General features: G+C 69.1%; 48 protein-coding genes and 3 tRNA genes (2 of these 51 running past the window's edge). 32 read left to right on the top strand and 19 right to left on the bottom strand.

Features of this window, described 5'->3' with window-relative positions; all coding sequences use genetic code 11:
• The 3 genes in view from MAA44156_RS13235 to MAA44156_RS13225 are tightly spaced (at most 28 nt apart) and all read left to right on the top strand, a layout consistent with a single transcriptional unit that may run on beyond the window.
• On the top strand, positions 1 to 2528 hold the end of the coding sequence (locus tag MAA44156_RS13235; protein WP_065370717.1) for a type I polyketide synthase. Its footprint begins 6763 nt before the window's first position; only the last 2528 of its 9291 coding nucleotides appear in the window; its start codon lies off the left edge, out of view; it ends in the stop codon at positions 2526 to 2528.
• A 28-nt stretch (positions 2529 to 2556) separates the two neighbouring features.
• Positions 2557 to 2949 (top strand): holo-ACP synthase AcpS, encoded by a 393-nt coding sequence (gene acpS / locus MAA44156_RS13230; RefSeq protein WP_003873105.1) that lies wholly within the window; start codon positions 2557 to 2559, stop codon positions 2947 to 2949.
• Entirely contained in the window at positions 2946 to 4367 is a 1422-nt protein-coding gene (locus MAA44156_RS13225; protein ID WP_023879834.1) for a dipeptidase, read from the top strand. The genes acpS and MAA44156_RS13225 overlap by 4 nt, the downstream gene beginning before the upstream one ends.
• Here the strand turns inward: MAA44156_RS13225 and bcp are convergent, their stop codons facing one another.
• Positions 4368 to 4841: a thioredoxin-dependent thiol peroxidase gene (gene bcp / locus MAA44156_RS13220; RefSeq protein WP_009975885.1), complete on the bottom strand. Its 474-nt coding sequence runs from the start codon at positions 4839 to 4841 to the stop codon at positions 4368 to 4370.
• A gap of 104 nt (positions 4842 to 4945) precedes the next feature.
• Between bcp and MAA44156_RS13215 the strand changes: the two genes are divergently transcribed.
• Positions 4946 to 5173 carry a DUF3618 domain-containing protein gene (locus tag MAA44156_RS13215; protein WP_003877418.1) on the top strand — a complete coding sequence of 76 codons (228 nt, stop codon included), beginning with the start codon at positions 4946 to 4948 and terminating at the stop codon, positions 5171 to 5173.
• Here the strand turns inward: MAA44156_RS13215 and MAA44156_RS13210 are convergent.
• From MAA44156_RS13210 to MAA44156_RS13195, 4 genes are all read right to left on the bottom strand, one after another.
• Positions 5160 to 6899 (bottom strand): DUF3556 domain-containing protein, encoded by a 1740-nt coding sequence (locus tag MAA44156_RS13210; protein ID WP_009975886.1) that lies wholly within the window; start codon positions 6897 to 6899, stop codon positions 5160 to 5162. The two genes, MAA44156_RS13215 and MAA44156_RS13210, sit on opposite strands and share 14 nt — an antisense overlap.
• Positions 6900 to 7037: 138 nt before the next feature.
• Positions 7038 to 7304: a hypothetical protein gene (locus tag MAA44156_RS13205; protein ID WP_009975887.1), complete on the bottom strand. Its 267-nt coding sequence runs from the start codon at positions 7302 to 7304 to the stop codon at positions 7038 to 7040.
• A 108-nt stretch (positions 7305 to 7412) separates the two neighbouring features.
• Positions 7413 to 7488, bottom strand: a tRNA-Lys gene (locus MAA44156_RS13200).
• 192 nt (positions 7489 to 7680) lie between these two features.
• Positions 7681 to 8919, bottom strand: coding sequence for a GNAT family N-acetyltransferase (locus MAA44156_RS13195; RefSeq protein ID WP_009975889.1), 1239 nt, complete (start codon positions 8917 to 8919; stop codon positions 7681 to 7683).
• 198 nt (positions 8920 to 9117) lie between these two features.
• Between MAA44156_RS13195 and MAA44156_RS13190 the strand changes: the two genes are divergently transcribed.
• The 3 genes from MAA44156_RS13190 (at position 9118) to MAA44156_RS13180 (ending at position 13762) form a co-directional block, all read left to right on the top strand.
• Positions 9118 to 11463 (top strand): MMPL family transporter, encoded by a 2346-nt coding sequence (locus MAA44156_RS13190; RefSeq protein WP_033716408.1) that lies wholly within the window; start codon positions 9118 to 9120, stop codon positions 11461 to 11463.
• A 47-nt stretch (positions 11464 to 11510) separates the two neighbouring features.
• Entirely contained in the window at positions 11511 to 12404 is an 894-nt protein-coding gene (locus MAA44156_RS13185; protein ID WP_009975891.1) for a DMT family transporter, read from the top strand.
• 146 nt (positions 12405 to 12550) lie between these two features.
• On the top strand, positions 12551 to 13762 hold the full coding sequence (locus MAA44156_RS13180) for a L,D-transpeptidase (protein ID WP_033706218.1): 1212 nt from the start codon (positions 12551 to 12553) through the stop codon (positions 13760 to 13762).
• 7 nt (positions 13763 to 13769) lie between these two features.
• Here MAA44156_RS13180 and MAA44156_RS13175 read toward each other — a convergent pair whose 3' ends face one another.
• From MAA44156_RS13175 to orn, 3 genes are all read right to left on the bottom strand, one after another.
• Entirely contained in the window at positions 13770 to 14195 is a 426-nt protein-coding gene (locus MAA44156_RS13175) for an Rv1352/Rv1906c domain-containing protein (RefSeq protein ID WP_023879839.1), read from the bottom strand.
• An 85-nt stretch (positions 14196 to 14280) separates the two neighbouring features.
• A tRNA-His gene (locus MAA44156_RS13170) sits at positions 14281 to 14356 on the bottom strand.
• A gap of 48 nt (positions 14357 to 14404) precedes the next feature.
• Positions 14405 to 15052 (bottom strand): oligoribonuclease, encoded by a 648-nt coding sequence (gene orn, locus MAA44156_RS13165; protein ID WP_009975893.1) that lies wholly within the window; start codon positions 15050 to 15052, stop codon positions 14405 to 14407.
• 125 nt (positions 15053 to 15177) lie between these two features.
• Between orn and MAA44156_RS13160 the strand changes: the two genes are divergently transcribed.
• Positions 15178 to 16743, top strand: a complete 1566-nt coding sequence (locus tag MAA44156_RS13160; protein WP_023879840.1) for a helicase HerA-like domain-containing protein — start codon at positions 15178 to 15180, stop codon at positions 16741 to 16743.
• Between the two features lie 3 nt (positions 16744 to 16746).
• Here MAA44156_RS13160 and cmrA read toward each other — a convergent pair whose 3' ends face one another.
• On the bottom strand, positions 16747 to 17553 hold the full coding sequence (cmrA, locus tag MAA44156_RS13155; RefSeq protein ID WP_009975896.1) for a mycolate reductase: 807 nt from the start codon (positions 17551 to 17553) through the stop codon (positions 16747 to 16749).
• Between the two features lie 69 nt (positions 17554 to 17622).
• On the opposite strand from cmrA, the gene MAA44156_RS13150 reads away from it, so the two are divergent.
• Positions 17623 to 18963, top strand: coding sequence for an MFS transporter (locus tag MAA44156_RS13150; RefSeq protein WP_009975898.1), 1341 nt, complete (start codon positions 17623 to 17625; stop codon positions 18961 to 18963).
• A 106-nt stretch (positions 18964 to 19069) separates the two neighbouring features.
• On the opposite strand, the gene MAA44156_RS13145 is transcribed toward MAA44156_RS13150, so the two are convergent.
• Positions 19070 to 19831 carry an MmpS family transport accessory protein gene (locus MAA44156_RS13145; protein ID WP_009975899.1) on the bottom strand — a complete coding sequence of 254 codons (762 nt, stop codon included), beginning with the start codon at positions 19829 to 19831 and terminating at the stop codon, positions 19070 to 19072.
• Positions 19832 to 19894: 63 nt separating this feature from the next.
• Positions 19895 to 20551: an SACE_7040 family transcriptional regulator gene (locus tag MAA44156_RS13140; protein ID WP_003873089.1), complete on the bottom strand. Its 657-nt coding sequence runs from the start codon at positions 20549 to 20551 to the stop codon at positions 19895 to 19897.
• 194 nt (positions 20552 to 20745) lie between these two features.
• Between MAA44156_RS13140 and MAA44156_RS13135 the strand changes: the two genes are divergently transcribed.
• The 8 genes from MAA44156_RS13135 (at position 20746) to MAA44156_RS13100 (ending at position 30336) form a co-directional block, all read left to right on the top strand.
• Entirely contained in the window at positions 20746 to 22335 is a 1590-nt protein-coding gene (locus MAA44156_RS13135) for a carboxyl transferase domain-containing protein (protein WP_009975900.1), read from the top strand.
• Between the two features lie 5 nt (positions 22336 to 22340).
• On the top strand, positions 22341 to 24356 hold the full coding sequence (locus MAA44156_RS13130) for an acetyl/propionyl/methylcrotonyl-CoA carboxylase subunit alpha (protein ID WP_009975902.1): 2016 nt from the start codon (positions 22341 to 22343) through the stop codon (positions 24354 to 24356).
• Positions 24353 to 25519 carry an acyl-CoA dehydrogenase family protein gene (locus tag MAA44156_RS13125; protein WP_009975904.1) on the top strand — a complete coding sequence of 389 codons (1167 nt, stop codon included), beginning with the start codon at positions 24353 to 24355 and terminating at the stop codon, positions 25517 to 25519. The genes MAA44156_RS13130 and MAA44156_RS13125 overlap by 4 nt, the downstream gene beginning before the upstream one ends.
• Positions 25516 to 26016 carry a MaoC family dehydratase gene (locus MAA44156_RS13120; protein ID WP_010949555.1) on the top strand — a complete coding sequence of 167 codons (501 nt, stop codon included), beginning with the start codon at positions 25516 to 25518 and terminating at the stop codon, positions 26014 to 26016. Before MAA44156_RS13125 ends, MAA44156_RS13120 begins: the two co-directional genes overlap by 4 nt.
• Positions 26013 to 26834, top strand: a complete 822-nt coding sequence (locus tag MAA44156_RS13115; protein WP_003873084.1) for an HpcH/HpaI aldolase/citrate lyase family protein — start codon at positions 26013 to 26015, stop codon at positions 26832 to 26834. The genes MAA44156_RS13120 and MAA44156_RS13115 overlap by 4 nt, the downstream gene beginning before the upstream one ends.
• A gap of 188 nt (positions 26835 to 27022) precedes the next feature.
• Positions 27023 to 28114 carry a pyruvate dehydrogenase (acetyl-transferring) E1 component subunit alpha gene (gene pdhA, locus MAA44156_RS13110; RefSeq protein ID WP_019732006.1) on the top strand — a complete coding sequence of 364 codons (1092 nt, stop codon included), beginning with the start codon at positions 27023 to 27025 and terminating at the stop codon, positions 28112 to 28114.
• A gap of 3 nt (positions 28115 to 28117) precedes the next feature.
• Entirely contained in the window at positions 28118 to 29173 is a 1056-nt protein-coding gene (gene bkdB, locus MAA44156_RS13105; protein WP_009975912.1) for a 3-methyl-2-oxobutanoate dehydrogenase subunit beta, read from the top strand.
• Positions 29170 to 30336, top strand: coding sequence for a dihydrolipoamide acetyltransferase family protein (locus MAA44156_RS13100; RefSeq protein ID WP_009975913.1), 1167 nt, complete (start codon positions 29170 to 29172; stop codon positions 30334 to 30336). Before bkdB ends, MAA44156_RS13100 begins: the two co-directional genes overlap by 4 nt.
• Before the next feature lie 2 nt (positions 30337 to 30338).
• Here the strand turns inward: MAA44156_RS13100 and MAA44156_RS13095 are convergent, their stop codons facing one another.
• The 3 genes from MAA44156_RS13095 to MAA44156_RS13085 form a co-directional block, all read right to left on the bottom strand.
• The gene (locus tag MAA44156_RS13095) at positions 30339 to 31109 is read right to left on the bottom strand and encodes an enoyl-CoA hydratase (RefSeq protein ID WP_003877431.1); all 771 of its coding nucleotides are present in this window, start codon (positions 31107 to 31109) and stop codon (positions 30339 to 30341) included.
• Between the two features lie 242 nt (positions 31110 to 31351).
• A complete protein-coding gene (locus MAA44156_RS13090; RefSeq protein WP_003873079.1) occupies positions 31352 to 31762 on the bottom strand; it encodes a hypothetical protein in 411 nt (136 codons plus the stop codon).
• Positions 31763 to 32075: 313 nt separating this feature from the next.
• Complete coding sequence (locus MAA44156_RS13085) at positions 32076 to 32759, bottom strand: cutinase family protein (protein WP_269199277.1); 684 nt, start codon at positions 32757 to 32759, stop codon at positions 32076 to 32078.
• A gap of 162 nt (positions 32760 to 32921) precedes the next feature.
• Here MAA44156_RS13085 and MAA44156_RS13080 point away from each other — a divergent pair, with 162 nt between their 5' ends.
• Together MAA44156_RS13080 and MAA44156_RS13075 are read left to right on the top strand one after the other, a co-directional pair.
• Positions 32922 to 33212 carry a hypothetical protein gene (locus MAA44156_RS13080; protein ID WP_128971814.1) on the top strand — a complete coding sequence of 97 codons (291 nt, stop codon included), beginning with the start codon at positions 32922 to 32924 and terminating at the stop codon, positions 33210 to 33212.
• 245 nt (positions 33213 to 33457) lie between these two features.
• Positions 33458 to 33766 carry a hypothetical protein gene (locus tag MAA44156_RS13075; RefSeq protein ID WP_003873077.1) on the top strand — a complete coding sequence of 103 codons (309 nt, stop codon included), beginning with the start codon at positions 33458 to 33460 and terminating at the stop codon, positions 33764 to 33766.
• Positions 33767 to 34090: 324 nt separating this feature from the next.
• Here the strand turns inward: MAA44156_RS13075 and MAA44156_RS13070 are convergent.
• Positions 34091 to 34164: transfer RNA gene (locus tag MAA44156_RS13070), tRNA-Arg, on the bottom strand.
• 184 nt (positions 34165 to 34348) lie between these two features.
• On the opposite strand from MAA44156_RS13070, the gene lipQ reads away from it, so the two are divergent.
• The 10 genes from lipQ (at position 34349) to MAA44156_RS13020 (ending at position 51942) form a co-directional block, all read left to right on the top strand.
• A complete protein-coding gene (gene lipQ / locus MAA44156_RS13065; RefSeq protein ID WP_009975916.1) occupies positions 34349 to 35596 on the top strand; it encodes an esterase LipQ in 1248 nt (415 codons plus the stop codon).
• A 163-nt stretch (positions 35597 to 35759) separates the two neighbouring features.
• Positions 35760 to 37229 (top strand): WS/DGAT/MGAT family O-acyltransferase, encoded by a 1470-nt coding sequence (locus MAA44156_RS13060; RefSeq protein ID WP_009975918.1) that lies wholly within the window; start codon positions 35760 to 35762, stop codon positions 37227 to 37229.
• Between the two features lie 62 nt (positions 37230 to 37291).
• Positions 37292 to 39055 (top strand): HAD-IB family hydrolase/lysophospholipid acyltransferase family protein, encoded by a 1764-nt coding sequence (locus MAA44156_RS13055; RefSeq protein ID WP_085988247.1) that lies wholly within the window; start codon positions 37292 to 37294, stop codon positions 39053 to 39055.
• Positions 39052 to 41406, top strand: coding sequence for a glycerol-3-phosphate 1-O-acyltransferase (locus MAA44156_RS13050; RefSeq protein WP_009975921.1), 2355 nt, complete (start codon positions 39052 to 39054; stop codon positions 41404 to 41406). The genes MAA44156_RS13055 and MAA44156_RS13050 overlap by 4 nt, the downstream gene beginning before the upstream one ends.
• Before the next feature lie 28 nt (positions 41407 to 41434).
• Positions 41435 to 43504 carry a bifunctional copper resistance protein CopD/cytochrome c oxidase assembly protein gene (locus tag MAA44156_RS13045; protein WP_009975922.1) on the top strand — a complete coding sequence of 690 codons (2070 nt, stop codon included), beginning with the start codon at positions 41435 to 41437 and terminating at the stop codon, positions 43502 to 43504.
• A 199-nt stretch (positions 43505 to 43703) separates the two neighbouring features.
• A complete protein-coding gene (locus tag MAA44156_RS13040) occupies positions 43704 to 44186 on the top strand; it encodes a single-stranded DNA-binding protein (protein WP_009975923.1) in 483 nt (160 codons plus the stop codon).
• A gap of 78 nt (positions 44187 to 44264) precedes the next feature.
• Positions 44265 to 45941 (top strand): energy-dependent translational throttle protein EttA, encoded by a 1677-nt coding sequence (ettA, locus tag MAA44156_RS13035; RefSeq protein ID WP_009975924.1) that lies wholly within the window; start codon positions 44265 to 44267, stop codon positions 45939 to 45941.
• A gap of 78 nt (positions 45942 to 46019) precedes the next feature.
• On the top strand, positions 46020 to 50873 hold the full coding sequence (locus tag MAA44156_RS13030; RefSeq protein ID WP_009975925.1) for an NAD-glutamate dehydrogenase: 4854 nt from the start codon (positions 46020 to 46022) through the stop codon (positions 50871 to 50873).
• Positions 50870 to 51283, top strand: coding sequence for an acyl-CoA thioesterase (locus MAA44156_RS13025; protein WP_009975926.1), 414 nt, complete (start codon positions 50870 to 50872; stop codon positions 51281 to 51283). Before MAA44156_RS13030 ends, MAA44156_RS13025 begins: the two co-directional genes overlap by 4 nt.
• Entirely contained in the window at positions 51271 to 51942 is a 672-nt protein-coding gene (locus MAA44156_RS13020; protein WP_003875834.1) for a DUF8010 domain-containing protein, read from the top strand. Before MAA44156_RS13025 ends, MAA44156_RS13020 begins: the two co-directional genes overlap by 13 nt.
• 70 nt (positions 51943 to 52012) lie before the next feature.
• Here MAA44156_RS13020 and MAA44156_RS13015 read toward each other — a convergent pair whose 3' ends face one another.
• The 3 genes from MAA44156_RS13015 to MAA44156_RS13005 form a co-directional block, all read right to left on the bottom strand.
• Positions 52013 to 53023 carry a pyridine nucleotide-disulfide oxidoreductase gene (locus MAA44156_RS13015; RefSeq protein WP_009975927.1) on the bottom strand — a complete coding sequence of 337 codons (1011 nt, stop codon included), beginning with the start codon at positions 53021 to 53023 and terminating at the stop codon, positions 52013 to 52015.
• Positions 53024 to 53095: 72 nt separating this feature from the next.
• Positions 53096 to 54709: a glycoside hydrolase family 13 protein gene (locus tag MAA44156_RS13010; RefSeq protein ID WP_224119111.1), complete on the bottom strand. Its 1614-nt coding sequence runs from the start codon at positions 54707 to 54709 to the stop codon at positions 53096 to 53098.
• Positions 54709 to 55098, bottom strand: a complete 390-nt coding sequence (locus MAA44156_RS13005; RefSeq protein ID WP_009975930.1) for a globin — start codon at positions 55096 to 55098, stop codon at positions 54709 to 54711. The genes MAA44156_RS13010 and MAA44156_RS13005 overlap by 1 nt, the downstream gene beginning before the upstream one ends.
• A gap of 143 nt (positions 55099 to 55241) precedes the next feature.
• Between MAA44156_RS13005 and MAA44156_RS13000 the strand changes: the two genes are divergently transcribed.
• The 3 genes from MAA44156_RS13000 (at position 55242) to MAA44156_RS12990 (ending at position 56639) form a co-directional block, all read left to right on the top strand.
• Entirely contained in the window at positions 55242 to 55889 is a 648-nt protein-coding gene (locus MAA44156_RS13000; RefSeq protein ID WP_003875839.1) for an HNH endonuclease, read from the top strand.
• Positions 55890 to 55954: 65 nt separating this feature from the next.
• Positions 55955 to 56185: an aa3-type cytochrome oxidase subunit CtaJ gene (ctaJ, locus tag MAA44156_RS12995; RefSeq protein ID WP_003877446.1), complete on the top strand. Its 231-nt coding sequence runs from the start codon at positions 55955 to 55957 to the stop codon at positions 56183 to 56185.
• Positions 56172 to 56639, top strand: coding sequence for a DUF5130 domain-containing protein (locus MAA44156_RS12990; protein ID WP_003875841.1), 468 nt, complete (start codon positions 56172 to 56174; stop codon positions 56637 to 56639). Before ctaJ ends, MAA44156_RS12990 begins: the two co-directional genes overlap by 14 nt.
• On the opposite strand, the gene pepN is transcribed toward MAA44156_RS12990, so the two are convergent.
• Positions 56636 to 57671: the 3' end of an aminopeptidase N gene (pepN, locus tag MAA44156_RS12985; RefSeq protein WP_009975931.1), read on the bottom strand. Its footprint extends 1556 nt past the window's final position; 1036 of the gene's 2592 nt are visible here — the last part of the coding sequence; its start codon lies off the right edge, out of view; the stop codon is at positions 56636 to 56638. The two genes, MAA44156_RS12990 and pepN, sit on opposite strands and share 4 nt — an antisense overlap.

Raw genomic sequence — 57671 nt, 5'->3', positions numbered from 1 at the left:
AGGCCGGCTCTCGCTCCGAGATGGAGATGAAGGTGCTGCTGTGGGCGGTGCAGCGGCTGATCGGCGGGCTGTCCAAGATCGGTGCCGAGCGCGACATCGCCTCCCGGCTGCACGTCGTGCTGCCCGGCTCGCCCAACCGCGGAATGTTCGGCGGCGACGGCGCTTACGGTGAGGCCAAGTCGGCGCTGGACGCGCTGGTGAGTCGTTGGCACGCCGAGTCGTCCTGGGCGGCCCGGGTCAGCCTGGCGCACGCGCTGATCGGCTGGACCCGCGGCACCGGGCTGATGGGCCACAACGACGCCATCGTCGACGCGGTCGAACAGGCCGGCGTCACCACCTACTCCACCGACGAGATGGCGGCGATGCTGCTGGATCTCTGCGACGTCGAGTCGAAGGTGGCCGCGGCCAGCGCCCCGATCAAGGCCGACCTGACCGGCGGCCTGGGCGAGGCCGACCTGGACATGGCCGAGCTGGCCGCCAAGGCCCGCGAGCAGGCCACCGGCGCGGAGCCGGCCGCCGACGACGGCCCGACGCCGGGCACCATCGCCGCGCTGCCGTCGCCGCCGCGCGGGTTCACCCCGGCACCGCCGCCGGAGTGGGCCGACCTGGACGTCGACCCGGCCGATCTGGTGGTGATCGTCGGCGGCGCCGAACTCGGCCCGTACGGCTCGTCGCGCACCCGCTTCGAGATGGAGGTCGACAACGAACTGTCGGCGGCGGGGGTGCTCGAGCTGGCCTGGACCACCGGCCTGATCCGCTGGGAGGACGACCCCCAACCCGGTTGGTACGACACCGAATCCGGTGAGCTGGTCGACGAGTCCGAGCTGGTCGAGCGCTACCACGACACCGTCGTGGCGCGCTGCGGCATCCGCGAGTTCGTCGACGACGGCGCGATCGACCCCGATCACGCGTCGCCGCTGCTGGTCTCGGTGTTCCTGGACAAGGACTTCACCTTCGTGGTGTCCTCGGAGGCCGACGCCCGCGCGTTCGTCGAGTTCGATCCCGAACACACGATCATCCGGCCGGTGCCCGACTCCAGCGACTGGCAGGTCACCCGCAAGGCGGGCACCGAGATCCGGGTGCCGCGAAAGACCAAGCTGTCGCGGGTGGTTGGCGGCCAGCTGCCTACCGGGTTCGACCCGACGGTCTGGGGCATCAGCCCCGACATGGCGAGTTCCATTGACCGGGTAGCGGTTTGGAACATCGTGGCGACGGTCGACGCATTCCTGAGCGCCGGGTTCAGCCCGGCCGAGGTGATGCGCTACGTGCACCCGAGCCTGGTGGCCAACACCATGGGCACCGGCATGGGCGGCGGCACCTCGATGCAGACGCTGTATCACGGCAACCTGCTGGGCCGTAACAAGCCCAATGACATCTTCCAGGAGATCCTGCCGAATATCGTTGCCGCACATGTGGTTCAGTCCTACATCGGCAGCTACGGCGCCATGATCCACCCGGTGGCCGCGTGCGCGACGGCCGCGGTCTCGGTGGAGGAAGGCGTCGACAAGATCCGCCTGGGCAAGGCCGAGATGGTGGTCGCCGGCGGCATCGACGACCTGACGCTGGAGGGCATCATCGGGTTCGGTGACATGGCGGCCACCGCCGACACCGGCATGATGCGCGGCCGGGGCATCTCGGACGCCAAGTTCTCCCGGCCCAACGACCGGCGCCGGCTCGGCTTCGTCGAGGCCCAGGGCGGCGGCACCATCCTGCTGGCCCGCGGCGACCTGGCGTTGAAGATGGGTCTGCCGGTGCTGGCGGTGGTGGCCTACGCGCAGTCGTTCGCCGACGGCGTGCACACCTCGATCCCGGCGCCGGGGCTGGGTGCGCTGGGAGCCGGTCGCGGCGGCAAGGAGTCGCCGTTGGCGCGCGCGCTGGCCAAGCTCGGGGTGGGCGCGGACGACGTCGCGGTGATCTCCAAGCACGACACCTCGACGCTGGCCAACGATCCCAACGAGACCGAACTGCACGAGCGGCTCGCCGACTCGCTGGGGCGCTCGGAGGGTGCTCCGCTGTTCGTGGTGTCGCAGAAGAGCCTCACCGGGCACGCCAAGGGCGGCGCGGCGGTCTTCCAGATGATGGGCCTGTGCCAGATGCTGCGCGACGGGGTGATCCCGCCCAACCGCAGCCTGGATTGCGTCGACGACGAACTCGCCGGCTCGGCCCACTTCGTCTGGGTGCGCGAGACCTTGCGGCTCGGCGACAAGTTCCCGCTGAAGGCGGGGATGGTGACCAGCCTTGGCTTCGGCCATGTTTCGGGTTTGGTGGCGCTGGTGCACCCGCAGGCGTTCCTCGCCGCGCTGGACCCGGAGCAGCGCGCGGACTACCAGCAGCGCGCCAACGCGCGGCTGCTGGCCGGTCAGCGGCGGCTGGTCTCGGCGATCGCCGGGGGCGCGCCGATGTACCAGCGGCCACCGGACCGTCGCTTCGACCATGACGTGCCGGAGAAGCGTCAGGAGGCCGCGATGCTGCTCGATCCCGCCTCGCGGTTGGGTGACGGCGACGCCTACCAGGTCTCTGCCGGGTGACGGCGGCGATCCGTTAGCCTGGCGACCCATGGGAATTGTCGGTGTGGGGATCGATCTCGTCTCGATTCCCGAATTCGCCGAGCAGGTCGACCAGCCGGGAACGGTCTTCTCCGAGACGTTCACGCCGGGGGAGCGCCGCGACGCGTCGGACAAGAGCTCGTCGGCGGCGCGTCACCTGGCGGCCCGCTGGGCCGCCAAGGAGGCCGTGATCAAGGCCTGGTCGGGTTCACGGTTCGCGCAGCGGCCGGTGCTGCGCGAGGACATCCACCGCGACATCGAGGTGGTCACCGACATGTGGGGGCGCCCGCGGGTCCGGTTGAGCGGTGACATCGCCAAGCACCTGGCCGACGTGACGATTCACGTGTCGCTGACGCACGAGAAAGACACCGCCGCCGCGGTGGCGATCCTGGAGACTCCTTGAGCGCGAGCAGACACAATAGCGCCGCGACACGCCGTGAAGAAGGGGCTTTTGCGTCTGCTCGCGAGATAACGGAGCGGGTGCGCGAGGTGCTGCCGTCGGTGCGGCGCGACCTGGAAGAGCTGGTGCGCATCGAATCGGTGTGGGCCGACCCCGGGCGACGGTCCGAGGTGCAGCGCAGCGCGCGGGCGGTGGCAGATTTGTTGGCGCAGGCCGGTTTCGGCGATGTGCGGATCGTCAGCGAAGGCGGCGCGCCGGCGGTCATCGCCCGCCATCCCGCGCCGCCCGGCGCGCCCACCGTGCTGTTGTATGCCCACCACGACGTGCAGCCCGAAGGCGACCGCGGGCAATGGGTCTCGCCGCCCTTCGAGCCCACCGAACGCGACGGCCGGCTCTACGGCCGCGGCAGCGCCGACGACAAGGCCGGCATCGCAACACATTTGGCGGCGTTCCGGGCGCACGGCGGCCGGCCGCCGGTGGGGGTGACGGTCTTCGTAGAGGGCGAAGAGGAATCCGGCTCGCCGTCGTTGGGGCGGTTGCTGGCCGCGCACCGCGACACCCTGGCCGCCGACGTGATCGTCATTGCCGACTCGGACAACTGGAGCGCCGACACGCCGGCGTTGACGGTGTCGCTGCGCGGCCTGGTCGACTGCGTGGTCGAGGTCGCCACCCTCGACCACGGTCTGCACTCCGGGTTGTGGGGTGGGGTGGTGCCCGACGCGCTGAGCGTGCTGGTGCGCCTGCTGGCCAGCCTGCACGACGACGACGGCAACGTGGCCGTCGCCGGACTGCATGAGACAGACATCGCCACGCTGAACTATCCCGACTATCCGCCCGAGCGGGTCCGCGCCGATTCGGGCTTGCTGCCAGGCGTGTCCGAGATCGGCTCGGGCTCAGTGCCGCAACGGCTTTGGGCCAAACCGGCGATCACCGTGATCGGTATCGACGCCACACCCATCGAGCGGGCGTCCAACACGCTGATCCCGCGGGCCCGTGCCAAGATCAGCATGCGGGTGGCGCCCGGCGGCGACGCGGCGGCGCACCTGGACGCGCTGACCGCGCACCTGCAACAGCACGCGCCGTGGGGCGCACAGGTCAGCGTCACCCGCGGGGACATCGGCGAACCCTACGCGATCGACGCCAGCGGCAGCGTCTACGACGCCGCCCGCGCGGCCTTCCGCCTGGCGTGGGGCACCGAGCCGATCGACATGGGCATGGGCGGCTCCATCCCGTTCATCGCCGAATTCGCGGCCGCCTTCCCGGAGGCGAAGATTCTGGTCACCGGCGTGGAAGACCCGGCGACCCAAGCGCACAGCATCAACGAGAGCCTGCATCTGGGCGTGCTGGAACGCGCGGCGATCAGCGAGGCGCTGCTGCTGGCCAACCTGGCCAACCTGGCTGACCTGCCCAACCCGGGCTGACTAGACGGACAGGTCGCGGCGGAGCTTGGCGACGTGACCGGTGGCCTTCACGTTGTACTGGGCGACGGCGATCCTGCCCTTCTCGTCGACCACGAAGGTGGAGCGGATGACGCCGGTGACCGTCTTGCCGTACATCTGCTTTTCGCCGTAGGCGCCGTAGGCCGTCAGCACCTTGCGGTCCGGGTCGGACAGCAGCGGGAAGGTCAGCTTCTCGGCGTCGCGGAACTTGGCCAGCTTCTCGGGCTTGTCGGGGGAGATGCCGACGACGTCCAAGCCGGCGCCGTTGAGCTCGGCCAAGCTGTCCCGAAAGTCGCACGCCTGCTTGGTGCATCCCGGCGTCAACGCGGCCGGATAGAAGTACACGATCACCTTGCGGCCCTTGAAGTCGGACAGCTTCACGGTCTTGCCGTCGGCGTCGGGCAGGCTGAAGGCGGGCGCTTTGTCGCCCGGTGCGAGCCGCGTGGTCTCGGTCAAGGTGAGTCCCTTTCTGTTCACCGGAGCGTGGGGATCGCCGCCAGCTGATCTAGGGTAGTTCGGGCAGGCGCATGAGCCAGACAGCGGGCGACTTGGAGGACACAGTGGCGGACCGGGACCCGGAAGCGATCAAGCGAGACATCGACGTCGCCCGTGACCAGCTGGCGACCACCGTCGACTCCCTCGCCGAGCGGGCCAACCCGCGCCGCCTCGCCGACGACCTCAAGGCCCGGGTGATCGGATTCGTGCAAAAGCCGGTAGTGCTGGCGTCGCTCGCCGGGGTGGGGGCGCTGGTCGTGGTGGTGGCGGTGCGCCGGGTCAGGAATCGCTGACCCGGCCGGTCTGGACGTACACCGGAATGTCGTCGGCCCACGGCTGCGCGGTGGCCATGTCGTCGACGGTGCAGTAGCCGCGCTCGAATTCGCCCGTCGCCGCGTCGACCAACCGGTACTCCTGCGTCTGGCGGTGGATGGGCTGGGCGTCCAGGATCACCACCCGCACCTCGCCCGGCTCGAACCCGCAGCGCTGCTGCAGCGCCTCGATCAGGCATTCGTTGTGCAGGTGGCCGTCGCCGAAGTTCCAGCCCAGCACCATGGCGCACAGCACTTCGCCCTCGCACAGGTTGTAGTCGTCCTCGTCGTAGTCGGCCATCGCCCGGTGCGCCAGGGTGAGCAGCGCGCGCCCGTGGGTGTTCATGCCCCGGAACGCCAGCGCCAGGTGCAGCGGGATCAGGGTCTCCTCCTTGCTGCCGTACAGCCGCTCCAGCTGCAGGTGCTGCATCGGGCCCAGCGCGCGAGCGCCGACCCGGATCTTCTCGTCGGCCGACGGCCGCACGCACCACAGCGTGGTGTCCCAGTTGCCCGCGTAGTAGCGCATGCCCGGCAGGAAGGACACCTTGCGCGGGTACAGGTTGCCGACGACGACGGTGCCGGCCATCACCACGAACAGCAGGGCGATCGGCCACGGGTCGGCGACGCTCGACAACCCCACCCGCGCATGCGCGACGAACAGCCACAGCACCCCGAAGATCATGAACACGTTCCACTCCAGCGGCACGCCCATCGGGAAGGCCAGCAGGATGTTGAGGTGGAACACGATCATCACGAACGCGGCGAGCGCCGTCGGCCAGCCCCCGGTTGAACAGAAGAGCACCAGCGGCACCAGGCCCTCGACCGCGGTGGAGAAGTGCGCGATGAACCCGGCCAGCGCGCTGGGCCGCAGGTCGTCGGGATAGCGCCGGAACATCGAGCGCTTGAGCGGCCCGGACGGGATGAACGGGTTGTTGGCCAGCATCGTCGAGATGACGAACGGGAAGTGCCGGTTGAGCTTCGACGTGGCCGCGCCCAGCCAGATCACCATGAAGGCCACCTTCGCCCCGACCACCACGTCCGCCCCGCCGAACAGGAACACCAGCGCCAGGGGCGCATACACCTCGCCGCGCGCGGCCAGGAAGATGACCTTGTCGCGCAGGGCGATCACGGCCAGCACGCCCAAAATCGCGGCGGTCTGCCAGCGCGGCAGCACGCCGATTGCCGTGTCCAGAGCGGGAATCGGCCCGCTGCCGTCGGAGACCAGCGCCCCCACCAGCAGCACCAGCAGGGCGCCGTACAGCGCGGCGTCCAACGGCGTCCGGGTGCTGCCCCGGGTCAACGGGATTCGATTCGGCCACGGCGGCAACCGAATTGTGCCGGGCCGCAACCAGTACAGGATGGAACCCATCGGCGGGAAATAGCGCCCGGCCAGCGGGCCGAAGCAGCAACCGAGGCCGACGACCTCGAACAGCATCGTGTAGAGCACCGCCTTCTGGAACACGATCGGCTCCGACCACCAGGCGCCGACCTCGGCGAAGCCGCCGATGCCCCGGGTGGACCAGGCGAACAGCCAGCCGCCGAGGACGTACAGCGCGATCTTCACGCCGTACATCACGTGCATCACCAGCGGCGTGCCGAACCCGTTCTCGGCGATGTGGCGTGCCATCGGCACCAGCCGCTCGGCGCGGGGCCGCGCGCTCCACTCGGCCACATCGACGACGGGCAGATTGGGCCGGATGAATCCCATTGCGGCTCCTTCGACGCGGCGGATTTCACGGGCCCGGCCGGCCTTTGGGCGCCGGTCGGTGCCAGCAAGAAACTACCTATTCGCGTCGCGATAGGGCGGCAAATGGATTCCGGAATTCGCTGCGCCAGCCGCCGCCGGCTATTCCCAGCCCGGCGGGTCGTGCTCGGCCATGTAGGCCTCCCACGCCGCGCGCCGCAGGGTCCGGGTGTGCAGGTCCTGGCAGATACCCTGAGCCTCGGCGGCACTGGCGGCCCGGCCGAGATCGTGGTGCACGAAGCCGTCGTCAACGCGCTCGGCGCGAAAGCCGCCCGTCGAGACCGCGTGAACCCGGTATTCGCTGCGGTCATCGATGTTGGCGTGGAAGTGGCCCGGGTAGGGTTCGACCCACTTCAGCTCAGTTTTCACAGGACCCCTTTTGAGAAATCACCGTCGCTGCGATGGTATGCGCGGGGCGCTTCGGGAAAACCCGTGGGGTCGCGGCGGGAGCCGCCGAACAGACGAAAATTCCGCAGGTGGTGCGCCGTCAGGGTTTCGAACCCCGGACCCGCTGATTAAGAGTCAGCTGCTCTACCAACTGAGCTAACGGCGCTTGTGGTCGGCCGAGACCGCGTAGGCGACAATAACAGGCGTTCTGCCGCGGAGCGAAATCCCGAACCATCACCCAGGATAGCCGTTCGGCGGGCGGTCGCGGCTTGCTCTCACCGACGCGGCCCGGCCGGCGCCCGTCGAACCAACGAAACAGGCTGGCCGCCAAAGCTTTCCGGGCGATCGTAGAACGGTCTCACAGCACCGTGCCGCAGAACGGGGCCCGCTCGGCGCCGAAGGCGGCGTCCAGCCGGCCCAGCGCGCCCTGGCGCAGCTCGGTGATGCGCTTGGCCCGGGCCAACTGGGCGCCCCGGTGGGCGCCCATGTACACGGTGGCCAGGTCGGCCAGCCCGATCTCGAGGTCCGCGGGCCCGTCGTGCGGCGTGCACTTGCCGGCGCCGTCGCGCGTCTGCAGCTGGAACCGCCCCCCGGCCAGTCCCAGCGGGTCTGTGACGTCGAGCACGATGTCGGTGTCGGCGGCGTAGCCGCGGGCCCCCAACACCTCGGGGATGTCGTTGATCCGCACCCAGAGGAAGTCGCTGATGCCTTTCGTCTCGGCGGCGCGCTGGTCGACGAGTTTGAGCGGCAGCGGATCGTCGGGCGGCACATCGATCTCGACGCGATAGAACATCTCCAAAACCAGTAGCGTCTGCAGCAACTCGGTGTGCGCCTGGTCGGTGATGGGGCAGAAGTCCTCGACCACCACCGTGCCCAGCGGCGGCCGAAACGCGTGCTGGCGCGAGCCGACCACCCGATAGGTCAGGAAGCCGTCCGGGTGGATGGTGTAGTGCAACGCAGATCCGTTGCCGCGCTGGGTCGTTCGGTCTTCCAGGTGGTCGGCCCACCAGGCCTTGTCCCGGGTCACCGCCCCCGGCGTGACGGCACACCATCGTTCGTAGAGCCCGGGCAGGTGACGTCGTGCCGTTGCGGCGTTGACCTCGCGCGCCCGGTCGTCGCCGGGTGCGTCCCGCAGCTTCGCGAAGCGACGGTCGATGGCGTAGGTGTGGCTGTAGCTGGACACGCCGGCGCCGAAACCGTCGTACATCGCGGTCTGGGTGGGCACGCCACAGACGATCGGATAGCCGCGGTCCAACAGGATTCCGAGCCCCTTGGCGCTGAGCTGCGCCCACAGCCCCTTGCCCTGATGCGTTGATGCGACGGCGATCATCGTCAACCACGCGGCTCGCAGGTTGGCGCCGCCGGGCACGGTCAGCTGCGCCGGGTAGATGATGGAGGTTCCCACCAGGAACGGGTTCTTCGGATCGGAGACGTCCTCGGCGATGAGAATGTCGTCGAGGCGGACCCGGCGTTTCCACGCCTCGAGGTCTTGCGGGCCCACCGGATCGCCGAAGGTGCGGGCCTGGTTCTCGAAGACCGCCTGCCAGTCATCCTCGGTGGGATGCCGAATGGCGATGCCGTCGTCCTGCGTGTTCATTGCACATCCAATCCGCTTGTAGCCCAGGCCAACCGGCGCTGTGCAGCTCGAATCCGCCTCCCGAGTGTGCTTTTAGGTCCGATACCCGAGTGCCGGATGGTCAAACCACGGGCGGCCCGCCGGCACGGCGCCGGCGAACGCGGGCCGGTGTGAGCAATTCGGCGGGTCAAACACCTCGGTTTTGGGTAGGTGATGGCCATGCTGCGAGTAATCACCCGGCTGGCCATCGCCGCGCCGCGCCGTATCATCGGGATCGCGGTCCTGGTCATGGTGGGCGCGGCGATCTTCGGCCTGCCGGTGGTCAACAGCCTGTCCGGCGGCGGCTTCCAGGATCCGACGTCGGAGTCCGCCCGGGCCACCGAGATCCTGCGGGACCGGTTCAACCAGACCGATCAGCAAATGCTGATCGTGGTGAGCGCCCCCGACGGCGCCCGCAGCCCCCAGGCGCACTGGGTCGGCACCGACATCGTCGACAAACTGAAGAATTCGCCGTGGGTGATGAATGTGTCGTCGGCCTGGACGTCGCCGCCGGCCGCCGCCGCCCAGCTGATCAGCAAGGACAACAAGTCCGGGATGATCGTCGCCGGCCTGAAGGGCGGCGAGAACGACGCGCAGAAGTACGCCAGCACCCTCACCCGTGAGCTGGTGCACGACCGTGACGGCGTCACCGTGCGCGCCGGCGGCATGGCCGTGGCGTATGCCCAGATCAACGCCCAGAACCAGCGGGATCTGCTGTTGATGGAGTCCATCGCGATCCCGCTGAGCTTCGCCGTGCTGGTGTGGGTGCTCGGCGGCGTGGTGGCCGCGACGCTGCCGGTCGTGCTGGGCGCCTTGGCCATCGTCGGCACCATGTCGGTGCTGCGGCTGATCAGCTTTGCCACCGACGTGTCGACCTACGCGCTGGACCTGTCCATCGCCATGGGTCTGGCCCTGGCGATCGACTACAACCTGCTGATCATCACCCGCTACCGCGAGGAGCTGGCCCGCACCGAGGACCGGGACCGGGCGCTGTACCGGACCATGGCCACCGCCGGGCGGACGGTGCTGTTCTCGGCCACCACCGTCGGGTTGTCGATGGCGGTGATGGCGGTGTTCCCGATGTACTTCCTGAAGTCGTCGGCCTACACCATCGTGGCCACCGCGATCATCGTCGCGATCGCCGCCGTGGTGATCACCCCGGCGGCGATCGTGTTGCTCGGGCCCCGACTGGACACGATGGACGCCCGCCGGGTGATGCATCGCATCCTGCACGGGCAGCGTTCGTTCCGGGATCCGGCGCACAAGCCGCTGGTGGAGCAGTTCTGGTACCGGTCGACGAAGTACGTGTTGCGCCGCGCCGTGCCGGTCGGGCTGAGCGTCGTCGCGCTGCTGCTGTTGCTGGGGGTGCCGTTCCTGGGCGTGAAGTGGGGCTTTCCCGACGAGCGGGTGCTGCCCCGCTCGGCGTCTGCGCGCCAGGTCGCCGACATGCTGGACAACGACTTCCCCGGCCTGGGCACCGAGCTCTCCGTCGTCGTCCCCGACGCCCGCGGCGTCACACCCACCGAACTTCGCAAATACGCCGCCGAGCTGTCCCGGGTGCCCGACGTCTCCGCGGTCAGCGCGCCGACCGGCACCTTCTCGGCCGGACACCGGGTGGGTCCGCCCGCCGCGGCCACCGGCCTGGCCAACGGCAGCGCCTTCTTCACCGTGTCGAGCACCGCCCCGCTGTATTCACCGGCCTCGAACGCCCAGCTCGACCGGCTGCATCAGGTCGCCGGGCCGGGCGGACGCGCCGTGCTGATGACCGGGCTGGCCCAGATCAACCGCGACAGCGTCGAGGCGATCACCAAACGACTGCCGACGGTGTTCGGCCTGATCGCCGTCGTCACCTTCATGCTGCTTTTCCTGCTGACCGGCAGCGCGGTGCTGCCGGTGCAGGCGCTGGTGTGCAACGTGTTGTCGCTGACGGCGGCGTTCGGCGCGATGGTGTGGATCTTCCAGGACGGCCACCTGGGTGCGCTGGGAACCACACCCAACGGGACGCTGAACGCCAACATCCCGGTGCTGTTGTTCTGCATCGCCTTCGGCCTGGCCATGGATTACGAGGTGTTCCTCGTTTCCCGTATCCATGAGTACTGGCTGGCCTCGCAGTCCATCCGCGAGACACCGCCGACCGCCAGGGAGGCGCGCGCCGAAACCGACGAGAGCACCGCGCTGGGCATCGCGGGCATCGGGCGGGTGGTCACCACCGCCGCCGTGGTGATGTCGATTTCCTTCGCGGCGCTGATTCCCGCGCACGTGTCGTTCATGCGGATGCTGGGCCTGGGCCTGACCCTCGGCGTGCTCGTCGACGCCACCCTGGTGCGCATGGTGCTGGTCCCGGCGTTCATCCACCTGCTGGGCCGCTGGACGTGGTGGGCGCCGCGACCGATGGTCTGGCTGCGCGAACGGTCGGCGACCGGGGAGGCCGGCGAGGTGCGGGTGGGGCGGCGGCGCTGGGCCCGCGACGCGCCGCGACCTGCGATCCGCAGGTGGCCCAGCCGGGCCACGTCGGGTCGCGGTTGACACGCCAATCCGCTTGTAGGGAAATAACTTTCGGACGGAGAATCCTCGTGCCCCGAACCGAGATCATCGCCGCATTACTCGCGTTGAGCTCCGCGCTGTGCGTCGCGACCGGGGACGTGTTGCAGCAGCGGGCGGCGCATTGCATCACCGACCGCGAGTTGGGCCCGGTCGAATTGTTCGCCGGACTGCTGCGCAGCCAGCGGTGGTGGTGGGGCGCCGTGCTGTTGCTGGCGAGCATCGGGTTGCAGGCCGCCGCCCTGGGCGGCGGCTCGGTGTTGCTGGTGCAGGCGCTGCTGATGTTCTCGGTGCTCTTCGCCCTGCCCATCAACGCCCGGCTGTCGCACCGCGCCGTGACCGCGGGCGAATGGGTCTGGGCGGCCCTGCTCACCGCGGCGGTGACCGTGGTCGTCGTCGTGGGCAATCCGCAGACCGGCCACGCCGGGGCGCCGCTGCGCACCTGGGCGGTGGTGGCCCTGGTGCTGGGGCCGCTGCTGGCCGCCTGCGTGGTGGCCGGCCGGGTCCGGGGCGGTGCCGTGGCCGCGGTGCTGTTCGCCTTCGTGTCCGGGTCGCTGTGGGGCGTGTTCGCGGTGCTCACCAAGGAGGTGATGGCGCGGCTGGGGCAGGGCGTCGGGGTGGTGACCCGGACCCCGGAGCTGTATGCCTGCATCCTGGTCGCGCTGGGGGGCGTGGTGTGGAGTCAGGCGGCGTTTCGGGCCGGGCCGTTGACCGCGTCGATGCCAACCCTGCAGGTGTCGCAGCCGGTGGTGGCGTCGGTGCTGGGCGTGGTCGTGCTGGGCGAGACGCTGGACACCGGCCGGGCCGGGACGGTCGCGCTGCTGGTGGCCGTGGTGGTGATGACGGCGGCCATCATCAAGCTCGCCCGCGTCGAGGCCGTCGCGACCCGCGACCGGGCCGAGGCGCAACTGCACCAGCCCGCCTAGTTTGCTGACTCGCCGGATTGCGAGCCGATTTCGGTGCCGACACCGGACGGCCGCCGCCGGCGCGGATGCGCATGGGACGACGCCCGAAACCCATTAGAATGCCGGCAGCTACCTGTGGTCAGCGGTGACCAACTGTGCGACGTGAGATGGAAGGTCACTGGATGACGCCTTTGCGTGGACGCCGATCGTGGCTGGCAGCCGCGATGGCTTTGGTTGCTGTGGGGGCAGTCGCCTGCGGCGGCGGCCACACGGCAGCGCCGCCCAAGGTCATCTTCGACAAGGGCACCCCGTTCGCCGACCTGCTGGTGCCCAAACTCACCGCCTCGGTGAGCGACGGCGCCGTCGGCGTGACGGTGGATGCGCCGGTGACCGTCAGCGTCGCCGACGGCGTGCTGGCCTCGGTCACCATGGTCAACGAGAACGGCAGGTCGATCAGCGGGCAACTGAGCCCCGACGGCCTGCGCTGGTCGACCACCGAGCAGCTCGGCTACAACCGGCGTTACACGCTGACCGCGAAGGCGACCGGCCTGGGCGGCGCGGCCAGCAAGCAGATGACCTTCGAGACCAGTTCCCCCGCGCACCTGACCATGCCCTACGTCAGCCCGGCCGACGGCGAGGTGGTCGGCGTCGGCGAACCGGTGGCGATCCGCTTCGACGAGAACATCGCCAACCGGGCCGCGGCCCAAAAGGCCATCACCATCACCACCAATCCTCCGGTGGAGGGCGCCTTCTACTGGCTCAACAACCGCGAAGTGCGTTGGCGCCCAGAGCATTTCTGGAAGTCCGGGACCGTCATCGACGTGGCCGTCAACACCTACGGGGTGGACCTGGGCGACGGCATGTTCGGCGAGGACAACGTCAAGACGCACTTCACCATTGGCGACGAGGTCATCTCGACGGCCGACGACACCACCAAGACGGTGACCGTGCGGGTCAACGGTGAAGTGGTCAAGACCATGCCGACCTCGATGGGCAAGGACAGCACCCCGACGGCCAACGGCATCTACATCGTCGGGGCGCGGTTCAAGCACATCATCATGGACTCCTCCACCTACGGCGTTCCGGTCAACTCGCCCAACGGATATCGCACCGAAGTCGACTGGGCCACGCAGATGTCCTACAGCGGCGTCTTCGTGCACTCGGCGCCGTGGTCGGTCGGTGCCCAGGGGCACACCAACACCAGCCATGGCTGTCTCAACGTGAGCCCCAGCAACGCCGAATGGTTCTACGACCACAGCAAGAGCGGCGACATCGTCGAGGTCGTGCACACCGTGGGGCCGACACTGCCCGGCACCGAGGGGCTGGGCGACTGGAACATCCCGTGGTCGCAGTGGAAGGCGGGCAACGCCAACACCTGACGCCGGGTCAGTCGATCTTGCGCCAGATCCCGCAGCTTCTGGTCATGAAGGCGGCGTCGGTCGGCAGGATCCGGACGACCTGGGCGCCGTCGCCGACGTTGTTGTCGATGATGTCGTTGGTGTCGAAGCTGCGCAGCCGTGCCCAATAGCACCCGCTTTTGCCGTCGGTGCGGTAGGTGCCGGCCGCGATCTCCTTGTTGACGATGAACGTCCCGTTGGTCTCGATCGAGGTCTTCGGTCCCGGCGGCGGCGGCGGGGTGACGGTCACGGTGACGGTTTTGGTCTGCGCCGGCGGTGTCGAGATGACCGTCGTTGCCGTGGGGGTCGACCAGCCGCAGCCCGCCAGGAACAACGCCGCCCCGGCGACGGCGGCCGTCTTGCCCGGCGAGCGCCGCCACGGGGCTGCGGGCCAGGCGGGACGTTGTCTGTTCACTACTTTTCCGCTTACCGGTGCACGAGCGTCGTGCGGGCTCCGCACGACCTGAACGCGCAGTGGACGGCCACGCATGGCCGACCTGTGGGGTGGCTGACGGGACTCGAACCCGCGACACCCAGGATCACAACCTGGTGCTCTACCAGCTGAACTACAGCCACCATGGCCGCCATCCGATCCCGGTGCGGGTGAACGCGGCGACGTCGATACTAACCGGTGGGCGGTGCGCTGGCCGAATCGCTAGGTCCCGGTGCGTCTTTTCCCTCGTCGAGGGCGGCGGCCACCGCCTCGATTTCGCTGGTAGACGGTCCCGGCGGGGCGACGAACGCGGTGCGCCGGTAGAACTGCAGCTCCCGGATGGATTCGTGGATGTCGGCCAGGGCCCGGTGGGTCAGCCCCTTGACCGGCTGGCCGAAGTAGATCCGCGGGTACCAGCGCCGGCAGAGCTCCTTGATGGAGCTCACATCGATCATGCGGTAGTGCAGGTAGGAGTCCAGGGCGGGCATGTCGCGCACGATGAACGCGCGGTCGGTGGCAATCGAATTCCCGGCCAGCGGCGCCGTCTTGGGGGCCTTGACGTGAGTGCGGATGTAGTCCAGCACCATCTCCTCGGCGGTGGCCAGGTCGACCGTGGACGCCTTCACCTCATCGATCAGCCCGGAGCGCGAATGCATTTCGGTGACCACCTCGCCCATCGCCGCTAGCGCGGCGTCGTCGGCGTGGATCACCACGTCGACGCCGTCGCCGAGCACGTTCAGCTCGGCGTCGGTGACCAGGGCCGCGATCTCGATCAGCTTGTCCGAACCGAGATCGAGTCCGGTCATTTCGCAGTCGATCCACACCAATTCGTCGCGCACAGCGCTCACCCTAATGCGGGGCGGCGACCTCCGTGCCGGCCCTCGCCCCCGGATCGGCCCGCGACGTAGGGTGAGCGTTGGCGAAGTGCATGCCGAATCACCCGGGGGAAGAGGGGCGCAGCACGATGAGCACCGATTCAGCGGCAACACCGGCGACGCGGATCGCGGACGGCTACGCCGTCGCGGGCCAGGCATTGGAATTGGGCACGGTCGTCATCGACGGTGCGGCCGACCCGTCGGCGCAGATCCGCATCCCGCTGGCGACGGTGAACCGGCACGGCCTGGTGGCCGGTGCGACGGGCACCGGCAAGACCAAGACGCTGCAGCTGATCGCCGAGCAGCTCAGCGCCGCGGGCGTGCCGGTGCTGATGGCCGACGTGAAGGGCGACCTGTCCGGGCTGTCCAAGGAAGGGGAGCGCAGCGACCGAACCGATGCACGCGCCAAGGACACCGGCGATGATTGGCAACCCTCGGGGTTCCCGGTGGAGTTCCTGTCGTTAGGTACCAACGGGATCGGCGTGCCGATCCGCGCGACCGTCGAGAGCTTCGGGCCGGTGCTGCTGTCGAAGGTGTTGGGGCTCAACGCCACTCAGGAGTCCACCCTGGGACTGATCTTCCACTGGGCCAAGGAGCGCGACCGCCGCCTGGTGACCACGGACGATCTGCGCACCGTCATCGGCTATCTGACCAGCGAAGCGGGCAAGGAGGACCTGAAGTCCCTGGGCGGCGTGTCGGCGACGACGGCGGGCGTGATCCTGCGGGCACTGGTCAACCTCGACGCCGAGGGCGGCGACACCTTCTTCGGCGAACCCAAGCTCGACCCCAACGACTTGCTGCGCACCAACGATCAAGGCCAAGGCGTCATTTCGCTGCTGGAGTTCACCGGTCAGTCGGTGCGCCCGGTCATCTTCTCCACCTTCCTGATGTGGCTGCTGGCCGACCTATACACGCAACTGCCCGAGGTCGGCGACATCGACAAACCCAAGCTGGTCTTCTTCTTCGACGAGGCGCACCTGCTGTTCGCCGACGCGTCCAAGGCCTTCCTGGAACAGGTCGAACAGACGGTGAAGCTGATCCGCTCCAAGGGCGTCGGGGTGTTCTTCTGCACCCAGTTGCCCACCGACATTCCCAACGACGTGCTGTCCCAGTTGGGTGCGCGAATTCAGCACGCGCTGCGGGCTTTCACGCCCGACGACCAGAAGGCGCTGTCCAAGACCGTGCGCACCTACCCGAAAACCGATGTCTACGACCTGGAGTCGGCGTTGACGTCGCTGGGAATCGGCGAGGCCGTCGTGACCGTGCTCTCCGAGAAGGGCGCACCCACGCCGGTGGCCTGGACCCGGATGCGGGTGCCCCGCTCGCTGATGGCGTCGATCGGGACAGAGGAGATCACGAAGGCAGCCAAACGCAGTGAGCTGCAAGCGAAGTACGGCCAAACGGTGCAACAACCGGCCCAGCCCCCGCCGGGCCCGCAAGCACCGACCGGATCGCGGTCGCCGCAAGCCCAGTCCGACTACCCGCCCGTCCCGCCGAATGGCCCGGTTCCGCCGATGCCGGAACCCGCGGAGCCCAAAGGGCCGGGCCTGCTGGAAAGGCTCTGGCACGACCGCGACGTACAGAGCGCGGTGAACACCGGGATCCGGGAGATCATTCGGCTCAAGTTCGGCGGCGGAGGCCGTCGCCGCAAGTAACGCCTACCCGCCGCCCAGCTTCTTGTAGAAGCTGCCCACAATGGGCGCCACGATGGCGCGCGGGGCATACCCGCTGGCCACCGACATGGCCTTGGACGTCAGACCGGGCACGACGCGCATCTTGTTGCGGCCCAACGCATCCAGCGATACCCGGGCGGTGTGCTCGGTGGAGATCCACAAGAAGTCGGGCACCAGCCGCTCGACGATCGAGGCCTCGGCGTCGTCGGGCAGGTCGGTGCGCACCGGGCCGGGCGCCAACAGCGTCACATGCACCCCGGAGCCGCGGAGTTCCCCGCGCAGCGACTCGCTGAACGTGTTGACGAAGGCCTTGGTGGCCGCGTAGGTGGCGTTGTAGGGGATCGGCGAGTTGCCGGCCGCCGAACCGGAAATCAGGATGCCGCCGGCGCGGCGCTCCACCATGCCGGGCAGCACCGCCAGCGTAAGGTCATGCACCCCAAGGACATTCAGCTGCACCTGGGCCTTCTCGCCGGCCGGGTCGAGGGTGGCGACGGGACCGAAGGTTGCGGTGCCGGCGTTGGCGCACAACACCGAGATGGGCCGCGCGGCCAGCTCGTCGCACAGGGTGGCCCGCTCGCCCGCGTCTGCCAGATCGGCCGGGCGCACCTCGACGGTGACCCGGTACTTCTCGGTCAGCCGGGCGGCCAGGTCCTTGAGCAGGTCCTCCCGTCGCGCGGTGACGATCAGATGGTGCCCGCGGGCGGCGAGTTCGGTTGCGAGCGCTTCACCGATGTTCTGCGACGCTCCGGTGACAACCGCGCGCGCCTCGGGGCTGGGAGCGGGGATCGGCATGCGCCAATCGTAGACAGCGCGCGAACGGCGATCGGCAGGCGATCGCCGGCGCCGATAGAGTTGCCGGGCATGAGCCAGCCGGAGTCGCGTGCCGCCGCCCCCGTGCGATCGCGGGTGGTGGCGTGGGCGCTCTGGGATTGCGGCTCGACCGGGCTGAACGCGATCGTGGCCACCTTCGTCTTCGCCGTCTATTTGACCAGCAGTGTTGGCGTGGGCATCGGCGGCAGCACCACGCCGGCGAGTTGGCTGGGCCGGGCGGCGGCCATCGCCGGGTTGACGGTCGCGCTGCTGGCGCCCGCCGTCGGCGTGTGGGTGGAGTCGCCGCATCGGCGGCGGGTGGCGCTGAGCGTGTTGACCGCGTTGGCGGTGACGTTGACCGGCTCGATGTTCTTCATCCGCGATCGGCCCGGCTATCTGTGGGCGGGCCTGGTGCTGCTGGGGGCGACGGCGGCCTGCGGCGATTTGGCCAGCGTCCCGTACAACGCCATGCTGCGCCAGCTCTCGACGCCGCGCACCGCCGGTCGGATCTCCGGGTTCGGCTGGGCGGCGGGCTATGTCGGCAGCGTCCTGCTGTTGCTGGTGATCTACACCGGCTTCATCGCCGGATCGGGTTCGGGCCCGGATGCCACGCGCGGGCTGCTGCGAGTTCCGTTGCGCGACGGGCTTTATGTCCGAGAGGCGATGCTGGTGGCCGCGGCCTGGTTGGCGCTGTTCGCGCTGCCGTTGCTGTTCGTCGCGCACCGGTTCACCGAGTCCGCCGAGGGGTATCGGCCGACGAGCATGCTGGGCGGATATCGCAAGCTGTGGACCGAGGTCCGCGAGGAATGGCGGCGCGATCGCAACCTGGTGTACTTCCTGTTCGCCAGCGCGCTGTTCCGGGACGGACTGGCGGCGATCTTCGCCTTCGGCGCGGTGCTCGGCGTCAACGTCTACGGCATCTCCCAGGCCGACGTGCTGGTGTTCGGGGTGGCGGCCAGCGTGGTGGCCGCCGTGGGTGCGGTGCTGGGCGGTTTCGTCGACCACCGGGTCGGATCCAAGCCCGTCATCGTCGCGTCCCTGCTGGCCATCGTCGTGCTGGGGCTGACCCTGATGGCGTTGTCCGGGCCGGTGGCGTTCTGGGCCTGTGGCCTGCTGCTGTGCATGTTCATCGGGCCGTCGCAATCGTCGTCGCGCGCCCTGCTGCTGCAGATGGCCAAGCACGGCAGGGAAGGCGTCGCGTTCGGCCTCTACACCATGACCGGGCGGGCGGTGTCGTTCGTGGCGCCGTGGCTGTTCTCGGTGTTCGTCGACGCGTTCGGGGCGGTGCGCGCCGGCCTCGGCGGGATCTCGCTGGTGCTGACCGCCGGGCTGCTGGCCATGCTCGCGGTGCGGGTCCCGCGCCGCGCCCCCGTCGCCGTCGAAGCGGCATGACGCCGCCACGGCGACCTGCCGCCGCCGCGCCGAGTGTGGGGGATACGTCCGTCCGCGCGCGGGCAATCGTGCATAGGCCCCACGGTCGGCGGGCCGCGATGTCCGCTCAGCCGCGGGCGTCGCAGATGGTCAACCCCCCGCCGACGCGTCTGCTGACCTGAACCCCGTTGACGGTCACGGTGCAGGTGACGCTGTGACCGATGTTGACGATCGTGACGTTGGCCGGGTGCACGGCGGACTTGGACAGGCTGACCTGCTTGCTCCACGGCAACGCGACATTGAATTCGGTCTGGATGAGGTCGCCGGTGTCGATGTACATGATGCTGATCGCCCGGCCCTCCCCGGACACGGAGTAGACGACGTCCTGCATCGCGGCCGGGCCGGTCGTCGCGGTGGGCGGCTCGGGCTCGCTGGTGGGCGGTATCGGCGCCGGGATGAGCGAGGGCGACCTGTGCGTCGACGTCGTCGGCGTCTCCGGGCTCGGCTCCGGCATGGCCGGCAACGGCGGCACCGCGGTCTGCGTCTTGATCGCGTCGTTGGCGAGCACCAGCGCGATCACCAGGGCGACCACCAGCAGCACCGCCGCGCCCGCGGCGATCCACAGCCCGCGAGGCGATTTCGGCTCGCCCGGCGGCGGAGCCATGCCCGGGGCGTGCGGGTCGCCGCCCGGGGGAAGCTCCTGCTGCCAGTAGGCGGGCAGCTGCTTGGTCGGGTTGGTTTCGTTCGCGGCGGGCGCCCAGGGTGACATCGTCGGGCCGTAGGTGGGCGCGTACGGAGTCTGGTCGGCATACGCCGGATCGACGGACGGCGAGTACCGCGGCTGCGGCGGACTGAACCGCTCGGTGGGACGTGAATCGTTCATGTCCACCTCATGGCTTGCAGGGTACCCGGGCTCGGCGCTGACGCCCTGACTCACCTTACGACGGCGGGCTCACGGGCACTGGTTTCCCGCCGCCAGCGCAGCGACCGTCATGGCCCGCATGATGGCGCGCGATCGGGCGGCGCGGGCCGGCTTGCCGCGCCCGGAATCCTGGGACTTCATGCTGTGCGGTGTCGAATTGAGCAGGCCGAACACGGCGTGCGCGGTCAGCCGGGCATCGGCCTCGGCCAGCTCGGGGTTCAGCTCGCGCAACACCCCCACCCAAACCTCGACGTACTGCCGTTGCGCCTTGCGCACCTGCCTCTCGGCCGGCTTGGGCAGGTAGGCGAGGTCGCGGTCCTGGATCCGGATCAGGTCGGGTTCGTTCAGGGCGAAGTCGAGGTGGAAGTCGATCAGGCCGTCCAGCGCGGCGGCGGCATCGGCACTGCGGGCGCGGACCTGCCGGGCGCCGGCGAGCAGCCGAGTGCTGATCCCGACCAGCAATTCGACCAGCAGCGACTCCTTGTTGGGGAAGTGCCGGTAGATGGCCGGACCGCTGACGCCGGCCGAGGCGCCGATGTCTTCCAGCCGCACCGCCAGGAAACCGCGCTCGGCGAACAGCCGCTCGGCGGCGGACAGTAGCTGGAGCCGGCGGTCAGACTTCAACTGGCTCCGCCGATTTGGCGGCTGCGCGCCGCCGGCCCGACTTTCGGAGGCAGACGTTGTCATGACGGACCTCCGTCTGTGTCGATCCCGCCCAACCTAGCACGAGTTATTCGCAATTAACTCGTATCGTGCCGCGGTGCCCGCTCCCTGGACCGGCAACGGCGACGATGGTATTCTCGACCACCGAGTTAATCAGAATTAACTCAAAGCTCCGACCGCCCGACGGCAAGGAGGCTGCTGCGGCGATGGACAAGGTGATGGCCGCACCCGCGAAGGCTGACCCGGTGTCGTTCGCCGACGAGCACCGCCGGCTGGTCGGCGAGTTGAATGCCAAGCTGGCCGCGGCCGCGTTGGGCGGCAACGAGCGTGCCCGCGAACGCCACGTCAGCCGCGGAAAGCTGCTGCCCCGCGAACGGGTGGACCGCCTGCTCGACCCGGGTAGCCCTTTCCTGGAACTCTCGCCGCTGGCCGCCGACGGCATGTACGACGACGAATCCCCGGGAGCCGGAATCATCACCGGGATCGGCCGGGTGTCCGAGCGCGAGTGCGTGATTGTCGCCAACGACGCGACGGTCAAGGGCGGCACCTACTACCCGATGACGGTCAAAAAACACCTGCGCGCCCAGGAGGTGGCGCTGCAGAACCGGCTGCCGTGCATCTACCTGGTCGACTCCGGCGGCGCCTTCTTGCCGCGCCAAGACGAGGTGTTCCCCGACCGCGAGCATTTCGGCCGCATCTTCTACAACCAGGCGACCATGAGCGCCAAGGGAATTCCGCAAGTGGCGGCGGTGCTGGGCTCCTGCACGGCCGGCGGCGCCTACGTGCCGGCGATGAGCGACGAAGCCGTCATCGTGCGCGAGCAGGGCACGATTTTTCTGGGCGGCCCGCCGCTGGTCAAGGCGGCGACCGGAGAGGTGGTGTCGGCCGAGGAACTGGGCGGCGGCGACCTGCACTCGCGTATCTCCGGGGTGACCGATCACCTCGCCGACGACGACGAGCACGCGCTGCGGATCGTCCGCTCGATCGCGGCCACCTTCGGCCCGCGCGAGCCGAGCCCGTGGCAGGTGCGCACCCCGGTCCCGCCCAAGGCCGCGCAGAACGAGCTCTACGACGTGGTGCCGCCCGACCCGCGGGTGCCCTACGACGTGCACGAGGTGATCGTGCGGTTGGTCGACGGCGGCGAATTCAGCGAATTCAAGGCCAATTACGGCAAGACGCTGGTGACCGGGTTCGCCCACATCCACGGCCACCCGGTGGGCATCGTCGCCAACAACGGTGTGCTGTTCAGCGAATCCGCTTTGAAGGGAGCACATTTCATCGAGCTCTGCGACAAACGCAAGGTGCCGCTGCTGTTCCTGCAGAACATCGCCGGGTTCATGGTGGGACGCGACTACGAGGCCGGCGGCATCGCCAAGCACGGCGCCAAGATGGTCACCGCCGTCGCCTGCGCGCGGGTGCCCAAGCTGACCGTGGTGATCGGCGGATCCTATGGCGCGGGCAATTATTCGATGTGCGGGCGGGCCTACTCGCCGCGCTTCCTGTGGATGTGGCCCAACGCCCGGATCTCGGTGATGGGCGGCGAGCAGGCCGCCTCGGTGCTGGCCACCGTGCGCGGTGAGCAGCTCACCGCGGCCGGCAAGCCCTGGTCGGCCGAGGAGGAAGAGGCGTTCAAGGCGCCTATCCGGGCGCAGTACGAGGACCAGGGCAACCCCTACTATTCGACCGCCCGGCTGTGGGACGATGGGATCATCGACCCGGCCGACACCAGAACCTTTGTCGGGCTTGCTCTTTCGGTGTGCGCGCAGGCGCCGTTGGAGCCCGTCGGCTACGGCGTCTTCCGGATGTGAGTGCAGTGTTCGAAACGGTATTGGTGGCCAACCGCGGCGAGATCGCGGTGCGGGTGATCCGCACCCTGCACCGGCTGGGCATCCGGTCGGTCGCCGTCTACAGCGATCCCGACGCCGCTGCGCGGCATGTGCTCGAGGCCGACGAAGCGGTGCGGCTGGGGCCGGCCGCGGCCCGGGACAGCTACCTGAACATCGACAAGGTCGTCGAGGCGGCGACGCGCACCGGGGCGCAGGCGATCCATCCCGGGTACGGATTCCTCTCCGAGAACGCCGATTTCGCTGCGGCATGCGAACGGGCCGGGGTGGTGTTCCTCGGCCCGCCGGCACGGGCGATCCAGGTGATGGGCGACAAGATCACCGCCAAGAACGCCGTCGCCGAATTCGACGTCCCGGTGGTGCCCGGGGTGGCCAAACCGGGGCTGGGCGACGACGAATTGGTGGCCGCCGCCGAGGAGATCGGCTACCCGGTGCTGATCAAGCCGTCGGCGGGCGGCGGCGGCAAGGGCATGCGCCTGGTGGAAGAACCGGGCAGGCTGCGCGAGGCGCTGGTGGGCGCGCGCCGCGAGGCCGCCACGTCGTTCGGCGACGACACGCTGTTTCTGGAACGATTTGTGTTGCGCCCCAGGCACATCGAGGTGCAGATCCTGGCCGACACGCACGGCAACGTCGTGCATCTCGGCGAACGCGAGTGCAGCCTGCAGCGGCGCCATCAAAAGGTCATCGAGGAGGCGCCGTCGCCGCTGCTCGACCCGGCGACGCGGGCGCGGATCGGGGCGGCCGCCTGCAATACCGCCCGCAGCGTCGACTACGTCGGCGCCGGCACGGTGGAGTTCATCGTCTCCGCCGATCGGCCCGACGAGTTCTTCTTCATGGAGATGAACACGCGGCTGCAGGTCGAGCATCCGGTCACCGAGGCGGTGACCGGGCTGGACCTGGTGGAATGGCAGCTGCGGGTGGCCGCCGGCGAGAAGCTGGTGTTCGCCCAGGACGACATCGAACTGCGTGGGCACGCGATCGAGGCCCGGGTGTACGCCGAGGATCCGGCGCGGGGCTTCCTGCCCACCGGCGGCCGGGTGCTCGGCGTCTCCGAGCCGTCCGGTGACGGCGTGCGGGTCGACTCCTCGCTGCTGCCCGGCACCGTGGTGGGCAGCGACTACGACCCGATGCTGAGCAAGGTGATCGCCCACGGGGCCGACCGCGACGAGGCGCTGGCCAGACTCGACCGGGCGTTGAGCCACACCGCGATCCTGGGCGTCCAGACCAACGTCGAGTTCCTGCGCTTCCTGCTGGCCGACCAACGGGTACGCGCCGGCGATCTGGACACCGCGCTGCTGGATGCGCGGCTGGCCGACTTCGCGCCGCTGCCCGCACCCGACGACGTGCTCGCCGCGGCCGGGCTGTACCGGCAATCGGCGCTGGCCGCCCGGGCGCGACGCTTCGCCGGCAACCCCTGGGCGGCGCCGACGGGGTGGCGGGCCGGCGGTAGCCCGGCGCCGGTCCGCACCGACATGCGCACCGCGCTGCGCACCGAGACGGTGTCGGTGTGGGGGCCACCCGAGGCCGCCGAAGTACAGGTCGGTGCCGGCGAAAGGCTTTCGGCCAGCGCGCATCTCGGGCCGGACCGGATCAGTGTGACGCTTGACGGCCGGCGCCGCGACTACCGCTGGGCCGAGGCCGACCGGCACCTGTGGATCGCCGACGAGCGAGGAACCTGGCACCTGCGCGAGGCCGAACAGACCACCATTCACCGCGCCGCCGGCCCGCAGCGGGCCGAGATCCTCAGCCCGATGCCGGGCAGCGTGATCGCCGTCCAAACCCCTTCGGGCAGCGACGTTTCCGAAGGCGACGTGGTGGTCGTCGTGGAGGCGATGAAGATGGAGCACTCGCTGGCCGCGCCGGTTTCCGGACGGGTGGAGGTGCTGGTCTGCGTCGGCGACCAGGTGAGCGTGGACCAGGTGCTGGCCCGGGTGGTGCCCGAGGAATCCGACCCGCCGGCCGATTCGAGTAAGGACGAGACATGACCACATCCATCACCGCGGGAACGCTGCCCAAGGAATACCAGGACCTGCGCGACACCGTCGCCGAGTTCGCGCGGACCGTCGTCGCCCCCGTGTCAGCTAAACACGATGAGGAACACAGCTTTCCGTACGAGGTCGTCGCCAAGATGGGGGAGATGGGCCTGTTCGGCCTGCCCTTCCCCGAGGAGTACGGCGGCATGGGCGGTGACTACTTCGCGCTGTCGCTGGCGCTGGAGGAACTGGGCAAGGTCGACCAGTCGGTGGCCATCACCCTGGAGGCCGGGGTCAGCCTGGGCGCCATGCCGATCTACCGGTTCGGCAACGAGGAACAGAAACGCAAGTGGCTGCCGGACTTGACGGCCGGGCGGGCGCTGGCCGGCTTCGGGCTCACCGAGCCGGGCGCCGGTTCCGACGCCGGCGCCACCCGCACCACCGCCCGGCTCGAGGACGGCGAATGGGTGATCAACGGCAGCAAGCAATTCATCACCAACTCGGGAACCGACATCACCTCGCTGGTCACCGTCACCGCCGTCACCGGCACGGTCGGCGCGGACAAGAAGGAGATCTCCACCATCATCGTGCCCAGCGGCACACCGGGATTCACCGTCGAACCGGTCTACAGCAAGGTGGGCTGGAACGCGTCGGACACCCACCCGCTGAGTTTTTCCGACGCCCGGGTGCCGGAAGAGAACCTGCTCGGGGCCCGCGGGACGGGCTACGCGAACTTCCTGTCCATCCTGGACGAGGGCCGCATCGCGATCGCCGCACTGGCGACCGGCGCCGCGCAGGGCTGCGTCGACGAGAGCGTCAAGTACGCCAAGGAGCGCCAGTCGTTCGGTCAACCGATCGGTAGCTATCAGGCGATCAGCTTCAAGATCGCCCGAATGGAGGCGCGTGCCCACGTGGCCCGCACCGCGTACTACGATGCGGCTGCAAAGATGTTGGCGGGCAAGCCCTTCAAGAAGGAGGCGGCGATCGCGAAGATGATCGCGTCGGAAGCGGCGATGGACAACGCCCGCGACGCAACCCAGATCCATGGCGGCTACGGCTTCATGAACGAATATCCGGTGGCCCGTCACTACCGCGACAGCAAGATCCTCGAAATCGGCGAGGGCACCACCGAGGTGCAGCTGATGCTCATCGCCCGCTCGCTGGGGCTGTCATGAGCGAACCAGTCAAATCGGTTGTCCAGCGCGGCTTGTGGTTCGAAGAGTTCGAGATCGGCACCACCTACCTGCACCGCCCCGGTCGCACGATCACCGAGGCCGACAACGTCTTGTTCACCACGCTGACCATGAACACCCAGTCGCTGCACCTCGACGCGGCCTGGGCCGCGCAGCAGCCGGGCTTTCGCGGCGAGCGGCTGGTGAACTCCATGTTCACCCTGTCCACCCTGGTGGGGCTGTCGGTGTCGCAGCTGACGCTCGGCACCATCGTGGCCAACCTGGGCTTCTCCGAGGTGTCGTTCCCCAAGCCCGTCTTCCACGGCGACACCCTCTACGCCGAAACCGTCTGCACCGGCAAGCGCGAGTCCAAGAGCCGGCCCGGCGAGGGCATCGTCACCCTCGAGCACACCGGGCGCAACCAGCACGGCGACGTCGTGGCCCGCGCCGTGCGCACCACGCTGGTGCAGAAGCGCCCAAGCGACCAGGAGGCCCCGTGAACCCGCACGCCGCCGGTCCGGCATGGCTGTTCTGCCCGGCCGACCGTCCCGAGCGTTTCGCCAAGGCCGCCGCGGCCGCCGACGTGGTGATCCTCGACCTGGAGGACGGCGTGGCCGAGGCGGACAAGCCCGCCGCCCGCAAGGCCTTGCTGGAGACGCCGCTGGACCCCGAGCGCACCGTGGTGCGGGTCAACGCCGCCGACACCGACGAGTACGCCCGCGATCTGGAGGCGTTGGCCGGTACCGCGTACACCACGGTGATGCTGTCCAAGACAGAATCGGCGGCCCAGGTGCAGACCCTGGCGCCGCGCGAGGTGATCGCGCTGCTGGAAACCCCGCGCGGGGCGGTGTTCGCCACCGAGATCGCGGCGGCCCAGAACACGGTGGCGCTGATGTGGGGCGCTGAGGACCTGGTCGCCACGCTCGGCGGCAGCTCGAGCCGCCGGGCCGACGGCAGCTACCGCGACGTCGCCCACCACGTGCGCTCGACCGCCCTGCTGACCGCGTCGGCCTTCGGCCGGGCCGCGCTCGACGCCGTCCACTTGGACATCCGCGACCTCGACGGGTTGCGGGCCGAGGCCGAAGACGCCGTCGCGCTGGGCTTTGCCGGAACGGTGTGCATCCACCCGAGCCAGGTTCCGGTGGTGCGCCAGGCGTACCGCCCGCCCGAGGAGAAGCTGGACTGGGCGCGACGGGTGCTGGCGGCCGCCCGCAGCGAACGCGGGGTGTTCGCATTCGAGGGACAGATGGTCGACTCGCCGGTGCTCAAGCACGCGCAGATGATGCTGCGCCGGGCGGGTGAGACGGCCGCGGGCTGACCGTCCCGCCGCGGCCGGCCCGCCCGCCCGGCTGAGCGGCGACACGTCCGGGCCGTCGGTGCAATCAACGCGGTCTCTTCTGATTCGGGCGCATAATGGTGAGTACGCCAGTGTCGCGGCGAGCGAAGCCTTTCGTGTAGCTGGCGATCGACTTCCGCTCGCGGTATGCACCGAGCAAGGGAGGCGGTATGGCGCAGACATCTCAGCCGCCGATGACCGTCGACCTGCAACCGGTGCAACTCGTCGCCGCCGACGGCACCCCGACCCCCGAACATCGCTACAGCCGTGAGCTTCCCGCGGAGACGCTGAGCTGGCTCTACGAGATGATGGTGCTCACCCGGGAGCTCGACGGCGAATTCGTGAACCTCAAACGCCAAGGCCAGTTGGCGCTGTTCGCGTCCTGCCGCGGTCAGGAAGCCGCTCAGGTGGGCGCGACGGCCTGCCTGCGCAAAACCGACTGGTTGTTCCCCCAATACCGGGAACTCGGCGCCTTTTTGGTGCGCGGCATCCCGCCCGGCAACGTCGGGGCGGTGTGGCGCGGAACGTGGCACGGCGGACTGGGATTCACCGACAAGTGCTGCGCTCCGCTGTCCATCCCGATCGGCACCCAAACCCTGCACGCGGTGGGCGCGGCGATGGCCGCCCAACGGCTGGGCGAAGATTCGGTGACGATCGCGTTCCTGGGCGACGGAGCCACCAGTGTGGGCGACGTGCACGAGGCGCTGAACTTCGCCGCCGTGTTCCGCACACCCTGCGTGTTCTTCGTGCAGAACAACCAGTGGGCGATTTCCCTGCCGGTCGCCAAACAGACCGCCGCACCGTCGTTGGCGCACAAGGCAATTGGCTACGGGATGCCCGGCATCCGGGTGGACGGCAATGACGTGCTGGCCTGCTACGCGGTGACGGCCGAGGCCGCCGCCCGGGCCCGCGCCGGGGGCGGCCCGACGTTGATCGAGGCGATCACCTACCGGCTGGGGCCGCACACCACCTCCGATGACCCGACCCGGTACCGGACACAGGACGAGGTCGACCACTGGGCCGCGCTGGACCCGATCCCGCGCTACCGCAGCTACCTGCAGGGCCAGGGCCTGTGGTCGGAGCGCTTGGAGGAGCGGGTGATCGGGCGCGCCACGCGGATGCGCGCCGAGCTGCGCGACGCGGTGTTCGATGCGCCCGATCTCGACGTCGACGAGGTGTTCACCGCGGTGTACGCCGAAATCACGCCGGAGCTGCAGGCGCAGCGCCGTGCGCTGCGGACCGAACTCGAGAAAAGTGATTGAGAGATGACCCAGCTCGCTGATCGCCCGACCGGCCACGGCGAAACCCTCACCGCGGCAGTGCAGGACGTCGCGCTCGGCGCGCAGGCGTTGACCATGGTGCAGGCGCTCAACCGTGCCCTGCACGACGCGATGGCCGCCGACGAGCGGGTGCTGGTGTTCGGTGAAGACGTCGCGGTCCAGGGCGGGGTCTTCCGGGTGACCGAAGGGCTGGCGGAGGCGTTCGGCGAGAGTCGTTGCTTCGATACGCCGTTGGCGGAATCCGCGATCATCGGCATCGCGGTGGGGCTGGCGCTGCGCGGCTTCGTGCCGGTGCCCGAGATCCAGTTCGACGGGTTCTCCTACCCGGCGTTCGACCAAGTGGTCAGCCATCTGGCGAAGTACCGCACCCGGACCCGCGGCGCGATCGACATGCCGGTGACGGTCCGGGTACCGTCGTTCGGCGGAATCGGTGCCGCCGAACATCATTCGGAATCCACCGAGTCGTACTGGGCGCACACCGCCGGCCTGAAGGTGGTGGTGCCGTCCAACCCGGCCGACGCGTACTGGCTGCTGCGCCACGCCATCGCCTGCCCGGACCCGGTGATGTACCTGGAGCCCAAGCGTCGCTACCAAGGCCGCGGCCTGGTGGACGCCGGCCGGCCCGAACCGCCGATCGGGCGGGCGATGGTGCGCCGGGCGGGGACCGACGTGACCGTCGTGACCTACGGCAGTCTGGTCGGCACGGCGGTCGGGGCCGCCGAAGAGGCTCAGCGCCAACGCGGTTGGAGCCTGGAGGTCATCGACCTGCGGTCGTTGGTGCCGCTGGACTTCGACACCATCGCGACGTCCATCCACCGGACCGGTCGGTGCGTGGTGATGCACGAGGGGCCGCGGACCCTGGGTTACGGAGCCGAGCTGGCCGCCCGCATCCAGGAGGAGTTGTTCTACGAACTGGAGGCGCCGGTGTTGCGCGCGTGCGGATTCGACACCCCCTACCCGCCGGCCCGGCTGGAGAAGTGGTGGCTGCCGGGCCCGGACCGGCTGCTGGACTGCGTCGAGCGCACGTTGGAGCTGCCGTGAGCGACGAGCGCGTCAAACCGTTTCTGGTCCCGGATCTCGGCGAGGGACTCGAAGAGGTGACCGTGACGCACTGGAACGTCGCGGTGGGCGACGACGTCGAGCTCAACCAGGTGTTGTGCACGGTGGAGACGGCCAAGGCCGAGGTGGAGCTGCCCAGCCCGTACGCGGGGCGGATCGTCGAAATGAACGGCGCCGAGGGCGATGTGCTCAAGGTGGGCGCGGTGCTGGTGCGGCTGGACACCGCCCCCGAGAGCGGCGAGCCGCCAGCGGCCGAGACGGCGCCCACACTGGTCGGTTACGGCGCCGATGCCGGGATCGACACCAGCCGGCGGACCGCCCGCCCGCTGGCTGCCCCTCCGGTGCGCAAGCTGGCCAAGGAGCTGATGGTCGACCTCGGCTCGCTGCGGCCCCGCTCCGGCGCCGTCATCACCCGCGAGGATGTGCTCTCGGCGGCCCACGGCACCGGCAACGGGGCCGAGGTCCGGCCGGTTCAGGGCGTCCAGGCCCGGATGGCCGACAAAATGACCTTGTCGCACAAGGAGATTCCGGCCGCGACGGTTAGCGTGCAGGTCGACTGCACCGCACTGGTCCGGCTGTCCGAGCGGCTGGGTCCGGCGGAGCAGAGGATAACGCCGTTCGTGCTGACGCTGCGGCTGCTGGTCATCGCGTTGCGCCGCAACGAGATCATGAACTCGACCTGGGTCGACACCCCGCAGGGGCCGCAGGTGCGCATCGAGCATCGGGTGCACCTGGGCGTCGCGGTGGCCACCGAACGGGGCCTGCTGGTGCCGGTCATCGCCGACGCACACACCAAGACGACTCGTGAATTGGCAAGTCGGGCAGCAGAATTGATCTCCGGCGCGCGTGCCGGCTCGCTCACGCCGGGGGAGCTGCGGGGATCGACGTTCACCGTGTCGAACTTCGGGGCGCTAGGCGTGGACGACGGTGTGCCCGTGATCAACCACCCCGAAGCGGCCATCCTGGGGATGGGTGCGATCAAGCCACGCCTGGTGGCCGTCGGCACGGAGGTCGTGGTGCGCCCGACCATGTCGCTCAGCGCCGTGTTCGACCACCGCATCGCCGACGGCGCGCAGGCGGCTCGATTCGTTTGCGAGCTGCGGGATTTGATCGAATCGCCGGAAACCGCGCTGCTGGATTTGTGAGCCTACTTGCGTTGCGCGGCGGCCAATCGCTGTGCGAACTCCGGTGATTGAATGGAATGTGCCTGCGGGCCCAGCTCGGTGCGCATGGCGTGCTGATGCTGTTCGTTGTCGAGCGAGCCGAGACTGATGGTGGCGCGCATCGTGGCCTTGGTCGCCAGCACCACCTCGCGCGGGGCGGCCGCCGGGCCGGCGGCCAGTTCGAGCGCCGCGGCCACCGGGTCGTCCGCGACGCTGAGCGCCAGGCCATGGCGCACCGCGGCCTCGGCGTCGAAGCGCATGCCGAACAACAGGGCCGCGCGGGCGACCTGCGGGCCCACCGCGCGCTGCAGCATCCAGGTGGCGCCTCCGCCCGGGTGCAGGCCCAGCTGCTGGAATCGCGGATCGAACAGGGCGGCGGGCCCGGCGATGCGCACGTCGGCCGCCAGGGCCAGGTTCAGGCCCGCGCCGACGGCCGCGCCGTTGACCGCGGCGATGGTGGGCAGCCGGCAACTCCCGATCGCCATGAAGCCGTCGTAAAGCTGCTGCAGCCCCGTCTCGGCCGAGCCTCCGCCGGCGGCGCCCAGGGCGCTGAGGTCGGCGCCGGCGCAAAACGCCTTGCCGGCGCCGGTGATCACCACGGCGTGCACGTCGGAGTCGGCCTCGACCCGCTCGACGGCCTCGCGCAACCGCCCCGACATCTCGGCGGTCACCGCGTTGCGCCGGTCGGGATCGTTGACGGTGATGAGCGCGACGTGGTTCTCGATGTCGAGCAGGACGAGATTTGACTGGGCCATCGGGCACCTCCGGTTCGGGTGTGGGCTGCGGTCTCGGCTCGTCGCCAGGAGTGACGCGGCGACAGGGCGAGGTAAGGGTACTGCGAGGCCTTGCCGGGCCCCAGCGCGAGCAGTCACCTCGCCCGGTCCCAGCGCGAGCAGTCACAAAAGCGCCCTGAAGCCCGGCGTGTCGGGTGCTTTTGCGTCTGCTCGCGGGGCGACGGGCGGGCGGCCCGGTCGCCCCGTCACGGCCGCCGGCGCGGTCAGGCCTCGGGTTTCGCCAATTTCTTGGCCAGCTCATCGAGTTCGGCCTGGCGTTCGCGCACCGCACAGGCCCGGGAGTCGCTGCGTGAGCCGTACGTCATCGTCGGCGGCAGAGCATCGTTGCGCAATCTGGTGTTGGCGTAATGGATTGCGGCATCGATCATTTCGATGTAGCGCTCGGCGTCGTGTTCGGCGCAGGAACCCTCGATGCGCTGGATCTCGTCCCAACACGGATACGACGTGTACCGCGCGTCGAGTTGTTGTTGTGAGACTTGCGATCCGAAGTAGCAACGCCAGTCGCGGCTCAGCCAGCCCCTGGTCTTGACTTCGACTTTGATTCGATTGCCAACTCCGGCTATGAACCTCGGTTTCCCAACCCGGACCACCGGCTGCCAGTCACTCGACGCCATGTTTCGCCAACCCCTCGAAGAGAAGACGCTCTAAGTAATGATCTCCCCGTGAGCGTCATCTGCTCGTCTTGACACGCTGTTCCCAGAATGCTGAAACCGCAAACTTTTCACAACACTTGATTTTTCGGCGCAGGTGCGGTCCGTTTAGCGTGCCCGAAACGCCATGACCGGCGGTTCGGCGTGCGTTTTCCGCGGTGCTTGATCCCGGTCCTGACCGCGCCGGACCCGACGAGCGCGGCCCTGGTGTGCCGTTCCGGCGCCGCGGCGTCCATAGTTGAAGTGGCGCAACGTGTTTCGGCCGCGGCCGATCGGCTCAGAGGTGGGCCGCCACGAAAGTCGCGGCCTGGGCCGGCATGCCGGACTGTCGGTAGGACAGGTGCGCGGGGGAGACCATCTCGTCGTGCGACGGCAGCGCCAGCGGTCCGCCTGGAGTGCACACCGGATCGCCGGGTGCGCACAAGTCAATGGCTTTGGCCCCGTACCACGGGCTGACCACGCTGACGGGCGCGCCCAGATACCGGTCGGACGGATTGCCGAACAGGGCCAGCGCTGATACGTGCTCGGCCTGGTCGGCGTTCAGCGTCTGCGGAATCAACCCCGCCACCGGCGCCTGGGCGATGGTGATCAGGTCGATCACCATGGCGCCCTGGGAATATCCGCCGAGCACCAGCTTGGTGTTGGGGCAGTCGGCCACCATGGACTGGACGTGAGCGCTGGCGTCGCCGGCGCCGGCGGATGCCGAGGCGGCGAAATCGTCGTCGGCGGGGTAGTTGACCGGATACACGCCCAGCGACCGGGCGCCGGCCTGGCTGCGCACCGCCTCGACGAATGCCTGCCCAACCCCGCCCACCCCGGGCGGCTCGGCGGTGCCGCGGGCGAAAGTCACCTCGATGTCGGGGCACGGCGCGGCGGATGCGGGTAGCGGTGCGCCGAGCAGCGTCGCCCCGGCCGTCATCGCCCCGGCGCCCAGCAAACCCGCCCATCGGCGTGCGTTCACCCGCCCATGCTGACATATCGGGAGCGTGGCGCGCCGGGAATTCGCCGCCGCGATCCACCCTGGTGCCCCGTTGACCCAGGTCCGGCGTCTCGCCGCTGGGCCGAAGAACGGGGCGATGCGACGCTGCCTGCTGACTTCCGTTGTGGCACAACGGTTTTAGATGTGCGCCGGCTGGGCGCTTGGCCTGCTGAGTTCGGCGGCCGATTCGCGGCGCCCCGCCAATTGATGGCTACCGGCAAAGCGGCTTCGTATTGTCGTCTTTGCAGTGAATACAATACTCGTCGTCTTGATTTTGTGTTTCGTGTATCGAATGACATCCAGGGCACTCCTGAATGTATTTGTGGTTCGGATTCAAGCACGGCGTCATCAGCGCTTGTTTTTGCCGGAATCGGTTTGCTGAACTTCGACTTCTACTGGCTGGCATCCCGATCGATTTTCCTGTTCAGTGCGTAAGAAGCGGTTCCTGTGACCGCAGCCACAAGCCTTTGCGCCTGTCAAATTTCTGTTCCCCGCCGCGCCCGGTTCAAACCCCCGCGTGCCGGGTGCCGCGAAAATACCGCACGCCGCCTGCGGGCGCGACGCCACGGGTCCACTTACCCGCGCGCGCGAAAATGGCGTAGTCGGCTACTCTAGACGACTCGTTCCGCCGCGCCGGAGACTTTTAGAGTCCCTGTCCCCTCTCGCGGAAGGTTCTGCTCATGACCATCCTCGCCACCACCCTCGTCCATCCCAACCCCGGGGTCGCGTGGGACGACATCCAAAAGCAACTCAAGCGCGCCAGCGGGCTTGCCCGCAAACACGGCGCGGAGAACGTCACGGTGCTGGTCAACATGGTCGGAGGCCAGGGCACCAACTCCATCGGCTTCCTGACCACCGCCAAGGACTGGGCCACCTACGGCCAGATCCAGCAGAGCCTCAGCAGTGACCCGGATTACCAGGGCCTGCTCGTGGACTCGGCACAGATCGCCACCTGGGAGAACTACGTCAGCCAGACGATCGAGGTCTAGCCACCCGCTGTCACGTCGTCGCTGACAAGCGTCGGCATGCTCCTGTCATCGATCGCCTAGGTAGTCCTCGTGACTACCTAGGCGACAGGGGCCGGCCCGCCACCGGGCAATCGCTCGCCACCGAGGGGTTGGCGCGACGCCCGGTCGCGGAGGCCTACGTCATACACGGTCTCGGTGCCCCTGTTCACTCAGCCACACTTAACTCCCTCATCTAGGGAGTGTCACCGATCAGCCGAAACAACTGTCACGCATCAACCGAAACACCGTCACACATCAACCGAAGACAAAACGTCACACATCAGCCGACGTCATACACGGTATCGGTGCCCCCGGCACGACTCGAACGTGCGACCTAGGGATTAGAAGGCCCTTGCTCTATCCACCTGAGCTACGGAGGCAATACGCAGGTCAGTCTATCCAACCGCGCGCAGCTACCCGATTAGCCCGCGCCACGCGCCTGAAAAGCCTTCCCGCGCCGTGGGTATCGGTTATCGTGTGGACCTCGACACACGTTCATCATCGGTCGGCAACGGGCCGTTAACCGAACGAGGCGTGTGCATGACGTCGAGGGGTGACGTGGCTATGAGCGTGGCCGGCGATCTCACTTCGCGCTGCTCCTGGGCCGGCGCCCAGGCGGCCCGCCTGGCGGCCGAGGCCCGGGACGTCTATCAGCTCGGCAATCTGGTGCTGCGCGGCGGGCCGTTCGCGCTGGGCTGTTTCGCCGGTTGGCTTTTCACGGAGTTTCCGCCGCACGTGCTCACCGGACACGCGCTGTCGCGGGTCTCGCATCCCTCCATCGGCCGGGTAGGCAAAACACTGGCCGCGCAGCGCGCCGACCACACCCTGACCGCGGCGCTGCAGGAGTCGCTCGGCCCCGATTTCCGGGACCAGGTATGCCACCCGACCAGCGTGGCGTCGGTGTGCGCCCGGCGGGGTGGCCTGCTGGGCCGGCCGGGGCCGCACCGCCGCTACGCGGCGCAGACGTCCGACATCTCCTACGGTCCGGGCGGGCGCGACAACCTGCTGGACATCTGGCGGCGCGACGACCTGGCGCCCGGCTGCCGCGCACCGGTGCTGATCCAGGTGCCCGGCGGCGCGTGGGCGCTCAACGGCCGGCGCCCGCAGGCCTACACGCTGATGAGCCGGATGGTGCAGCTCGGCTGGATCTGCGTCTCGATCGACTACAGCAAGAGTCCGCGCAGCACCTTCCCGGCGCACCTGATCGACGTCAAACGGGCGATCGCCTGGGTGCGGGAGAACATCGCCGACTACGGCGGGGACCCCGACTTCATCGCGATCACCGGCGGTTCGGCCGGCGGGCACCTGGCCTCGCTGGCCGCGCTCACCCCCAACGACCCGGCCTTTCAGCCCGGCTTCGAAAACGCCGACACCGCCGTGCAGGCCGTCGCGCCCTATTACGGCGTCTACGACTTCACCGACTTCGAGAACATGCACCCGCTGATGGTCCCGTTCCTCGAGCAGTTCGTGCTCAAGGCCCGCTACGCCGACGACCCGCAGCGGTTCGCCGCCGCCTCGCCGATCTCCTACGTGCACGCCGACGCTCCGCCGTTCTTCGTGTTGCACGGCCAGAAGGACGAACTGGTGCCCAGCGGCCAGGCCCGGGCGTTCTGCGCGGCGCTGCGCGCGGCCGGCGCCCGCACGGTGGGCCACGCCGAACTGAGCAACGCGCACCACGCCTTCGACATCACCCCCACCGTCCGGTCCCGGCTGGCCGCCGACGCCGTCGCCGATTTCCTGGGCGTGGTCTACGGGCGGCGCGTCAGCTCGCTGGTGGATTCGCTGCCGCTGTCGGCGACTTCCGCCAGTTGAACGCCGGCTGAGCCGCAGTCGAGCGCCGGTTGAGCCACAGTCTTCGCCGCTTCTTTCACCAGCGCGGCAACCCGACTAGCGTTGTGGAGACCACCGCGGCGGACGGGCGCAAGGCAGGAGGCTTGATCGACGGTGACAAGGTTGGCGCGTCGAGCTGATGACCATGACTGAGTCCGTCGAGACGATCAAATTGTCCGACGAGCTCGGGCCGGTCGACTACCTCATGCATCGGGGCGAGGCGAATCCCCGAACCCGGTCGGGCATCATGGCGCTGGAGCTCCTCGACACCACCCCGGACTGGCAGCAGTTCCGGGCGCGATTCGAAAACGCCTCCCGGCGGGTGCTGCGGCTGCGGCAGAAGGTGGTGGTGCCGACCCTGCCCACCGCCGCGCCGCGCTGGGTCATCGATCCCGACTTCAACCTCGATTTCCACGTGCGCCGGGTGCGGGTCGCCGAACCCGGCACGCTGCGTGAGGTATTCGACCTCGCCGAGCTCATCCTGCAGTCGCCGATGGAGATCTCCCGGCCGCTGTGGACGGCCACCCTGGTCGACGGTCTGGCCGACGGGAAAGCCGCGACGCTGCTGCACGTCAGCCACGCCGTCACCGACGGTGTCGGCGGGGTCCAGATGTTCGCCGAAATCTATGACCTGGAACGCAATCCACCGCCCAAGCCGCCGCCGCCGCTGCCCGTCCCGCAAGACCTGTCGCCCAATGACCTGATGCGGCAAGGCATTAACCACCTGCCGTTCGCGGTGGTGGGCGGTGTCGTGAGCGCGCTGTCCGGGGCGGTGTCGGTGGCCGGTCGGGCGGTGCTGGAGCCGGCGTCCACCGTGTCGGGGATCGTCGGGTACGCCATGTCGGGCATGCGGGTGCTCAACCGGGCCGCCGAACCGTCGCCGCTGCTGCGCCGGCGCAGCCTGGCCACCCGCAGCGAAGCGATCGACATCCCGCTCGCCGACCTGCACAAGGCCGCCAAGGCCGGCGGCGGATCGATCAACGACGCCTACCTCGCCGGGCTGTGCGGCGCCTTGCGGCGCTACCACGAGGCGTTCGGGGTGCCGATCAGCACGCTGCCGATGGCGGTGCCGGTCAACCTGCGCGCCGAGGCCGACACCGCCGGCGGCAACCGGTTCACCGGGGTCAACCTGGCCGCGCCGATCGGCACCGTCGACCCGGTCTCCCGGATGAAGAAGATCCGCGCCCAGATGACCCAGCGCCGCGACGAGCCCGCGATGAACATCATCGGCTCGCTGGCACCGGTGCTCAGCGTGTTGCCCACCGCGGTGCTGGAAGGGATCACCGGCTCGGTGATCGGCTCCGACGTGCAGGCCAGCAACGTTCCCGTCTTCCCCGGAGACACCTACATCGCCGGCGCAAAGGTGTTGCGCCAGTACGGGATCGGCCCGCTGCCCGGGGTGGCGATGATGGTGGTGCTGATCTCCCGGGGCGGGTGGTGCACCATCACGGTGCGCTACGACCGGGCCTCGGTGCGCGACGAGGCGTTGTTCGCCCAGTGCCTGCTGGAGGGTTTCGACGAGATCCTGGCCCTGGCCGGTGACGGCGCGCCGCGCGCGGTGCCCGCCTCGTTCACGGAGTCCGCCGTGTCGGCGCGATCGGCCAGCGGCTCATGAGCGATTCGCGTCAGCCGGCACCGCAACGCGGCACCGAGGATTCCGGGCCGCGGGAGACCGACATGCGGCTGCCGGGCTCGGTCGCCGAGATCATGGCGAGTCCCCCCGGGCCCAGGATCGGCGCGTTCTTCGACCTGGACGGCACCCTGGTCGCCGGGTTCACCGCGGTGATCCTGACCCAGGAGCGGCTGCTGCGCCGCGACATGGGGGTGGGGGAGCTGCTGGGCATGGTGCAGGCCGGCCTCAGCCACACCCTGGGCCGTATCGAGTTCGAGGACCTGATCGGCAAGGCCGCGGCGGCCCTGGCCGGACGACTGATCGACGACCTGGAAGAGATCGGCGAGCGGATGTTCGTCCAGCGGATCGAATCCCGGATCTACCCGGAGATGCGCGAGCTGGTGCGCGCCCACATGGCCCGCGGCCACACCGTGGTGCTCAGCTCGTCGGCGCTGACCATCCAGGTGAACCCGGTCGCGCGGTTCCTCGGCATCCCCAACACCCTCACCAACAAATTCGAGACCACCGAAGACGGCATCCTGACCGGCGGCCTGCAAAAGCCGATTCTGTGGGGACCGGGCAAAGCCGCTGCGGTGCAACGCTTTGCGGCCGAGCACGACATCGATCTCAAAGAGAGCTACTTCTACGCCGACGGTGACGAGGACGTCGCCCTGATGTATCTGGTCGGCAATCCGCGGCCGACCAATCCCGAGGGCAAGATGGCCGCCGTCGCCAAGCGCCGCGGTTGGCCGATCCTGCGGTTCAGCAGCCGCGGCCCGGTGGGTCTGCGGCGGCAGTTGCGCACCCTCGCCGGATTCGGATCGATGTTCCCGGTCGCGGCCGGTGCGGTGGGCGTCGGTGTGCTCACCCGCAACCGGCGCCGCGGCGTCAACTTCTTCACCTCCACGTTCTCCCAATTGTCGCTGGCCATCGCCGGGGTGCACCTCAACGTCATCGGCAAGGAGAACCTGACCGCCCAACGCCCCGCGGTCTTCATCTTCAACCACCGCAACCAGGTCGACCCCGTGATCGCCGGGGCGCTGGTGCGCGACAACTGGGTTGCGGTGGGCAAGAAGGAACTTGAGAAGGACCCGGTGATGGGCACGCTGGGCAAGTTGCTGGACGGCGTGTTCATCGACCGCGACGACCCCGCCGCCGCGGTGGAGACGCTGCACACGGTCGAAGACCGGGCCCGCAACGGCCTGTCGATCCTGATCGCCCCCGAGGGCACCCGGGTCGACACCACCGAGGTCGGCCCATTCAAGAAGGGGCCCTTCAGGATTGCGATGGCCGCCGGGATCCCGATCGTGCCGATCGTGATCCGCAACGCCGAACTCGTCGCCGCCCGGAACTCGACCGTCATCAACCCCGGCACCGTCGACGTGGCCGTCTTTCCGCCGATCTCGGTGCAGGACTGGACACTTGACACGCTGCCGGAGCGCATCGCCGAGGTGCGCCAGCTCTATCTGGACACCCTGGCCAACTGGCCGGTCGGCGAACTGCCCGAGGTCGACCTGTACGCGGAGAAGAAAGCGGCGCAAAAGGCGCGCGGCCAGGCCGCCAAAAGCCCCGCGACAAGCCCTGCCAAAACCCCCGCCAAGAGCCCCGCGAAACGCCCCGCCAAGAAATCGGCGGCGAAGAAGACCGCGGCCACCTCGGCGGCCAAGACGCGCGCGAAAAAGACTGCGGCCGAACCGAAGTCGCGCACCACCCCGGCCGCACCGAACCCGGAAGCCGCCGCGTCGCACAACGGGGAAGTGAGCCCCTCCCGCGCGGCCGACCCGATCGGCGCCGACCCACCCGAAGCGCCGCCCCGAGGGCGTCCGTGACCGAACCGGCGGCAGACGCCAGCGCGCTGCTCACCGAACAAGACTCGCTGGTGTTGGCGTCCATGGCCTCTGCGGTCGAGGTGGACCTGGTCACCGCCTGGCTGGAGCAGCAGCGCGCCGGCCAGCCGGGTGCGCAATTCGAGCTGGTCAAACTGCCCGCGCTGGACGCGCCGCCGGCGGAGATGACCGCGCTGGCCGAGCGTCTCGAGGCCGGCGACGACCGCTCGGTGGTGCCGGTGCGGGTGTTCTGGCTGCCGCCACCGGATCGCGGGCGAATCGCCAAGCTGGCCGGGCTGGTTCCCGGCCGCGACCCCTACCACCCCAACCAGCGTCTGCAAGCACAGATCCTGCGCCGCGCCCCGCAGCGGGCCCGGGTGGTGGCCGGTGAGGCGGCCACCGTCTCCGAACTGCGCCGCCAGTGGCGCGACACCACCGTCGGCGACGACCAGCGCGACTTCGCCCAATTCGTCATCCGCCGCGCCATCTTGGCGATGGAGCGGGTCGAATACCGGATACTGGGCCCGCAATACAAGTCGCCGCGGCTGGTGAAGCCGGAGATCTTGGCGTCCAACAGGTTTCGAGCCGGGCTGGCGAAGATCCCGGGCGCCACCGTCGAGGAAGCCGGAAAGATGCTCGACGAGCTCGCCACCGGGTGGAGCCGGGCATCGGTCGATTTGGTCTCGGTGCTCGGCCGGTTGATCAGCCGCGGCTTCGACCGCGAGATCGACTACGACGAATACCAGGTGGCGGCGATGCGCACCGCCCTGGAAGCCCACCCCGCGGTGCTGCTGTTCTCGCACCGGTCCTACATCGACGGCGCGGTGGTGCCGGTGGCCATGCAGGAGAACCGGTTACCGCCGGTGCACGTCTTCGCCGGCATCAACCTGTCGTTCGGGGCGATGGGGCCGCTGCTGCGGCGCTCCGGTGTCATCTTCATCCGCCGCAACATCGGCAACGACCAGCTCTACAAGTACGTCCTGCGAGAATACGTCGGCTACATCGTCGAGAAGCGGTTCAACCTGAGCTGGTCCATCGAGGGCACCCGCTCGCGCACCGGCAAGATGCTGCCGCCCAAACTCGGCCTGCTGTCCTACGTTGCCGACGCCTACCTGGATGGCCGCAGCGAAGACATTCTGCTGCAACCGGTTTCGATCAGCTTCGATCAGCTGCACGAGACCGCGGAGTACGCCGCCTACGCCCGCGGTGGTGAGAAGACGCCCGAAGGCGTGGGCTGGCTGTACAACTTCATCCGGGCGCAGGGCGAACGCAACTACGGCAAGATCTACGTCCGATTCCCCGAGGCCGTGTCGATGCGCCAATACCTGGGTGCACCGCACGGCCCGCTGGCGCAGGACCCCGACGCCAAACGCCTTGCGCTGCAGAAGATGTCCTTCGAAGTCGCCTGGCGGATCCTGCAGGCGACCCCGGTGACGGCGACCGGGCTGGTGTGCGCGCTGCTGTTGACCACCCGCGGCGCGGCGTTGACCCTGCGCCAACTGCATCACACCCTGCAGGACTCGCTGGATTACCTGGAACGCAAACAGAATCCGATGTCGACCAGTGCCCTGCGGCTGCGCTCGCCGGACGGTGTGCGGGCGGCGGTGGACGCGCTGTCCAACGGGCACCCCGTCACTCGGATCGACGGCGGCCGGGAGCCGGTGTGGCAGATCACGCCCGAACACCAGCACGCCGCGGCGTTCTACCGCAACTCGGTGATCCATGCCTTTCTGGAGACCTCCATCGTCGAACTGGCGCTGGCACACGCCAAGCACGTCGACGGCGACCGCATGCAGGCCTTCTGGGACCAGGCGATGCGGCTGCGCGATCTGCTCAAGTTCGACTTCTACTTCGCGGACTCGGCGACGTTCCGGGACAACATCGCCGAAGAGATGGCCTGGCACGACAATTGGGAGGACCACGTCGCCGCCGGCGGCGACGAGATCGACGCGCTGCTGTTCACCAAGCGGCCGCTGATGGCCGAAGCGATGCTGCGGGTGTTCTTCGAGGCCTACGAGATCGTCGCCGACGTGCTGCGCGACGCCCCGGCGGACATCGGGCACAAGGAACTGACGCAGCTGGCCCTGGGGGTGGGCCGGCAGTACGTGGCACAAACCCGGATCCGCAGCAGCGAATCGGTGTCGACCCTGCTGTTCGCCACCGCACGCCAGGTCGTCGAGGACCAGGACCTGATCGCGGCCGCCCCGGACCTGGCCGAACGACGGGACGCGTTCCTGCGCGAGCTGCGCGCCATCCTGCAGGACTTCGACTACGTCGGCCGCATCGCGCGCGAGCAGTTCGTGGCCCGGGAGGCCAAGGCGCGCCGGGAGAGCCTGGACAGCCGACCGGGATAGCCGACCGCCCCGCCAATACCCTGGGGGGATGACCGTCGCCCCGCCGGCCGGCACCGCCTCGACCGAGGCCGTCCCGCAGCACCGCACGCTGGTGTGGCCGGTGCTGGCCGGCGTCGCCGTGCTGGCCGGCTGCACGGCCGCCGGGATCGGCGCGCTGTCGCTGGCGAGCGCGTTGACCGCGACCGGGCTGCCCGACCCGGGCCCGGTGACCACCCTGGGATTGCCCTTCCTGCGCGCGGCCGGCGAGATCGCCGCGGTGCTCGCGGTCGGCTCCTTCCTGTTCGCCGCCTTCCTGGTGCCGCCGCAACCCAGCGGTGTGCTCGACGCCGACGGCTACCGGGCGCTGCGACTGGGCACCGTCGCGTCCGGGGTGTGGGCGGTGTGCGCCGCCCTGCTGGTCCCGCTCACCCTGTCGGACGTGTCCGGTCACCCCGTCGCCGACCTGCGCCCCGCCCAGATGTGGTCGCTGGCCGGTCTCATCACCACCGCCTCGGCCTGGCGCTGGACCGCCATCCTGGCCGCGGCCATCACGCTGGCCAGCCTGCCGGTGCTGCGCTGGTCGTGGGCCCCGGTGCTGCTGGCCGCGTCGCTGACGACGCTGATCCCGCTCGGCCTGACCGGGCATTCGTCCGCCGGCGGCTCGCACGACCTGGCCACCAACGGCCTGCTGATCCACCTGGTCGCCGCCGCCCTGTGGGCCGGCGGCTTGCTGGCCCTGCTGGCCTATGCGCTGCGCGGCGGTCAGGGCGGCGGTCACCTGGGCCTGGCGACGCGGCGCTTCTCGGCCATCGCGCTGTGGTGTTGGGTCGCGATGGCGCTGAGCGGACTGGTCAACGCCGCGGTGCGGGTCCAGCCGAGCGACCTGCTTGCCACCGGCTACGGCCGGCTGGTGCTGGCCAAAGCCGCGGCGCTGTGCCTGCTGGGCGGCGTGGGTTGGCGTCAGCGGCGGGTGAATGTGGCTGCGCTGCAAGCGGTTTCGACTCTCGGGCGGGCGCGCCGCGCGCTGCTGCGGCTGACCCTGATCGAGGCCGCGCTGTTCGGCCTGACCTTCGGCATCGCCGTCGGGCTGGGCCGCACCGCGCCGCCACCGCCGCCGGCCCGGTTGCCCTCGATCGCCGAGGCCGAGATCGGCTACGACTTCGACGGACCGCCGACGCTGACGCGCATCCTGTTCGACTGGCGCTTCGACCTGATCTTCGGCACCGCCGCCATCGTCCTGGCCGGGCTGTATGTCGCCGGTGTGGTGCGGCTGCGCCGCCGCGGCGACCGCTGGCCACCGGGCCGCACGTCGTCCTGGCTGCTCGGCTGCCTGGTGTTGCTGTTCGTCACGTCGTCGGGGGTCGGCCGCTACATGCCGGCCATGTTCAGCATGCACATGGTGGTGCACATGTGCCTGTCCATGCTGGTGCCGATCCTGCTGGCGCTGGGCGCCCCGGTCACCCTGGCGTTACGCGCGCTGCCCGCCGCCGGCCGCGGCGATCCGCCGGGACCGCGCGAATGGCTGTTGGCCGCGCTGCACAGCCGGTTCTCCCGGTTGCTCACCAACCCCGTGGTGGCCACCGTGCTGTTCGTGGCCGGTTTCTACGGGCTGTATCTGTCCAACCTGTTCGACACCACCGCGAGCAGTCATGCCGGGCACCTGCTGATGAACCTGCACTTCCTGCTCAGCGGCTACCTCTTCTACTGGGTGGTGATCGGGGTGGACCCGACGCCGCGGCCGATCCCGCCGCTGGCCAAGCTGGCCGTGGTGTTCGCCTCGCTGCCGCTGCATGCCTTCTTCGGGGTGGTGCTGATGGGCACCCGGAAGGTGCTGGGCGCCGACTACTACCGCTCGCTGGGCTTCAGCTGGCACACCGATCTGCTCGGCGATCAACGGCTGGGCGGCGGCATCGCCTGGTCGGCGGGCGAATTCCCGCTGGTGATCGTCATGCTGGCGCTGCTGGTGCAGTGGGCGCGCAGCGACCGACGCACCGCCAAGCGGCTGGACCGGGCCGCCGACCGCGACGACGACGCCGAACTGGCGGCCTACAACGCGATGCTCGCCCAGCTCGCTGGGCGGGACAAGCCGGGCGAAGGGTCCGCGACCGGTCAGGCGTAGTGATACCGGACCTGCAGGATCTGCAGGTCATGAACTCGCCGATCCATCCACAGTCGCCGTTCCTTCCACAGGTTCGCGGCCCGGGGCGCGTCGGGCCCTCGCCTCGTCGGTGCCGCCGGGCTTACTGGCGGCCATGAGAACGGTGACGAGCTCAGGAGCCCGTCGCCACGCCAGAGAAACACGAGGAAGGGATCAGCCCATGTTCGAAACCCCGCTGACCGTGGTCGGTCACATCGTCAACAACCCCGAACGACGCCAGGTCGGCGCCCAGGAGGTCATCAAGTTTCGCGTCGCGAGCAATTCGCGCCGCCGCACCGCCGACGGCGGCTGGGAGCCGGGCAACTCGCTGTTCATCAACGTCAATTGCTGGGGCCGGCTGGTCACCGGGGTGGGCGCCGCGCTGGGCAAGGGCGCACCGGTGATCGTGGTGGGCCACGTCTACACCAGCGAATACGAGGACCGCGACGGCAACCGTCGCTCGTCGCTGGAGATGCGGGCAACCTCCGTCGGGCCCGATGTGTCCCGCGCGATCGTGCGCATCGAGAAGCCCGGCTACACCGGTCCCAGCACCGACGAGGCCGCCCCGGCCGCGGCGGAGGCGGCCGACGCCGCTGGTGAGGACGCCGATCGCGGCGACACCGTCGAGCCCGTCGACACGGGCCCGGTGCCACTGTCCGCTTAGCTGCGGGATCCGCCCACCGCGCGATGCCTAGGATGGTCCGCGAGATCACTCGCTAAATCAGAAAGGCAAAACCGCGGCATGGCTGAGTTCATCTACACGATGAAGAAGGTCCGCAAGGCGCACGGCGACAAGGTGATCCTGGACGACGTCACGTTGAGCTTCTATCCAGGCGCCAAGATCGGTGTCGTCGGCCCCAACGGCGCCGGTAAGTCGAGCGTCTTGCGGATCATGGCGGGCCTGGACAAGCCGAACAACGGTGAAGCCTTCCTGGCCACCGACGCCACCGTCGGCATCCTGCAACAGGAGCCGCCGCTGAACGAGGAGAAAACCGTTCGCGGCAACGTCGAGGAGGGCCTGGGCGAGATTAAGGTCAAGCTCGACCGCTTCAACGAGGTCGCCGAGTTGATGGCCACCGACTACTCCGACGAGTTGATGGAGGAGATGGGCCGGCTGCAGGAGGAGCTCGACCACGCCGACGCCTGGGACCTCGATTCGCAGCTCGAGCAGGCGATGGACGCGCTGCGCTGCCCGCCGCCCGACGACCCGGTGACGAACCTGTCCGGTGGCGAACGCCGCCGGGTGGCGCTGTGCAAGCTGCTGCTGTCCAAGCCCGACCTGCTGTTGCTGGACGAGCCCACCAACCACCTGGACGCCGAAAGCGTGCAGTGGCTCGAACAGCACCTGGCGGCCTACGCGGGCGCGGTGCTGGCGGTCACCCACGACCGCTACTTCCTGGACAACGTCGCGCAATGGATTCTCGAACTCGACCGCGGCCGCGCCTACCCCTACGAGGGCAACTATTCGACCTATCTGGAGAAGAAGGCCGACCGCCTGGCGGTGCAGGGCCGCAAGGACGCCAAGCTGCAGAAGCGGCTGAGCGAGGAGCTGGCTTGGGTGCGTTCCGGGGCCAAGGCGCGTCAGGCCAAGAGCAAGGCCCGCCTGCAGCGCTACGAGGAGATGGCGGCCGAGGCGGAGAAGACGCGCAAGCTCGACTTCGAGGAGATCCAGATACCGGTCGGGCCCCGGCTGGGCAACGTGGTGGTCGAGGTCGAACACCTGGACAAGGGCTACGACGGGCGCACCCTGATCAAGGACCTGTCCTTCACCCTGCCGCGCAACGGCATCGTCGGCGTCATCGGCCCCAACGGGGTCGGCAAGACCACGCTGTTCAAGACCATCGTCGGGCTGGAACAACCCGACAGCGGCACCGTCAAGGTCGGCGAAACGGTCAAGCTCAGCTACGTCGACCAGGCCCGCGCCGGGATCGACCCGAAAAAGACGGTGTGGGAGGTCGTCTCGGACGGACTGGACTACATCGAGGTCGGCCAGAACGAAATGCCGTCGCGCGCCTACGTGTCGGCGTTCGGGTTCAAGGGGCCGGATCAGCAGAAGCCGGCCGGCGTGCTGTCCGGCGGCGAACGCAACCGGCTCAACCTGGCGCTCACCCTCAAGCAGGGCGGCAACCTGATCCTGCTGGACGAGCCGACCAACGACCTGGACGTCGAGACCCTGGGCTCGCTGGAGAACGCGCTGGTGAATTTCCCGGGCTGCGCGGTGGTCATCTCGCACGACCGCTGGTTCCTGGACCGCACCTGCACGCACATCCTGGCCTGGGAGGGTGACGACGACAACGAGGCCAAGTGGTTCTGGTTCGAGGGCAACTTCGGAGCGTATGAGGAGAACAAGATCGAACGGCTCGGCGCCGAAGCGGCCCGGCCGCACCGAGTGACCCACCGGAAGCTGACGCGCGACTAGTGTCAGCTCTGCCCCGCGCCGTCGAGAAACGGGGTGTTCGAGCGCATTGACAACCGTCGGCAGTTGGGAGCAATCGGCATGACGATCGATCCCAGAGCTCAGCAGGATCTCAAGCCGTGGACGACCTTCACCCGACAGCAGGACATCCCCGAGTGGATCTCGAAAGCCTATGTGGAGAGCTATCGCGGTCCGCATAGCGACGAATCCGGGGGCGCCGAGGCTGGGCCCATCGACCTGACGGTCCCGACGGCGCTCGTCACCCCGGCCATGCTCAGCGCGCACTACCGGCTCGGGCTGCATCGCCCCGACGGCGAAAGCCGGGTCGCCGTCTACCCGGCCGACGATCCCGCCGGGTTCGGGCCGGCGCTGCAGGTCGTCACCGACCACGGCGGCATGCTGATGGACTCGGTCACGGTGCTGCTGCACCGCCTCGGCGTGCCCTACACGGCCATCATGACGCCGGTGTTCGACGTGCACCGCAGTCCCGACGGCGACCTGCTCAGCCTCGAACCCAAGCCGCAGGGCGCCCCGCAATACGCCGGCGAGGCCTGGATCCACGTGCAGCTGCTGCCGTCCGTCGACAGCAAGGGCCTCACCGAGGCGGAGCGGCTGCTGCCCAAGGTGCTGGCCGACGTCCAGCAGGTGGCCAGCGACGCCTCGGCCCTGATCGCCGTGCTCGACGAGCTGGCCGCCGCGGTGGAAGCCAACCGTGACAACCACTTCTCGGCGCCGGACCGCGACGACGTCGCCGCGCTGCTGCGCTGGCTGGGCAACGGCAATTTCCTGCTGCTGGGTTATCAGCGCTGCCGGGTGCACGACGGCCTGGTCTCCGGCGACGGCTCACCGGGGTTGGGCGTGCTGCGCACCCGCACCGGGTCACGGCCCCGGCTCACCGACGACGACCGGCTGCTGGTGTTGGCGCAATCCGTGGTGGGCAGCTACCTGCGCTACGGCGCCTACCCGTATGCGATCGCGGTCCGCGAGTATGTCGACGGCGCGGTGATCGAGCACCGCTTCGTCGGGCTGTTCACCGTTGCCGCCATGAACGCCGACGTGCTGGAGATCCCCACCATCTCCCGCCGCGTCCGCGAGGCGCTGGCCATGGCCGACAGCGACCCGATCCATCCCGGCCAGCTGCTGCTCGACGTCATCCAAACCGTGCCCCGCTCGGAACTGTTCACGCTGAGCTCCGAGCGGCTGCTGGCGATGGCCAAAGCGGTGGTGGACCTCGGGCCGCAACGAAACGCGTTGCTGTTCCTGCGCGCCGACAGCCTGCAGTACTTCGTCTCCTGCCTGGTCTACCTGCCCCGCGACCGCTACACCACCGCGGTGCGGCTGCAGATCGAAGACATCCTGGTCCGCGAATTCGGCGGCACCCGACTGGAATTCACCGCCCGGGTCAGCGAATCCCCTTGGGCGCTCATGCATTTCATGGTTCGCCTGCCCACCGACGATCCCGCCGCCAAGCCCGTGGACGTCTCCGAGGACAACCGGGTCCGCATCCAGGGCCTGCTGAGCGAAGCGGCCCGCACCTGGACCGACCGGCTGGTCGCGGCCGCTGCCGAGGGCGCGGTGGGGCACGCCGACGCGGAGTACTACGCGGGCGCCTTTCCCGAGGTCTACAAGCAAGCCATCAGTCCGGCCGATGCGATCGGTCACATCGCCATCATCAAAGAGCTGCAAGACAATTCGGTCAAGCTGGTGTTCACCGACGGCGAGGACGGATCGGCGCAGCTGACCTGGTTCCTGGGCGGGCGCACCGCCTCGCTGAGCCAGCTGCTGCCGATGCTGCAAAGCATGGGTGTGGTGGTGCTCGAAGAACGCCCGTTCACCGTCACCCGCTCCGACGGGCTGCCGGTGTGGATCTACCAGTTCAGGATCTCACCGCACCCGACCATCGAGCTGGCGTCCACCCCGGACGAGCGCGATGCGATGGCCGAGCGATTCGCCGACGCCGTCACCGCGATCTGGCAGGGCCGCCTCGAGGTCGACCGCTTCAACGAACTGGTGATGCGCGCCGGCCTGCGCTGGCAGCAGGTGGTGCTGCTGCGCGCCTACGCAAAGTACTTGCGGCAGGCCAACTTTCCCTACAGCCAGTCCTACATCGAGGCGGTGCTCAACGAGCATCCGTCCACCGCCCGCTCCTTGGTGGCGCTGTTCGAGGCGCTGTTCGACCTCGACCCCGACTCCTCGGCGGGTCGCGACGCGCAGGCGGCCGCCGCGGCGGTGGCCGCCGACATCGACGCGCTGGTCAGCCTGGACACCGACCGCATCCTGCGGGCGTTCGCGTCGCTGGTGCAGGCCACGCTGCGGACCAATTACTTTGTCACCCGCGAGGGTTCGGCCCGTGCCCGCAACGTGTTGGTGATCAAGCTGGACGCCCAGCTGATCGACGAGCTGCCCCTGCCGCGCCCCAAGTACGAGATCTTCGTCTACTCGCCCCGGGTCGAGGGCGTGCACCTACGGTTCGGGCCGGTGGCCCGCGGCGGGCTGCGCTGGTCGGACCGCCGCGACGACTTCCGCACCGAAATCCTGGGCCTGGTCAAGGCGCAAGCCGTCAAGAACGCCGTCATCGTGCCGGTCGGGGCCAAGGGCGGCTTCGTCGTCAAGCGGCCGCCGCTGCCCAGCGGGGACGGCGCCGCCGACCGCGACGCCACCCGCGCCGAGGGGGTGGCCTGCTATCAGCTGTTCATCTCGGGCCTGCTCGACGTCACCGACAACGTCGACCACGCGACTGGAAAGGTCAGCCCGCCACCGGAAGTGGTGCGCCGCGACGGCGACGACGCCTACCTGGTGGTGGCGGCCGACAAGGGCACCGCCACCTTCTCCGACATCGCCAACGACGTCGCCAAGTCGTACGGATTCTGGCTGGGTGACGCGTTCGCCTCCGGCGGGTCGGTCGGCTACGACCACAAGGCCATGGGCATCACCGCCCGGGGCGCCTGGGAGGCGGTCAAACGGCACTTCCGGGAGATGGGCGTCGACACCCAGACCGAGGACTTCACCGTGGTGGGAATCGGCGACATGAGCGGCGACGTGTTCGGCAACGGCATGCTGCTGTCCAAGCACATCCGGCTCCTGGCCGCCTTCGACCACCGACACATCTTCCTCGACCCGAACCCCGACGCCGCGGCGTCCTGGGAGGAACGCCGCCGCATGTTCGAGCTGCCCCGGTCCAGCTGGGACGACTACGACAAGTCCCTGATCAGCGAGGGCGGCGGGGTGTACAGCCGCGAGCACAAATCCATTCCGGTCAGCCCCCAGGTCCGCGACGCGCTGGGCTTGGACGGCTCAGGCGGCGGCGTCGTCACCGAGATGACCCCGCCCAACCTGATCAAGGCGATCCTGCAGGCGCCGGTGGACCTGCTGTTCAACGGCGGCATCGGCACCTACATCAAGGCCGAGTCCGAGTCGGACGCCGACGTCGGCGACCGCGCCAACGATCCGGTGCGGGTCAACGGATCCTCGGTGCGCGCCAAGGTGATCGGCGAAGGCGGCAACCTCGGGGTGACGGCGCTGGGCCGCGTCGAGTTCGACCTGTCCGGCGGCCGGATCAACACCGACGCGATGGACAACTCCGCCGGCGTGGACTGCTCCGACCACGAGGTCAACATCAAGATCCTGATCGACTCGCTGGTCACCGCGGGCAAGGTCAAGCCGCAGGAGCGCAAACCGCTGCTGGAGTCGATGACCGACGAGGTCGCCGCGCTGGTGCTCACCGACAACGAGGACCAGAACGACCTGATCGGCACCAGCCGGGCCAACGCGCCCAGCCTGCTGCCGGTGCACGCCCGGCAGATCCAGTACCTGGTCGACGAGCGCGGCCTCAACCGCGAGCTGGAAGCGCTGCCGTCGGAGAAGGAGATTCAGCGCCGCGCCGAGGCCGGGATCGGCCTCACCTCACCCGAACTGTGCACGCTGATGGCGCACGTGAAACTGGACCTCAAAGAACAGATGCTGCAGACCGAGCTCACCGAGCAGGATGTGTTCGCGTCCCGGTTGCCGCTGTACTTCCCGACGCCGCTGCGGCACCGGTTCACCCCGGAGATCCGCGCGCATCAGCTGCGCCGCGAGATCGTGGCCACCATGCTGATCAACGAGCTGGTGGACGCCGCCGGCATCAGCTACGCCTTCCGGATCGTCGAGGACGTCGGCGTATCGGCGGTGGACGCGGTGCGCACCTACGTGGCCACCGATGCCATCTTCGGTGTGGGGGAGATCTGGCGCCGCATCCGCGCCGCGAATCTGCCTGTGGCGCTGTCGGATCGGCTCACCCTGGATACCCGGCGGCTGATCGACCGGGCCGGCCGCTGGCTGCTCAACTACCGTCCCCAGCCGTTGGCGGTGGGCGCCGAGATCAACCGATTCGCCGCCAAGGTCAAGGCGCTGACACCGCGCATGTCGGAATGGCTGCGCGGGGACGACAAGGCCATCGTCGAAAAGGAAGCCGCCGAGTTCGAGTCCCAGGGCGCCCCCCGTGACCTGGCCTACCTGGTGGCCGCCGGTCTCTACCGGTTCAGCCTGCTCGACATCATCGACATCGGCGACATCAACGACATCGACGCCGCCGAGGTCGCCGACACCTATTTCGCGCTGATGGACCGGCTCGGCACCGACGGCCTGCTGACCGCGGTGTCCGAGCTGCCGCGCAACGACCGGTGGCACTCTTTGGCGCGTTTGGCGATTCGCGACGACATCTACGCCTCGCTGCGCTCGCTGTGCTTCGACGTGCTGGCGGTAGGCGAGCCCGACGAGAGCGGCGAAGAGAAGATCGCCGAGTGGGAACACCTGTCCGCCTCCCGGGTCGAGCGGGCCCGCCGCACACTGATCGAGATCCAGGAAAGCGGGGCCAAGGATCTCGCGACGCTGTCTGTCGCCGCGCGACAAATCCGTCGCATGACCCGCACCAGCGGAAGAGGTTCATCGAGTTGAGCGTCGGATTCGTCGCGGCCGTGCCAGTGCGCTGGTCGGATATCGACATGTACCAGCACGTCAACCACGCCACCATGGTCACCATCCTGGAGGAGGCGCGGGTTCAGTTCCTGCGGGAGGCGTTCGAGGTCGACATCCTGACCATCGGGCTGCTCATCGCCGAGGTCAAGGTGACCTACAAAGGCCAACTGCGGCTTGTGGATTCGCCGCTGCAGGTGACCATGTGGACCAAGCGGCTGCGGGCGGTCGATTTCACGCTGGGCTACGAGGTGCGCTCGGTCAACGCCGACCCCGAGTCCCGGCCGGCCGTCATCGCCGAATCGCAACTGGCCGCCGTGCACATCGAAGAGGAGCGGCTGGTGCGGCTCTCACCGCAACATCGAGAGTATCTGCAGCGGTGGATTCGGTAGCCGAGCGCGGGCTGTGGCTGGACGCCCAGTCACGGGCCGCCCACCGCGCCGACCTGGCCGCGTTCGTCGACCGCGCGCTGCGGCTCGACGACGCCGCGATCATCCGTCTGCGCACCCGCTCCCCGGGGCTTCTCACCGCCTGGGTGGCAACGGGTTTCGACGTCCTGGCCAGCAGGGTGGTGGCCGGCGAGGTGCGGCCCGCGGATCTGTCGGTCGGGGCGGACGCGCTGGCGCGTGGCCTGGCCGCGATGGACGACTCGGGCTACGTCGATCCGGGCTTCGCGATGGACTCCGCGTGGCGCGGGGCGCTGCCGCCGGAATCCGGCTTCACCCACCTCGAGGACATACCCGCCCGGGTGATGCTCGACCTGGCCCAGCAGGGCGCGCGACTTGCCAAGCAGCACAGCAGTTCTCACGGCCCACCGGTTTCCCTGTTGGATCAGGAGGTCATCCAGGTGAGCTCCGGCGACGTAGAGGTGGGCCTGCCGATGCGGTGCGTGTTCGCGTTGACCGCCATGGGTTTTCTGCCCCAATCGCCCGACGCGGTCGACGCCGGCGAGTTGATCCGGGTGCGCATCCTGCCGACCTGGTTGCGGCTGGACGCGCGGTTCGGTTCGGTGTACCGGCGCCGCGGCGATCCCGGGCTGCTGCTGGGCTGAGCGGCGCGGAGCCGGCGCCGGAAAACGGATCAGGCTGAGTTTAATGCCGACCGACCTGTGGTCGCGCGGATCAGGGGCCGTAGCGCAGCCACAGCGGCAGCACAGAATCCAGGTAGTCCATGAATTTCTTCAGCCCCACTCGGAATTGCCCGTAGCCGTACGGGTCTTCGGCGTACTGGGGGAACGCGATGCCCACCCCGAACAGGCCGGGAGCAAGGATCCCGGTGGTCGGGTTGTAGTCCAGCCGGCCCCATTGCGGCGTCTCGGGCAACGTTCTGCGCTCGAAGCCGACGGTGTAGACCACCCGGTCGCAGCGTGCCAGATTCTCGGCGAACTCCGGGCTGGACACCAGACACCGGTGCAGCCGTTCCGGCAGCACCCCGTCGATGTTCTCCCGCGCCCACACCGCGGCCTGGCCCTTCAGGCCGGTGTCGTCGAAGAGAATCCAATCATCGAAGTAGACAGCGTATTTCAGCGGGCTCCGGTAGAAGTTGATCACCTTTTCGACCGGCTGGCGCAGCAGGTTGGGCAGCGCGATCATCGACGAGTGCGATGAACCGAACACGCCCACTGTCGCCCCGGAAAGCGGTTGGCGGGCGAGCTTTTCGGGATCCAGTGCGACTTCCACCGGAATCTCCTCCAGGCCGGGGTGGCAAAGCTTTTTGGGCACCGCCCCGACGGCCAGGATCACGTTTCTGGAGAAAATCTCGCGCTGCTCGGTCTCGATCCGCCACCGCCGGTCCGACAGGTACAGCGCGGTGGCGGTGGTGGTGACGGTGTCGACCCGCTCACGCAGCTGCCCGGTGACCCACAGCAGGGGTTCGGCCACCAGCGCCAGCGCGCAGGTTTCGCCGGCGTCGATTTCCCGCAGCGGCATGGGCGGTGCCTCGGAGAACCGAAATGACTTGCAGCCGTTGAAATATTCGAGAAACAGCCCGGCGTGCGTGTTGCTGGACACCGATCGCCACTTCTGGCCGATGTCTCCGGCGGCGAAGGCGGGGTCGATCCAGGCGATGCTGTCCGCCCCGTGATCGAGCAGCCGGCCCACCGCCGCGATGCCCGCCGGCCCGGCGCCGACCACTGTCCACTCGTAGCAAGCCATGGGTCAACATATAGAGCAGCGGGCGGCGAAATGCTCGCCCCGGTCGCGCCGCTAGGCCAGCCAGGCCGCCGCGTCCGGGGGCAGCTTCCCGTCCAGCAGCGGCGCGCTCGCCAGCACCAGTTCGCCCGGCGGCAGCGGCACGGGCTGCTCGCCGCTGTTGAGGGCGCACACCAGCCCGCCGGGACGCCGGAACGTCACCGCATCGGCGGTCGCCTCCAGCCATTCGACGCCGTCGCCGTCGAATTCCACACGGCGCCTTCGCAATTCGAGGGCCCGCCGGAAGAACGACAACGTCGAGTCGGGGTCGTCGCGCTGCTTTTGCACCGTCAGCGCCGCCCACTCCTTCGGCATCGGCAGCCAGGTGTCGGTGCGCGAGGAGAACCCGAACGGGGGAGCCTGGCCCGACCAGGGCATCGGCACCCGGCATTTGTCCCGGCCCCGCTCGGTGTGTCCCGAGCGCTCCCAGGTCGGGTCCTGCAACACCTCGTCGGGCAACTCGACGTCGGGCAGGCCCAGCTCCTCGCCGTTGTAGATGAACACCGCGCCGGGCAGGGCGAGCATCACCATCGCCATCGCGCGGGCGCGGCGCAGCCCGACCTCGCCGCCGCCGTAGCGGGTGACCTCCCGCCCGACGTCGTGGTTGGACAGCGTCCAGGTCGGGGTGGCGTCCTGCAGGGCGGTGGCGGCCAGCGAGTTCTGGATCGCGTCGTGGATCTGGGCGGCGTCGAAGTCGATCTTGGTCAGCCGGAAGTTGAACCCGAGATGCAGTTCGTCGGGCCGCAGGTACTCCGCCCAGCGGGCGTTGTCGGTGACCCACACCTCGCCGACGGTGACCGCGCCCGGATAGTCGTTGACCACCTTGCGGATGTCGCGGTGGATGTCGTGCACGCTCGGGTGGTTGAAGCGCGGGTCGTCGTCGCTGTGGTGCAACACCTTGGACTCGAGGTCCGGCGAATCCGGCAGGCCGGCCGGTTTGGCCATGCCGTGGGCGACGTCGATGCGGAAGCCGTCCACGCCGCGCTCCAGCCAGAACCGCAGCGTCTTCTCGAAGTCGTCGAAGACGTCCGGGTGCTCCCAGTTCAGGTCGGGCTGCTCGGTGTCGAACAGGTGCAGATACCACTGGCCGGGATTGCCGTCGGGTTCGAGCACCCGGGTCCAGGCCGACCCGCCGAACACCGAGGTCCAGTTGTTCGGCGGCAGCTCGCCGTCCGTGCCGCGGCCGTCCCGGAAGAAGTAGCGCTGCCGGGCGTCGGAACCCGGCCCGGCCGCCAGCGCCGCCTGGAACCACGGATGCGCCGAGCTGGTGTGGTTGGGCACCACGTCCATGGTGATCTTGATGCCCCGCCGGTGCGCCGCGGCGATCAGCCGTTCGATCGCGGCCATCCCGCCGAACAGCGGGTCGATGTCGCGCGGGTCGGCGACGTCGTAGCCGTGGTCGGCCATCGGGGAGACGGTGACCGGATTGAGCCAGATCGCGTCGACGCCCAGTTGCTCGAGGTGGTCCAGATGCGCCGTCACCCCGTCGATGTCGCCGACGCCGTCGCCGTCGCTGTCGGCGAATGACCTCGGATACACCTGATAGAACACCGCGCTCGACCACCACGGCTTGGATTGCATTGCACCCCGCTCGGTTTCGTGGGCTGACATCACTTCGTGGGCTGACATCACAACGGAGAATTCACCAGCGAGTGCGCGGCCATCTCCAGATAGTCGAGCAGCTCGCGACGGTGCTCGTCGTCCAGTGTCTTCGAGTCGATCGACGCCACCGCCGTGTGCATGCAGCGCAGCCAGGCGTCGCGGGCCAGGGGAGTGATCCGGAACGGCACGTGACGCATCCGCAGCCGCGGATGCCCGCGCCGGTCGGAGTAGGTGCGCGGGCCGCCCCAATACTGCTCGAGGAACATCCGCAGCCGTTCCTCGGCGCCCTCGAGGTCATCGAGCGGATAGAGCTCGCGCAGGATCTCGTCCTCGGGCACCTGGGCGTAAAACCGCGACACGATCGCCTGAAACGTCTCGGCACCGCCGACCGCGTCGTAAAAGCTCACCTGATCCATCGCCGTCCATTGTGGTGCATCCGCGCCGTCACGCACCGGAGCGGCCCGAGCCCACTCCGGCTGTTCACCGGATCGACACGGCGTTCACCTGCAATAGGCGTGCGATTGGCGGCGAATCATGGTGGACTGTTCGCGGAGGATCTATGGCGCAGGGCAAGAAGCGCCGCCGCCACCGCAGCCAGGTGGCCGCGGCAGGGTTGACCGGGCCCCCGACCGCGTCCTCGCTGCACAGTGTTGAAACCCATCCGCCCACCCGCCCGGACAGCACGTCCATCTGGAGTCGCCGGCGGGTGCTGCTGCTGAATTCCACCTACGAGCCGCTGACCGCGCTGCCGATGCGGCGCGCCATCGTCATGGTGATCTGCGGAAAGGCCGACGTGGTGCATCACGATCCAGCGGGCCCGGTCATCCACTCGGCGACCAGCTCGATCGTGATGCCGTCGGTGATCCAGCTGCGCAGCTACGTCCGGGTGCCCTACCGGGCGCGGGTCCCGATGACCCGCGCCGCGCTGATGCACCGCGACCGGTTCTGCTGCGCCTACTGCGGGGCCAAGGCCGACACCGTCGACCACGTGGTGCCGCGCAGCCGCGGGGGTGACCACTCCTGGGAGAACTGCGTCGCCTGCTGCTCGACGTGCAACCACCGCAAGGGCGACAAACTGCTCAACGAGCTCGGCTGGACGCTGCGCCGGCCGCCGCTGCCGCCCACCGGCCAACACTGGCGGCTGCTGTCGACGGTCAAGGAGCTGGACCCGGCCTGGGCCCGATACCTCGGTGAAGGTGCGGCCTGAGCCACATTCCGGTGTCCGGACGAGTGCAGCCCGGTGCGTGGGATACGGTTTGCGTCGTGAGTTCTATGCAGATGCACCTGTTCATCGTCGGAATACCGCTGTTGCTGGTGATCGTCTTGTCGGTGCTGATCTGGTCCCACAAGGGACCGCACCCGGCGACCTACAAGCTGGGCGAGAAGTGGACCCACCCGCCGATCCTGTGGGCGGCCGTCGATGAGGACGTCGGCCACGCCGGTCACGGTGGACACGGCACGTCGGAATTCACAGTCGGAGGTGGCGCCAGTGGCACGTGGTGAGGTAGCGACGAGGGAACCCGCCGAGCTGCCCAACGGCTGGGTGATCACCACCAGCGGCCGGATCTCCGGGGTGACCGAGCCCGGTGAGCTGTCCGTGCACTACCCGTTCCCGATCAAGGACCTGGTGGCCATCGACGACGCGCTGAAGTTCGGGTCGCGGGCGTCCAAGACGCGGTTCGCGATCTATCTGGGCGACCTGGGCACCGACACCGCCGCGCGGGCCCGCGAGATCCTGGCCGACGTGCCCACCCCGGACAACGCGGTGCTGCTGGCCGTCTCACCCGATCAGAAGGTCATCGAGGTGGTCTACGGTTCCGCGGTCCGGGGTCGCGGCGCCGAATCGGCCGCGCCGCTGGGTGTCGCCGCGGCCTCCTCGGCGTTCCAGCGGGGCGATCTGGTGGACGGCCTGGTCAGCGCGATCCGCGTGCTGAGCGCAGGGATCTCGCCGGCCTAGTCAGCTGTCGCGTCGAAGCGACGCGCCCGCAGCGCACGCTTCACCCCGGCCTGGCCCTCGAGCACCAGCCGCCGCAGCGCCGCCGGCACCTGGGGGTCCGACAAGAACCTGTCCGCCGCCGCGATGCCCTCGTCGCTGATGTCCCAGGCCGGATACAGGCCGACCACCACCGTCTGGGCCACTTCGCTGGATCGCCGCGCCCACACGCCCGGGATCGCCTCGAAGTAGCGCGGGGTGAACGGCTTGAGCAGCTCGTGCTGCCCGGGCTGGGCGATGCCCGCGATCATCGAGCGGGCCGTGATGTTGGCCAGGGTGTCGTCCTCGACCACCGTCGTCCACGCCTGCTCCTTGACCGGCAGCTGCGGCCGCGCCGCCGCGGCCTGCGCGGCGTGCCGCTTGCCGGCGGCCGTCGGGTCACGCTGCACCTCGGCATCGATGAACGGCGTCGCGGGCCCGTCGGCGTCGATCTCGCCGGCGGCGGCCAGGGCGGTGACGATCCGCCACCGCAGGTCGGTGTCGATCTCCAGGCCGGCCAGCCCCAACTCGGCCGGGTCATGGTCGAGCAGATCCGCCAGCGTCACCACATGGCGCGTCGACAACAGCGACGAGCACAGCGCGTTGACGAAGGCCAGCTGGTGATCCGACCCGGTCTCGGCGGCCCGCGCCAACTCCAGCAGCCGGTCGGCGAACTGCGGCCAACCGTGGTCGCGCGCCCATTCCGGCTCGGCGTAGGAGCTCAGCGCCGTCTGCGCCTGCAGCAGCAGCCGCTGCGCCACGCCGACCTCGGTTTCGCCCTGCACGCCGCCCGCCACCAGGGCCACGAAGTCGCGGGCCCGCAGTTCGGCCTCGCGGGTCATCTCCCAGGCCGCCGACCAGACCAGCGAGCGCGGCAACGGCTCGGCGATGTCGGCGATGCGATCCAGCGCGGTGCCCAGCGACTCGGCGTCCAGCCGCACGGAGCAGTAGGTCAGGTCGTCGTCGTTGACCAGAACCAGTTTGCCTCGCGAAACACCAACCAGCGCAGGCACTTCC

It is taken from the genome of Mycobacterium avium subsp. avium, assembly GCF_009741445.1.
GTDB lineage: Bacteria > Actinomycetota > Actinomycetes > Mycobacteriales > Mycobacteriaceae > Mycobacterium > Mycobacterium avium.
The sequence above is the reverse complement of the archived record's forward strand: the minus strand, read 5'-3'. Positions and strand labels throughout refer to the sequence as shown.

What these genes read in the sequence shown, in the direction of transcription:
- acpS (WP_003873105.1), top strand. Translation starts at nt 2,557, where the DNA reads ATGGGAATTGTCGGTGTGGGGATCGATCTCGTCTCGATTCCCGAATTC.
- MAA44156_RS13210 (WP_009975886.1), bottom strand. Translation starts at nt 6,899, where the DNA reads ATGGGATTCATCCGGCCCAATCTGCCCGTCGTCGATGTGGCCGAGTGG.
- MAA44156_RS13195 (WP_009975889.1), bottom strand. Translation starts at nt 8,919, where the DNA reads ATGAACACGCAGGACGACGGCATCGCCATTCGGCATCCCACCGAGGAT.
- MAA44156_RS13190 (WP_033716408.1), top strand. Translation starts at nt 9,118, where the DNA reads ATGCTGCGAGTAATCACCCGGCTGGCCATCGCCGCGCCGCGCCGTATC.
- MAA44156_RS13180 (WP_033706218.1), top strand. Translation starts at nt 12,551, where the DNA reads ATGGAAGGTCACTGGATGACGCCTTTGCGTGGACGCCGATCGTGGCTG.
- MAA44156_RS13160 (WP_023879840.1), top strand. Translation starts at nt 15,178, where the DNA reads ATGAGCACCGATTCAGCGGCAACACCGGCGACGCGGATCGCGGACGGC.
- cmrA (WP_009975896.1), bottom strand. Translation starts at nt 17,553, where the DNA reads ATGCCGATCCCCGCTCCCAGCCCCGAGGCGCGCGCGGTTGTCACCGGA.
- MAA44156_RS13150 (WP_009975898.1), top strand. Translation starts at nt 17,623, where the DNA reads ATGAGCCAGCCGGAGTCGCGTGCCGCCGCCCCCGTGCGATCGCGGGTG.
- MAA44156_RS13140 (WP_003873089.1), bottom strand. Translation starts at nt 20,551, where the DNA reads ATGACAACGTCTGCCTCCGAAAGTCGGGCCGGCGGCGCGCAGCCGCCA.
- MAA44156_RS13135 (WP_009975900.1), top strand. Translation starts at nt 20,746, where the DNA reads ATGGCCGCACCCGCGAAGGCTGACCCGGTGTCGTTCGCCGACGAGCAC.
- MAA44156_RS13125 (WP_009975904.1), top strand. Translation starts at nt 24,353, where the DNA reads ATGACCACATCCATCACCGCGGGAACGCTGCCCAAGGAATACCAGGAC.
- MAA44156_RS13120 (WP_010949555.1), top strand. Translation starts at nt 25,516, where the DNA reads ATGAGCGAACCAGTCAAATCGGTTGTCCAGCGCGGCTTGTGGTTCGAA.
- pdhA (WP_019732006.1), top strand. Translation starts at nt 27,023, where the DNA reads ATGGCGCAGACATCTCAGCCGCCGATGACCGTCGACCTGCAACCGGTG.
- bkdB (WP_009975912.1), top strand. Translation starts at nt 28,118, where the DNA reads ATGACCCAGCTCGCTGATCGCCCGACCGGCCACGGCGAAACCCTCACC.
- MAA44156_RS13095 (WP_003877431.1), bottom strand. Translation starts at nt 31,109, where the DNA reads ATGGCCCAGTCAAATCTCGTCCTGCTCGACATCGAGAACCACGTCGCG.
- MAA44156_RS13090 (WP_003873079.1), bottom strand. Translation starts at nt 31,762, where the DNA reads ATGGCGTCGAGTGACTGGCAGCCGGTGGTCCGGGTTGGGAAACCGAGG.
- MAA44156_RS13075 (WP_003873077.1), top strand. Translation starts at nt 33,458, where the DNA reads ATGACCATCCTCGCCACCACCCTCGTCCATCCCAACCCCGGGGTCGCG.
- lipQ (WP_009975916.1), top strand. Translation starts at nt 34,349, where the DNA reads ATGAGCGTGGCCGGCGATCTCACTTCGCGCTGCTCCTGGGCCGGCGCC.
- MAA44156_RS13060 (WP_009975918.1), top strand. Translation starts at nt 35,760, where the DNA reads ATGACTGAGTCCGTCGAGACGATCAAATTGTCCGACGAGCTCGGGCCG.
- MAA44156_RS13055 (WP_085988247.1), top strand. Translation starts at nt 37,292, where the DNA reads ATGCGGCTGCCGGGCTCGGTCGCCGAGATCATGGCGAGTCCCCCCGGG.
- MAA44156_RS13045 (WP_009975922.1), top strand. Translation starts at nt 41,435, where the DNA reads ATGACCGTCGCCCCGCCGGCCGGCACCGCCTCGACCGAGGCCGTCCCG.
- MAA44156_RS13040 (WP_009975923.1), top strand. Translation starts at nt 43,704, where the DNA reads ATGTTCGAAACCCCGCTGACCGTGGTCGGTCACATCGTCAACAACCCC.
- ettA (WP_009975924.1), top strand. Translation starts at nt 44,265, where the DNA reads ATGGCTGAGTTCATCTACACGATGAAGAAGGTCCGCAAGGCGCACGGC.
- MAA44156_RS13030 (WP_009975925.1), top strand. Translation starts at nt 46,020, where the DNA reads ATGACGATCGATCCCAGAGCTCAGCAGGATCTCAAGCCGTGGACGACC.
- MAA44156_RS13010 (WP_224119111.1), bottom strand. Translation starts at nt 54,709, where the DNA reads ATGTCAGCCCACGAAGTGATGTCAGCCCACGAAACCGAGCGGGGTGCA.
- MAA44156_RS13005 (WP_009975930.1), bottom strand. Translation starts at nt 55,098, where the DNA reads ATGGATCAGGTGAGCTTTTACGACGCGGTCGGCGGTGCCGAGACGTTT.
- MAA44156_RS13000 (WP_003875839.1), top strand. Translation starts at nt 55,242, where the DNA reads ATGGCGCAGGGCAAGAAGCGCCGCCGCCACCGCAGCCAGGTGGCCGCG.
- ctaJ (WP_003877446.1), top strand. Translation starts at nt 55,955, where the DNA reads ATGCAGATGCACCTGTTCATCGTCGGAATACCGCTGTTGCTGGTGATC.